Source organism: Pseudomonas frederiksbergensis (assembly GCF_003732275.1).
Classification (GTDB): Bacteria; Pseudomonadota; Gammaproteobacteria; order Pseudomonadales; family Pseudomonadaceae; genus Aquipseudomonas; species Aquipseudomonas frederiksbergensis_H.
In genome coordinates, this window is sequence record NZ_MOBM01000024.1 from 1 (window position 1) to 56317 (window position 56317).

The window sequence follows — 56317 nt, forward strand, 5'->3', positions numbered from 1 at the left end:
GTTTAAATCGATACGTATCAGAGCCGCCTGGTAATACACATCGATACAAACCTCAAGGGATTTGTGGCGCTCTACCAGTTCGCCACGGCTGCCACACCCTAAAAATTATTATTGACTGATCATTCCAATATATTTATGGTTTCGCCATGGCCAGATCTAAAGAATTCGATATAGAAGTAGCGCTTGACGCGGCAGTCGAGGTTTTCCGCGAGCATGGCTTTGCGGGGTCATCCACGCAGATGCTGACGACTACGATGAAAATCGGTAAACAGAGTCTTTACGACACGTTCGACGGCAAATGGCAGCTGTACTGCTCTGCACTAAAAAAATACGGAGCCTCAGAAACGGCGGCTCATATCGCGTTGTTGCGAGGGAGTCCTAGGGCTATGGAAGGCCTGGAGAAAATGCTTGAACGAGTAGTCGCGCAAGCCAATTGCCCTTGCCTTGGCATCGGTTCGATTGTTGAGTTCGGCAGTAACGAAGAAGATCTGAATCAAATACGCGAGCCATCTGGTCGAGCTTTACGCACCGAATTAGTGAAAAGTATCCGCGAGGCGAAGAATGTTGGCGATCTGTCAAATGATCTTGATCCGGATTATGCAGCCGGTTTCCTGCTGGCAAACGTGGCGGCGATTCGAATCGCTGCACGGGGTGGGGCGAGCCAGACCGAACTGATCGCTCTTTCTCACCTCACGCTTAAGGCTCTGAAATGAGCCTTTTTTTACCCAATTCTGGAATGATCGTTCAACAAAACAGGTGCATATATGAAAGCTATTGTCATGGTCCAACCGGGTGGCTCCGAAGTAATTGAATATGTCAGTTTTCCGACCCCTACTCCCGATGCTGGCCAGGTACTCGTAGAGGTCAGTGCAGCCGGGGTCAACTTCATGGACATTGGCGCCAGACAAGGAAGTGTCTGGCGGGATGTGCCAAACCCCAAGCGCCTTGGAGTCGAAGGAGCCGGCCGGGTTTTATCTGTCGGAGAAGGAGTAACAGGGGTTTCACCCGGACAGCGCGTCGCATGGGTCTACGTGCCTGGTAGTTATTCGGAAAAAATCGTTTGCCCGGCTTCCTCGCTTGTGACCATCCCAGAAGGAATAGATGATCGAACCGCCGCTTCGGTGATGATGCAGGGACTGACAGCCAGCCACTTCACGTCAGATTTCTATTCGGTCCAACCAGGTGACATTGCTTTGGTGCATGCAGCATCGGGTGGCCTCGGTTTGCTGCTGACTCAAATGATCAAGCTTAAAGGTGGGCATGTCATTGGACGGGTCTCTTCACCCGACAAAATTGCAATTGCAAAACAATCGGGTGCCGACCATGTGATCGTCGACACGGAGGGCAATTTTGCCGAGGAAGTTATCCGACTTTCGGGCGGTCAAGGTGTACATGTGGTTTATGACGGCTCTGGTCCGAAGACATTCCAAGGGTCTCTCGATTCGCTCCGGATATCAGGGACTTTCTGTTGGTTCGGTCCGGTTCTTGGTGCACCGGGCCCGATAGAACTTATGAGCCTTCCCAAGAGCATAAAGATCGGTTACGCCACCTTTATGGATCACGTACGTACGCCAGAGTTATTGCGCAACCATTCCGCCAAACTTTTCGACATGATCCTGGCCGGAAAACTCGATATCAGGATCGGCGCACAGTACCCATTAGCGGACGCGGCCAAGGCACATTTGGATATGGAAAGCAGGAGCACCACCGGAAAGCTATTGTTAATCCCATCACAGTCCTAGCGCTGAGTGGTGTCGGCGGGAATATTTTTGACAAGTTTAAAATAACGTTATGCGCAACAGCGCATAGTGACACCGCCCCCTGTTCGGACAGTACTTGCAATAGTTAGCAAAACTCCCTTCAACTTCGCAGAATGAGGGCAGGTTCTCTTCCTGCCCTCATTACTGGGCATCAACTTTTAAGCCAATTCAGCCTTCACCATATCAATCTTCGCCTTGATCGCTTGTTGTTCCGCGCTGGCTTTTTCCTTGGTCAACTCCTCGACTCTTTTGTCTAGGGAAGCTTGCTCTTCGGGAGACATTTTTTCATATTCCTCCTTACTCACGCCCGTCAATTGCTCTCTAAGCTTTTCGGCATCTGATTGGTTCATGTAATCCGTGAATAATTCCGACGCGGTTTTTTCGGATGAGGGTGGGGATTGGTAAGGACTCGTAGCCAGTTCATTGCCTGCTACGTCATTACTGTTTGCGGAAAATGTGGCGTCATGATTATGAACTGTTGCAATGGGCAACGGGGCCGCGTCTGTACCCTCAGCGCCCTCGGATTTGGATGATGCCTTCCTCAAATTTACCATCATCTTCGCAAAAGCCTCGTCGAAGTCCTTCTTATCATCCGAGTCCGCCGTCGAAGTCTCGGTTTTGCTGACTCCAGAAAATCCAGACTGAGAGGATTGGACGGGTGATGCCAAGTTAAAAAGCGAATCCTTTTGTAACATATTCGTATGAATGGCGGTCTTGTTCCAAGACGCCACAGAGAGGTCGCGGCTTCCGATTATCATGAGGAACTCCTTATATAGAAAAATTATATAAATATTGCATTTCGAAAATAGCAAAAAATGTGCCATACAGACGCAAGTTACGTTAAACCTCAGGTTCAAATACTTCCAGCTCGTTTTTTTTCCAAGAACAGCGCAGGCGCCGATACAAATCGTTAATTAAGGCGGCAATATGTTGCCGCTGCATCTGCCTTTTTTGCCGTTCAGCCTCATGGCGTCTACATACCAAAAGGTGCGCACTCCTAACGTCGCATTGTCTAAACCGAGTCCGATTATCTATAAGCGGAAAAAGCGTTGATGCTTTTGTGAAGAGTGCGTTGGGATGATGAGTGGACATAGCAGATACGATGTTGTTGTCCCCCACCCTCACAACTATGGCCACCCAACGTTTCTACTATTAAGCGCTAACACCGCATAACTGGTAAGTCTCATCCTGTGACGTCATGCTCGAGCTGCAGCACTCAAACTTTGGCAACCTCCAATTCCCCGGTTGCTTGATCAGTTGAACAGATGACGTAGAGGGATCCGATCATGGCCGAAGGTTATCGCGTGAGTTGCCTTAGCACAGCTGAGCGGCTTGGGAACGACGAATTGCACGCCTTAATGGCGGGTGTCGTCAGGCGTGACAGGCGTGAGTCACAACAACTCTTTGCGGCAGTGACACCCTTACTCATCGCCTTCTATGAAGGCCAAGTGCAGGCCGGGCGAATCAAGCGTGGAGCCACAGCGGGCCTGGTTCAGGAAGCTTTCAAGGCGCTCTACCTTGGACAGCCAGGTTATGACCCGACCCTACCGTTCCGGGCGTGGGTTCTCGATATCGCACGATCAACTCTACTGGGCAACTCGGGCTCAGAAGCCGTTTTCGACGCTCTTGCAGGTGTGGCGGTGCGCAACTGCCAGCAAGCCATGCAAGTCACGTGATTCGATCTTTCGACGCCGCGTTATCAACGCCAGGAAGTACTCATGATCAATATCGAAAAAACCCTCTACACCGGTCATACCTACACAACAGGAGGTCGAGAGGGCACCGGCCGCAGCCATGATGGACGACTTGACCTCAAGCTTTCTCCACCCGGCGCGCCCGGAATAGGCACAAACCCGGAGCAATTGTTCGCAGTCTGCTGGTCAGCCTGCTTTCTCGGTTCTCTGCGCCATGCCTGCAATGCTCGCAGGATCGCTTTTCCAGTGATGGCCGGTGTCGATGCCCAAGTCGACCTGATCCATGGCGAACAGGGTTTTACTCTGCAAGCCCGCCTGGTCGTATCGTTGCCTGACATCGAGTCGGACACCGCTTTGCAACTTATTAAAGCGGCAAACCAGAACTGCCCCTACTCAAAAGCCACGCGCGCCAACATCCCTGTGAGCATCACACTCGCCTGATTTTCCGCTCTATGCTCAACACCTTCAGCAGAAGCAGAGGCAAAGGAAACCGCCTGCTTCTGCCTCGCAATCATTGGCTATTCGAAACACCAGACGCGAACACAATATCCCGCCAAACCCAGGCTAATCCGACACAATACTTTTGGCCTCAAGAAACGATTCCAGCCCAAAGACGCCGAACTCCCGGCCGACACCGGACTGTTTGACCCCGCCGAACGGCGCAAGCAGCTCTGGCGCGATTCTGTTGATCAACACCGAGCCGGCCTGCAGCCGGGCCGCCAGGCTTCGGGCGCGTTCCGGTTGCCGGGAAAATACATAGGCCTGCAAGCCGTAGACACTGGCGTTGGCAATATCAATCGCTTGTTCTTGCGAGTCATACGCAATGATCGACAGCACCGGGCCGAAAATCTCCTCTTGCGCAATGTCCATGTCACCGCTGACGTCGGCAAAGACCGTTGGCCTTACGAAATAGCCCTTGTCCAGGCCGATCGGCCTGCCCTCCCCGCCGGTAATCAGCGCCGCGCCTTGCGCCTGCCCGCGGCGGATGAAACCTTGTACGCGGTCGAATTGCGCCTGACTGACCAGAGGCCCGATAACGGTGGCCGGATCCTGCGGATCGCCGACGACCATCGCTCCGATCAGGCTTTTCACACGGTCGATGATCTCCTCAGCGTGTGTGTGCGGCACCAGCAGACGCGTGCCGGCGACACACGCCTGACCGTTGTTCATGAACGCCGCATTCAGTGCCAGGGAAATGGCGGTGTCGAGATCGGCGTCATCAAGGACGATGGAGGCCGACTTCCCCGTGAGCGACAGACTCACTCGCTTCATGGTCTCGATACCGGCGCGAGCAATGAGCTTCCCGGTGGCGGTGGACCCGGTGAATGAAATTTTCGCAATGTGTGGACTGGTACTGATTTCGTCACCGACATCACTGCCGCGCCCCAATAGAATGTTGAAAACCCCTTTGGGCAAATCTGCGCGATGCAACGCTTGGGCGAGCACATCGGTTTGCAAGGGACTCAACTCGCTTGGTTTGATGACTGAGGCACAGCCGGCCGCAATGGCCGATGCCAGTTTGCTGCATATTGTCCCGGCGGTGCTGTTCCAGGGGGCAATCAGCGCCGCTACTCCAACCGGCTCCATCACCACGGTAGCGTCGCCGACCGAACGAATCAGGTCGTAGTCTTTCAACACCTGCGCCGCATTGGCAAACGACTGCGAAGCGTAGCGACTGACCCATTGCGCACGGGCGAACGGTGCCCCGTACTCCTCGATGGCGGTATCGCGAATTTCATCCGTGCTCGCCAGCACCGCAGCCTGCAACTGCTTGAGCATGTCGATACGCTCGCCCTTGGAGGTGCGGCCCATCGCGACTTGAGCACGCGAAGCCGCCGCGATGGCGTGCCGGGCATCTTCACGATCAGCCAAGGTGACCGTACCGATGACCGCCTCGGTCGCCGGGTTGATGCATTGCACCGTTTCATTTCCCTGAACGGGAACGAATGCTCCATCAATGTAACTATGATTGATCTTCCACATCGTGGCGTACCTGATCGATTGCGCTTTACCGCGATGAGCACCAACACCCGGTATGCCCAGGCGTTGGCCAGGTCCAATAATAATCCCGCGGTTCAGCCCGGCATCGGCTCACGGCTGAAGGCTTGCACCTCCTGCACCAGGCCTTGAGCTGCCATCATCACCAGTTGACGGCCTTTTTCCGGTGACGCTTGCGCGGGATCCGATCCCATGCGGCCATCCGGATGACGAGCACGGAAATCGGCAGCCTCTCGAATGGGCCCCCAATTGGCGATCTGTGGCGAGTATTCAGCCGATTTGATGGCGTGCGGATAGGCCCACTGGGTCACGGCAATTTCCGAAGGCGTTGCATGAATGCCGTGTCCTGTCGGGAACTGGTCTTTCGCCAAGTCATTGATCCCTTCCAGATCCCACCAGTTGCACAGCTTCAAGGCAAAACCCGCCGAGCGACGTGCGAAACTCGCTTCGGCGTAGAGTTCCGAAAACGCCGCTTCGATCGACGCGATGTTGCCGCCATGGCCATTGAGGAAAAAGATTTTTTCAAAGCCGTGGGCAGCTAGCGAGCGAGTCCAGTCACCGATGGCGGCGATGAATGTCGAAGGCCTGAGCGTGATCGTTCCAGGGAAGCCAAGATGATGCTGCGCCATGCCGATATTGAAGGTCGGGGCAATCAGGATATCCGCTGACTCCTGCGCCTGATGGGCGATGATTTCGGGGCACATCCAGTCCGTCCCCAGCAGTCCGGTAGGCCCGTGCTGCTCGTTGGAACCGATCGGGATGACGATGGTACGGCTGCGCTCGAGAAATTTTGCGATTTCGGCCCAGGTCGATAGATGTAAAAGCATCTGCGTTCTCTCTTTGGAAAGGTTCCTTGCGGAACACGATGGGTGTGAAGTTCAAAGCGCCCGATCAATCTGCGGTGCATCCAAGACCCGGTCGCGATGCGCCAGCGGTTTGCTCGCGATGATCACGAACGCGGCGCACAGAAACACGCAGCCGACAGCGACGATGCCAGGGTTCATGCTTGCTGTTGATGTTTTTGCCCATCCGATCACGGCCGGGCCCCAGAAGCCGCCGCACAGACCGATGGTATTGATCAGAGCGATGCCGCCCGCTGCCGCTTCGCCCTTGATGAGTTCAGAGGGCATTGCCCACAAGACCGTGTAGGCCATGAACATCATGGCGATCGCCAGCGTCAGCAGAACCATTGATAACATCAGGTTCCCATCGGCAACAGGATACAAAAGTATCAGTAGTGCCCCGACGCCTGCCGGGACCGCGCAGTGGTAGCGGCGCTCGCCGAAACGGTCGGAGCTGCGCCCGATCCAGTACATGCCGGCTGCCGCTGCCACATAGGGAATCGCGGCGTACCAACCCAACTGCATCATGTCGTGGATGCCTTGCGCTTTAAGGATCGCCGGGAGCCAGAAACTCATGGCGTAGATCGAAAAAATGATGCAGAAATAGGCGCACGCCAGGATGTAGATCCTGCGATCGCGCAACACCGCTCTGAACGAGTGTGTCCCTCCCGGGGACGCCCCCAGCTCACGCTGCAGCATTTGCTTTTCCTCGACGCTCAGCCAGCGAGCTTCGGCGGGATGGTTGCAAAGGTAAAAATAAGCAAACACACCGAGCAAGACGCAGGGAAAACCTTCAATCAGGAACATCCATTGCCAACCTGCGAGGCCACCCACGCCCTCAAACGTGGAAATCAGCCACGCCGAAAGCGGACCGCCAATAATTCCGCCCGCTGGACCTGCGATGAACACGATCGCAATGGCCCGGGCCATTCTTTTCGGGCCGTACCAGCACGACAGGTAATAGATCATCCCCGGTGCGAAACCGGCTTCGAAAACACCGAGCAGAAACCGCATGGCGTAGAACGTTGGCACGTCGCGCACGAATAGCATGCAGGCCGATGTGATGCCCCATAACACCAGAATGCGACTGAAGGTTTTTCGCGCTCCCACTCGAGGCAGCATCAGGTTGCTGGGTAGCTCGAACAGCACATACCCCAGAAAAAAAACGCCTGCGCCGACACCGTAAGCGGCGTCGGACAGCCCCAGGTCGTTTTGCATCTGCAGTTTGGCAAAGCCGACGTTGATTCGATCCAGATAGGCGAATACGTAGCAAACGAACAGGAGTGGCAACAGGCGCCAATTGAGCTTGCGGTACAACGTTGCGAGGGCGGCACTGTCTGCGGGCGTCACGATGGTCAACATGCGAGTCTCCAGTTTTTCTTGTTGGTCTGACGTGGGGAAAGATGTTGCGCCGACGGCGTAAACAGCAGCAAGAGCAACTATGTTCGTGTACCGTTGCCCTGCGAGCAACGCAGAATCCAAAAGGAAACACTCGTGCGCGAAATCAACCAGCAACGCTTGCGGTATTTTCATGAGGTGCTGACCCACGGATCGATCCGGGGCGCGGCGGACAGTATTAACACTTCCCCGTCAGTGATCACGCGTCAGATCAAACTGCTGGAAGAAGAACTGGGCACCCGGCTGTTTGAACGCCAGGCCCGTGGCGTTCAGCCCACCGAGGCTGCCGCGCACCTGCTGGAGTTCTGGCGGGGCTACCGATCGCACCAGGAAAAGCTTGAAGACCAGCTCCAGGCGATCAAGGGTCTACAGTTGGGACACGTGCGGGTCGTCATCAGTGAGGGCTACGTCGATACACTGGTCGACCACGTCCTCGCGCCGTTCTGCAAACAGTATCCCAAGCTCGATATCAGGCTGGACATCCTGCCCGTTGACGACGTCCTCAACGAGATTGCAGAAAATCGCGCGCATATCGGCCTGGCCTACAACCCTCCTCCCCACCCTCACATCGACTATCGAGCGACGTCCAGGCAACCCGTGATGCTGTTGGTTCGCCCGGACCATCCATTGGCCTTGAAAGGGGCAATGGCAACCGTCGCTGATTTGCTCGACTGCCAACTGGTGCTGACGCCAACCACCTTCGGCATCGGTCATGCGCTGAAAATGCTCGAGTACGCCGAAAAGATAGAAATCCGTCCAGCTCTGGTCAGCAACTCATTGGCCGCCCTCAAGCGCCTTGTTGCATACGGCGAGTTTGCTTCGCTGCTGGGCGAGGTGGCGGCCTATCGGGAAATCGCACAAGGCAGTCTCGCGGCCGTAGCCGTCGACCATCCACTGTTCCAGGGGGTCGAGGCGAAACTGTTGGTGAAATCCGGACGCCCGCTGGCGGCGCCCGCTCAAGAACTGCTCAACTGGATGCTGCAGCGCTTGCCGATGTTCGCTTCCGGCAATTCTGATCACCCATGAAAAACGCGACGTTGATCTTCAGCGGGATTGATAATAAAGCTATTGAATTTAATCCGACTTGCCATGCCAGCTTTCAACATATCCATAAACCCGGCCAGTTGCGGATGATCAAAATGTGCACGCATCAGACTTTCCGATTCCCAGTAACCGCTGACGATCCAAGAGTTTTTTGCCCGACGATTATCGGTAATCGCGTATCCCATACACCCTGAGTTGCTAAGGAGCGCGCGAACAATCTGAGGGAGTATCGAGCAGACTTCACCCACTCGCCCGGGTGCAGCATCGATTTCGACGGTATTGATTGCTGTAATTAACATTCTCAACCCTCCTGCATGACCGACGGGAAATTCTGCCGTATTCACACTGTCCATCGGTTACCTGATCGAGGCACTCGGAGCGCTGTTGTTCGCGGTATTGCTCCTGGTGCCCGGCATCACGGCACGACTCAAACACGTTGCACGGCCCTATCTACAAGTGTCCAACGACTGACCAGGGCAATACCGCAAGACAGCCGGGTTCAGGCTAGATATCCGCCGTCGACCGTCAGGCTCGCGCCGGTGACAAACGAAGCATCGTCACTGGCAAGGTACGCCGCCATTCCAGCGATCTCGTCAGCGGTGCCGAGCCGACCCAGCGGCACCAGTTTGATCACATGATCCAGATAAGGCGCATCGGCCGGGTTCATGTCGGTCGCCGTCGGACCGGGCTGTATGTTGTTGACAGTAATGCCGCGTGCGGCGAAATCCAGGGCCAGACCGCGCACCAAACCGACCAGCGCGGCCTTGGTCATCGAGTAGGCGCTGGTCCCGGGAAAACCGCTACGCGCGCCGGCGACACTCCCGATGGTGATGATACGATCACCGCGACTCATGACTCTGGAACAGGCCTGAATCACCACATAAGCAGCGCGTACGTTTACCGCGTACATGTTGTCGAGCGCCTCGACACTGAACTCGTCTACTGACCCGAGCCCCAGAATTCCGGCATTGTTCACCAGGATATTCAGCGCACCGAAATGCTCTACCGCGGTGCCGACGGCACGCTCGATATCCTCTGCGATCCGGCTATCGGCCTTGATCGCCAGCGCCCTGCCCCCATGTGCCCGGATATCGGCAACCAGCGCCTCGGCCTTCACATCGGATGCCGAGTAAGTGAAGGCCACTGCGGCGCCCTCCACAGCCAGTCGACGAACAATTGCAGCACCGATGCCGCGCGAGCCACCGGTGATCAAGGCAGTCCTGCCGATAAAACGTTGTGAGTTGCTGCTCATTTTCTTACCTTCCACTGAGGTTCATTCGAAGCGCGCATCCGCACGCCGATGGGCATTACTTCGCCGTGGCGGCTTTTTCGATCAGGCGCGCAACCGGTCCCGGGTTCGAAACCATCACGACATGGGACGCGCCCTTGACGACCTTCACACCTTTGGCGGCGGCGCGCTTGGCCATGAAGTCCATGGCTTGCGGCGGGATGTTCTTGTCCTTGTCGCCATAGATGTACCAGGACGGAATATGCTTCCAGGCGGGTGTGCCGGACTGTTCGTTGAGCGCCGCTTCCGTCACCGGGCGCTGGGTGGCGGCCATCAACGCCGCCTCTTTCGTGGGGACGTCAGCGGCGAACTGGTCGTGAAACTTGTCCTGCTGGATGTACAAGTCCTTGCCGCCATCGGCCAGCGGTACAGGCGCAGCCAGGGTTGGACCCAGCGTGCTGCCCGGGAATTTGCCAGCCAGCCCGGCAACGGTTTCCCCGGCCTCGGGTGCAAACGCACTGACATAAACCAGCGCTTTGACGTTGGCATGATCGTTGGCCGCATCACTGATGACGTTGCCGCCATAGGAATGGCCGACCAGTACTACAGGCGAATGAATACTCGTCAGCAATGCCGAGATTGCCGTGCCATCGCTTTTTACGCCGCGCAGTGGGTTGGCGGCGGCAACCACCGGGTAACCATCTTTCTCGAGAATCTTCACCACCCCATTCCAACTCGACGCATCGGCAAAGGCGCCGTGGACGAGGACGATCGTGGGCTTTTCAGTTTGTGCCCAGGCGTGTGTACCCATACTCAGGCTGACGGCGACGGCCAGCGCGGCCAATACTTTTTTCATTGCAAACTCCGGGTTTGACGGGAAATTAAGGGGCGAAGAGAGTGAAGACAAAATCGTGATTGCGCACTCGCGCCTGGTGACAGGCAAAACAGGTTTGATGCTGAGCTTCATCGGCCGGTTTACCGTTGATAAACCGACCGAACCCCCAGCCTCCGGTTGTTGCATATTTCTTCGAGTCCTTGACCATGACCTGCACGGTCGTGGCTGCACCCGGGATGGATGCCGGCTCGAATTCCGGGGACTGAACATGTTTCCAGGCAAGCTTTACCAGAACCGTGCCGTCAGGGAATGGCAGCGTTGAATTCTGATAAGCCTTGATGGCCAGGTCATTGCCCACCACGGCTCTCAGCTCGTCCAAAGGTGCCGCTTCCTGCGCCGGCGCGATCAGCGGCCATAGACGGTAGTTTTCAGGCAACTTCACGCCATAAATCGGTGAAGCGTCGCCATTATCGGCGTCGCCCTGGGCGACACCGGTGGCGGTCACGGCTGCGGTTGCAATGGCAGCCGACATCACTGCCAGATATTTGAGCTTCATCGTTGCCATCCCTTCAGCGATTCTCAGAGGTGATCGGCATCGATCACGGCCTGGGCGAAGGCTTGCGGCGCTTCTTGCGGTAAGTTGTGGCCGACACCACCGCTGATCAACCGGTACTCATACTTGCCAGTGAAACGCTTGGCGTATGCCTCGGCAGGTGGATGCGGTGCGCCGTTGGCGTCGCCCTCCATAGTGATGGTGGGCACACTGATGGGTGGAGAGGCTGCGAGTTTCTTCTCCAGCGCGTCGTATTTGGCCTCGCCCTTGACCAGCCCCAGGCGCCAGCGATAGTTGAAAATCGACACAGCAACGTGATCCGGATTCTGCAAAGCAGCGGCGCTGCGATCATAGGTCGCGTCGTCGAAATTCCACTGCGGCGAGGCCAGCTTCCAGATCAATTTGGCAAAGTCGTGGGTGTTTTTCTCGTAGCCCAGACGGCCACGCTCTGTCGCGAAGTAGAACTGGTACCACCACTGCAATTCGGCGGCGGGCGGCAACGGTGCCTTTCCGGCGTCCTGGCTGCCGATCAGGTAACCGCTCACCGCAACCAGTGCCTTGACCCGTTCAGGCCAAAGGGCCGCGACGATATCAGCCGTGCGCGCACCCCAGTCATAGCCGCCGAGTACGGCTTGTTTGATCTGCAGCGCATCCATGAAGTCGATCAGGTCGGTCGCCAACGCGGAGGGCTGACCATTGCGGATCGTCTTGGCAGAAAGGAAACGTGTATCGCCATAACCGCGAGCATAGGGAATCAATACGCGATAACCCTTCTGCGCCAGCGCCGGTGCGACGTCGATGTAGCTGTGAATATCGTACGGCCAGCCGTGTAGCAGGATTACCACAGGACCGTCAGCCGGGCCGACTTCTGCATACTCAACATCCAGCAATCCGGCCTTGACGTGTTTCAACGGCCCGAAGGAAACATTGCTACCCGGCGCAATGGCGTCGATTTTTCCCGCCGGCACATCAGCGGCGTAGACCGGCGATGACGCAATGCTCAGGACACCCGCTTGCATCAATGCGATCGCCAGAACGGATCGAGCGAGCAGGCTCCGATGCGGTGATACGGCTCGGTGGTTCAATGCAGACTTTTTCATGGTGAGTCTCCCTGGGAAAGGCAGATGGCGGTTCCGCAATGTCGGGGTGGGTGCAAAATAGGTTTACCGGGTAGCGTTTTGTTGCGCAGCCGTGCGCAGAGGACGGAATGCCGCGCGCAATTCTTCGCTGAACAATTGAGGTTGTTCCCACGCCGCGAAGTGGCCACCCTTGCTGACCTCGTTGAAGTAGGACAGCGATGGGTAGGCACGCTGCGACCACACTTTTGGTGCGCGGTAGATTTCGTGCGGGAACACGGTGATAGCGACGGGCACCTTGATGTCGGCGGTCTTCTGCGCTGCTGCGCTGAAGTTATTGTTGTTGTTCTCCCAGTAGAAACGGGAGGACGACGCACCACTGTCGGTCAGCCAATAAAGACTGATGTCATCGAGCATTTCATCGCGGCTGAGCACGCGTTCGGGATGACCGTCACTGTCAGTCCATGCGGCAAACTTTTCGTACATCCAGGCCGCCGTGCCCGCTGGCGAGTCGGCCAGCAAGTAGCCGATGGTCTGGGGCCGGGTCACCATCATTGCGCCATAGGCGGCGTTGCGCCCGAAAAAGGTGCTGAGCGCGTTGTAAGCGTTACGCTCCGGATCGGTAAGTCCGGCGGGCGCTGGATCACCGCTGTTGATCGGCTTGACCAGTTCCGGCGGCACAGTGGCCGGCATGTTCAAGTGAATGCCAAGTAAACCGGGTGGGCCCAGGCGGCCCAAAGCATCAGAGATCACCGAACCGTGGTCACCACCCTGCGACACGTAATGGGTGTACCCCAGGCGGTTCATCAACACATCCCACGCCTTCGCCACGCGATCAGGCCCCCAGCCAGGTCCGGTCGGTTTTCCGGAAAAACCATGGCCTGGAATCGATGGAATCACAACATCGAAAGAATCCTCCGCACGCCCACCGTAAGCCGTCGGGTCGGTCAACGGGCCAATGGTGCTGAGAAACTCGAACTGCGAACCCGGCCAACCATGGGTCAGGATCAACGGCATGGCATTGGGGTTGCGCGAACGGACATGGATAAACTGGATGTCGACACCATCAATGGTGGTCACGAACTCCGGCAAGGCATTGAGCTTCGCCTCGGCTTTGCGCCAGTCATAGCCATTGCCCCAATACTTCACCAACTCCTTGACCTGAGCCAGCTGCACACCCTGGGATACGTCGTTGACCGTTTCCTTGTCGGGCCAACGGGTGTCCGCGATGCGTTTGCGCAGGTCAACCAATTGCGCTTCATCGACATGAATCCGGTATGGACGAATGGCTTGCGACTGAGCTGATGCAACCTTGGCAGGCGGCTGCTCGGCAGCCGTGCTGGCCGCCCATGCGCCACAACTGGCCGCCAGCGTCGCGAATCCGAACATGCTTGCCCTGACGTGATGGCGCCAAGTAAAAACGGACAAAACGACACGCATGATGTATCTCCTTTTAGGTAGGTGTCCTGCAGCCGTGGCGACTGCCGGGGTAGCCTTCACAGGCCTGGGCACTGGTCTAAACCATGTCACCTGCGACTGTGCAGCTGACGTAAGCGGATCAAATCACCCGAATGCCTTCAGGGCGATTACACGATGGTGTCGGTCGATACTTAGGTATGAATGATCTGGCAGACAGGCTGCGCGCAGTCCTCTGCTGTCATCAGGAAGTGCCCGGATAATCGCCCGCATCAAGCAAACACGGGCGAATCCCGGCCTGATAGGGAAAAATGTCCGGAAAAAACTCGACGGCACCGCTGCTTATAGCCAGCATTGAAGCCTTTTCGGAAAACAACACGGTTCAAGGAACACGGATGCGCGGGGAAACAACGCTCGACGGTGGGGATAAAATTGCAATGGCCTCTTCTCAGTGGAGAGTCATCGGCCTGTGCATGCTCTTCAACGTGATCGACGGCATGGATGTCATGGCCATGGCATTTACCGGGAGCAGCGTTTCGGCCGAGTGGGGATTGACCGGCGCACAACTCGGCGTGCTGCTGAGCGCGAGCCTGGTCGGCATGGCACTCGGCTCTTTGCTTGCCGGCCCCCGAGCGGATCATTACGGACGTCGGCCGCTATTGCTGGCGGGGCTCTCGCTGAGCGGTTTGAGCATGCTGCTGTCCTTCTGGAGCCCAAACCAATCTCTGCTGATGCTCTTGCGTTTACTGACGGGCATCGGCACCGGAGCGGTTCTCGTGGCCGCGAATGTGCTGACTTATGAGCGTGCCAGTAAGCATCGGCGCAATCTGGCCATCGCCCTGCAATCGATGGCCTTCGCATTAGGCGCAAGCCTGGGCGGCGTGCTGGCCCATGCACTCAATACCAGCGCGGGCTGGCGCTATGTATTCCTCGCTGGTGGTCTGATTACGCTTGCGGCTGGCGTGGCGGGCGCATTTTTTCTGCGCGAGTCGGCGCAATTTCTGGTACTCGATCAGCAGCGACATCAGTCGCTTTCGATCCATTCGGCAGCAACGTCAACGATGCCACGTTCAAAGTACCGAGCGTTGATTACCCCTGCGCAATGGCAGCAGACAACCTCGCTGGCGCTGGCACTGTTGCTGCTCATGGCGTGTTTCTACTTCGTGATGAGCTGGACGCCGACACTCATGACCCTCAACGGCTTTTCCGAAAAAGAAGGCGCCGTCAGTGGCGTGTTGCTCTGTGTTGGCGGCATGTCAGGGGCGCTGCTGATGGGCCTGGCGGCCAATCGTTTCGGCTGCTGGCGATTGCTGCTGGGCTTTTTGCTACTCAATAGCGTGTTGATGACCTTGATCGTACCGGCCGCCGGCTTGTCGGGTCTGGCCGTTCCCGCTTGCGTCATCACCGGCCTGTTGCTCAATGGTGCCATTGCCGGGCTCTTCACCCTGGCTCCCCAGGCCTTTGACACCGCCATCCGCACGACTGGCGTCGGCGTGGTCTTGGCAACAGGGCGTCTTGGCGCGATTATCTCGCCTGTTGTCGCCGGGGTGCTCCTTGACGCCCATTGGACCGCACAAGACCTGTTCATGTTTTTTGCGAGCAGCCAGATAGTGGCGGCCCTTCTGGTCTGGTATAGCTGCAGAGGCTCGAAGGCATGCAGCTCATCATGAGGCGTTGCTGAGGTTTACCAGTTCATGACGCTATCTCCCGGCATTGTCTGATGTGTGCGACAGCCTTGGCTGTCTCGCCAATAAAGCCTATTGCCTACCCGTGTCATCCGGGCAAACTCCTCTCTGTCTGAGGAAGGATGAGCAGTTTCCCCGTCGTCTGGCGAGACTCGAGATCACGATGCGCCTGTTCGGCTTGCGCCAATGAATAACGCTGGCCGATCACGGTTTTCAACTTGCCTGACGCCACCCAGGCGAACAGCTGCCGGGTGCGTTCCAGCAAAGCGTCGCGGCTCCGCACGTAATGCAGGACCGACGGATAAGTCAGCTTGATACTGCGCGGAATGGAAAAGATATCGATCGGTGCAATCGGATTCATGAATGGGCCATAGAGCGCCAGCGTACCGAAGTAATCGAGCAGGCTCAGTGAAGCGGCGAACCCCTCCCCCCCCGTTCCGTCGTACACCACATTGACGGGCTGGCCTTCCGTCAAACGCAGCACCTGGCCGGCGATATTGCTTGTGCGTCCGATCACCACATAGTCGGCACCCGCGGCGAGCACTGCGTCTACTTTGTCGGCCTGCGACACCCGGCCGATAACTTTTGCGCCTCGCAGCTTGATCATCTGAGTCAGCATCAGCCCCACACCGCCCGCTGCGGCATGCACGAAAGCAACATCACCGGGGCTGATGGCATAAACCTTGTCCACCAGATTGCTGGCCGTCAGGCCTTGCATCATCAGGCTCGCGGCGGTGTCGAAGTCGATTTCGTCGGGCAGCGGCACCAATTGGCTGACCGGTGCCAGCACTTGTTCGGCGTAACTGCCGGGCACATAGTGCCATGCCACGCGATCACCGGGACTTACCTCGTCCACACCCGGCCCGATCGCCATGACGATTCCGGCGCCCTCCACGCCCGGCGTCATCGGCAACGACCAGGCCGCGCCAAGTCCACGGCGGGTGCCGGTGTCCATAAAGTTGATACCGGCAGCCATGACCCGTACAAGCGCCTGGCCGGGCCCCGGTTCTGCCAGCTGGATGACTTCCACCGACATGACTTCGGGATCGCCAAAGGCATGCATTACTACCGCTTTCATAAGTTTAGAGCCTGCTGCATGGACGACCTTGCCCCTGCCTGATTCGAACCAAAGCGGGAAAAGGTGCGTCACGTCTGATCATTCAATCGTCGAGCGACGATGAAACCCGTGCCAATGCTGACCGGGGGGTGTATCCAGGGTGTTTCGAGAACGGCGATGACTGCATGCTGATGTAACTACGCGGGCCATCGATACAGTCGCTTACAACGGCTGTTCGGATCGATCGCAGGAGGGGGGCTGCACGTTGCGGCGCAGTGCAATGGCGGGGATATTTATCGAAAGCGACACCAAAGTATGATGGGCGAGCGTCGGGACAAAGGCGCATCTTATTTCAATGGCGACAGCACAATGAGAAACGGTATGGCGAATGACCTCAAGCGCGTCATGGACGCGCTGCCGGGTGTGGTATTTACCGCACGGCCAGATGGTTGCGTCGATTATGTCAATCTGCAATGGCACGACTATACGGGGCGCGATGCCAATGATGCGCTAGGGAGCAACTGGCAGTCCGCAATACACCCCGATGATCGCGCGAACCTGCTCGAACGTTTACACGCCGCGGCGGACAGTGATGCACCTCGGCCGACTCACGCCCGTCTATTGCGCTTCGACGGCACTTATCGACGGTTTGCCTGGCATTTCTCGTCACTGGAAGATCATCCCGAGAGTGCGCGCAAATGGTGTGCGCTCGGCACCGATATCGAGGCGAGCCCCCCCCCGGACACCCGCGATGCGGCCAACCTGTTCGACGTCAGCTCGATCATCGACAGCATTCCGTCCATGGTTGCGTTCATGAAACCGTCGGGTGAGCTGGAACGGGTCAATCGCCAGATCGAGGATTACATCGGCGCCCCACTCGATGTCCTGAAAAGCTGGGCCGCCGGCGATACAGTGCACCCGGATGATTTGCCATCAGTCATCGCCGCCTGGATGCATTCGGTCACCACCGGTGAACCGTACATGATCGAGCACCGCATTCGCCGCTTCGACGGTGTATACCGCTGGTTCCATGTGCGAGGCCTGCCGCTGAAAGACCTTGAAGGGAACATCACCCGCTGGTGCGTGTTGCAGGTTGATATTGACGAACGCCGACGTGACAAGGCGCTGATCGCGAGGGCCTTCGCGGAAGTCAGCGCTTCAGAGGATCGCCTGCGCAATATCATCGATGCCGTGCCCGGGTTTGTCTGGAGCGCTTCGCCTGAAGGCAGCGTGGGTTTCGTCAATCAGCGCTGGTGCGATTACACCGGCATGTCGCTCAGCGAAGCGTGTGGCAGCGGCTGGACGGCCTCAATCCATCCCGACGACGCGGACGCGTTGGAGGTCTATTGGCGAGGCCTTTTGCAATCGGGTGACGCCGGTGAACACGAGGCTCGCCTGCGACGCTTTGATGGCACTTTCCGCTGGTTCCTGATCAGGGCCGTGCCACAACGAGACGAAGCTGGCCGAGTGCTGCGATGGTATGGCGAAAACACCGACATCGAAGACCGCAAACGGGCGGAGATGTTGCTCGATGGCGAAAAACGCCTGCTTGGCCTGATGGCTGGAGGCTCGTCGCTGCCGGTGATCCTGCAGACACTTTGCGCACTGGTGGAAGTCTTTCTCGAGCGCTGTGTTGCCAGTGTGGTGCTGGTCGATCTGAAGCGCTCCGAAGGTGCACAGGAGCATGCGTTGCGAATGCATCAGGGCGCGCCGACAAACATGCCGGCCGACTTGTTGCCGGGGGCGGACGACAAGCCGCTTCGCGCCGAGCGCTGCCCTATCGTCATGGCGGCCACCTTCAACACGCCGATCATCTCCAACAACCTGTCGCACGAATCACGTTGGAATGGCTGGTGCACGACGGCCCGCTCTCACGGTTTCCGGGGACTCTGTTCAATGCCGATTACCTCTAACAGCGGAGCGATCACGGGCGTTCTTTCGGTACTGCACCGGGAAGCCGAACCGCTCTCACCGGAGCAGCAGAATCTGATCGCGCAATTCACTCATCTGGCCAGTATCGCCATTGATCGTGTGCGTGCCGAAGCTGCGCTCAAGCAGAGTAAGGCCTTTCTTGCCAAAGCCCAACGCCTGAGCGCCACAGGTACGTTTTCCTGGCGAGTCAGCACCGACGAGATCACCTGGTCCGATGAGGTCTACCGTATCCTCGAACTGGATTCGGCAACGACGCCGGGCTTCGACGCCATTTACCGGCGCATTCATCCGGACGACATATCGAGCCACCGGGAAATGATCAGACGCCAACGCCGCAGGGGACGTGACTTCGAGCATGAGCATCGATTGCTGATGCCCGATGGCACGGTTAAATATGTGCGTCTGGTCGCGCACTCGATCAAGGATCCGGCAGAAGGATTGGAATACATTGCCGCGCTGCAGGACATCACCCAGTGCCGGCGAGCCGAGGAAGTCTTGAGCAAGGCCCGCTCCGAGCTGACGCATCTGGCCAGAGTGGCGAGTCTCGGCGCGGTCACCGCGTCGATCGCCCACGAGGTCAATCAACCTCTTGCCGGGATCATCACCAACGCCAGTACCTGCCTGCGCATGCTCGGGGCCGATCCACCGAACGTCGATGGTGCCCGGGAAACCGCGCGGCGAACCATTCGCGATGGCAATCGCGCCGCCGATGTGATCAACCGATTGCGTGCGTTGTTCTCGAAAAAAAGCATCACGATCGAAAACGTGGACCTTAACGACGCGACCCGGGAAGTCATCGCCTTGCTGCTGGGTGAACTGCAACGCAGTCGAGTTGTGCTCAATCCGCAATTTGCCGATGCACTGCCGTTGGTCAAGGGTGACAGGGTTCAACTTCAACAGGTGATCCTCAACCTAATCATGAATGCCGCGGAGGCGATGAACACCATTACCGGTCGCTCCCGGCAGATGATTGTCAGCACCGGCCTGACGGAGGATCACAGTGTTTTTCTTGCGGTGAAGGACAGCGGAAGCGGTGTTGATCCTCAGGACATGGAACGTATTTTCAACGCTTTTTACACCACCAAAAGTGCCGGAATGGGGGTTGGTCTGTCTATCAGCCGCTCCATTATCGAGCGCCACGCTGGCAACCTTTGGGCTCGCGCCAACGACGGACCGGGGGCAACCTTCCTGTTTACTATCCCGCTTCGGGCTGTACCCCTCGCAGAAAATGGAGAATCCCCCGTACAGCCGGACGCTAATGACATCTCCGACCACGCTATGGAGGGTAATTGATGGGCATGCCTCTGCTCGTTGCAGTCGTCGACGACGATGAGTCGGTTCGTGAATCGTTGCCAGATCTGATCAAGGAGTTCGGCTTCGCAGTCCAGGCGTTCGCTTCGGCGCAGGAGTACTTGGCGTCCGATTGTGTCGACCTCACACGCTGCCTCATTTTGGACGTGGCCATGCCGGGCATGTCGGGGCCGGATCTAGTAAAAGAATTGTGGCGTCGCGGGTACCGTATACCGGTTATTTTCATCACCGCACTGGGTGACGCCAGCGACCAAAGGCAACTTCGGCACTGTGGCGCAGTGGAATGTCTGATCAAGCCTTTCAGCGAGGCGCAACTGCTCAAGGCATTGAGCGCCGCGCTTCCGCTTAATTGAACCAGCAGCCGGATACACAAGGAGCTGACATCTTGAACCCGAAAAACGCCTTTGCCCCTGGATATGGAAAATTACCGATGCGTGATGAGACGCCCGTCGTATTCGTCGTAGATGACGATATCTCTGTGCGTGAATCGCTGGAGCTGTTGATCCGCTTCGCGGGATGGCAGCCACAACTTTTCGAGTCGGCTCAGGATTTTCTCAATGCGCCTCGGCCGCTTGTACCCAGTTGCCTGGTGCTGGACATCAATCTGCCGGACCTCAATGGCCTCGATCTGCAAACATCCATCGCAGGCGACAGGCGCAACATGCCCATCATATTCATCACCGGCTATGGTGATATCCCGCTAACGGTTCGGGCCTTGAAAGCGGGTGCGGTGGAGTTTCTGACCAAACCTTTTAACGACGATGTGTTGCTAAAAGCCATGGCCGATGCGCTACAGAGCAGCCATGCTGCACTCGACGGAGAAAAAAACCTGCGCACACTGTTGGAGGCCTATCGAACCCTGACACCTCGCGAACAGGAAATCATGGCATCGGTGGTCAGCGGACGATTGAACAAAATTATCGCAGCCGACCTCAACATCAGCGAGATCACGGTCAAAGCTCATCGAGGCAAAGTCATGCGCAAAATGAAAGCCAGCTCGCTGGCCGACTTGGTAAAAATGGCCGCACTGATTTCCCCCGTTAATTGAGATTCGCTGCGCGCAACGGCATCAAGACGGTTGTGTATCGCCCAGGGTTTTCTGCCAGAGTGCTTCCAGGCGGCGCACATCAAGTGTGTCGAAGCCTTCCGATACCCCTTCACGGCATATCCTGAGCAACTCCAGCGCCTGCAGCCGATTGCCCTGTTCCAGCCATGACTTGGCCAGGTCCATCGATGCTCTTAGTTCCCAGGCCCAAGCACCCTGCTCCCGGCTCAACGTACGCGACTCTTCTAGCATGGCCGATGCGGCGTGCTCGTCGCCGTCCATGACCTTGATAAGACTGGCCTTGATTCGCAGCAATTCCGGCAGCGCAAAGGCATCACCGCTGACGCGACAATGACTGATCGTACCGTCAACCAATACCCGGGCTTTTTCATATTGGTGACTCAGAATCAAACCTTCGGCCAGCGAGATTTCGAAAGAGGACGTAAGCAGTTCGTAGCGCATGCCGTGCAGCTGCATCAGACTTTCTTCGAGCACCGCGACAGAATTGTCGGGCTGCTCGGCGCGTATGGCAATCGACGTTCGGAAGCCACGAGCTGCGGCAATGTAAGGGCCAAGTGCGTTGGATTCGGCGATTGTGGCGAAGCGTTCAAGACTCGCCGCCGCCTTCTGCAAATCTCCGGTCCAGATGTAAATGCACAGGATCCAGACCATTGCTATGCAGTAGGTGACCGAGTGCTGCAGCGCAGATGCCTCGGCCTCTATCTGCTCTGCCCAGCGTCGGGCCTGGTCAGGGAAACCTTGTAGCCAGAGGGTTCGAGCCAACGCCAATCCGGTGCGATTACGATGATCGAATCCGTAGTAGATCGTACCGCTGCGTTTTGACGGCAAGCTGTTACGCAATGAACGTTCCAGTTGCTGTCGAGCAAGCGGCTGGTTGCCAAGCAGATGGTGGGAAATACCGGCAAGCGAAGCGGCAATGGCAATCGCTTCAGGCTTGTTCAAAATGTTGCCGACCTCGCTGGCTTGCTCAGCCCATGCCAGAGAGGAAGCGAAATCGCCGATGCGCTCATAGAAAATCTGTAGCCGTCCGAGCAGCCTGAGTTGGGACCAGTAATCGGACAATGAGATAGCGATGTCGAGTGCCCTGAGCAGAGCCTTCTGCGCCGCCTCGCTGTTGCCACGAGTGAACATCAGCACCAAACCGAGCGCGGCTTGCAATTCCATTTCAGTCGGCGTGCCGAAGTAACCCAGCTCGAGTAATTCAGCCGCCCGCGTGCACCAGCTCCGGCACTCGACCAACAAAGAAAAATGCAGGAACAACGGTGCGCTGGCCGCTGCCAGTGGTAACGCGAGCCCTGGATCACCCTGCGGCCCGAAGCTCCACTCCAGCGAACTCCTGACGTTGCCCAACTGACTGGCAAGGCGCTCCGAATTGTCGAAAATCTCATTGGGCGAGGTGCCTACGCGTCCTAGCAGATCCATATAGAAAGCTGCATGCCTGAATGCCAGAGCGTTGACCTCGACATCACCTCGGGTGGCCAGCTTTTCCCGGGTGTAGGCGCGCGTCATCTCCAGCAGGCGGTAGGTCCACCTTAAGTCACTGTGATCAATGGTGACCAGACCTTTACAGACCAACTCATCGAGGATCGCCGCCGCGGCGGCAGTGTCGATCTGGGTGTCGGCGATGACTTGGGACGCCGCTTCCTGCGAAAACGGTCCGACAAAAACCGAAAGCCGCTCCAGCGCCAGACCCTGCAGCGGCGACAGCAGGTCGTAGCTCCAATCGAGCATCGCGCGCAGCGTTTGATGCCGTGGCAAAGCCGTCCTGCGTCCTGACCAGCCCAGTGAAAAACGCTCGCCCAGCAATGCGTGCGTGGATTTCAGTCCATGGCTTGCAACGCGCATTGCCGCCAGTTCGATCGGCAGTGCTATACCCTCCAGACGTTGGCACATGTCGGCGATCAATTGCGCATCATCATCGTCCAGCACCAGTGCTGTGTTACCCGATGATGCACGCTCGACAAACAGTCTGATCGCTGAAAAACCCAGCAACTCATCGATAGAAAGGTGCTGAGGTTCGCGGGGAAATTCGAGAGGGTTGAGCCAGTGAATGTACTCGCCACGGACCCGCAGCGGTTCGCGACTGGTGGCCAGAACCCCGACATTCGGGGCCGCGTCACTGATTTGCTCAACGATCGCTGAAACCGCATCGATCAAATGTTCACAGTTATCGATGACCAGCAACACCCTTTGCGTGCGTAAGTGCGCAAGCAGTACAAACATGGAGTCTTCGGCCTGAACCGGTATTTCCAGCGATCTGGCCAGCGCCGAAAGCACCAGCGATTGGTCTTCGACCTGAGCCAGGTCTACGAAACGGGCAGTCTGGTAACCCTGTGCGCAAATGCGGTGCGCCACCTCGATGGCAAGACTGGTTTTGCCAACGCCACCGGGGCCGACGATGGTAAATAGTTTGGGCTGCAGCATGTGATCGACAACTAATTGAAGATCGGTTTCGCGTCCGAACAGCTTCGCTCGCGGTGGTAAATTACATTGGGTCTCCACACGCTCGCCGTCGGTAGCTTCTGCATCGATAACTGCTGGTTGGTTCCCGGCCAGTTGTATTTCTACGGGTGCTACAAACGCATATCCCACACCGACCTGCGTGGCGATGTATCGCGCGTGCTCGTCACCATCACCGAGAATCCGCCGTAGGGCTGTCATATGAAAGCGCAGACTGCCTTCCTCGACAATGATATCGGGCCATACCTGCTTGATCAGGTCGCTCTTGGTCAGCACCCTGCCCGGTCGCACCAACAAGGCAATCAATAAATCCAGTGCTCGCCCACCGATCTCAACTGGAGCGCCATTCTTCTCAAGCAACCTTTTCGCGGGCACGACGCAGAACGGGCCGAAAACATAATGGGTGGTGTTTGATTCGTGCGAATCGTCTGGAAAGGACTCCACGAGGATCGTTCTCTCAAAATAGGGCGTTCGCCGGTTGGAAGCCGTTCGTGTAGGCCTCGAATCATAGGTATATTGCACGATCTTTCAAGTCAGATCATTCCACCAATCGGTTGATATTCCGCGTTCGTCGATAAGCAAATAGGATGGTGGCGAAAGTGAGTATAGAAGCCAGCCGATGCAATATTGGCACCGTGCAATAAAGATACCCAGATGTCCTGCTGACCGTCAGCTTCGGGTTGCTTTCTGCCCTTCGTGACAGACAGCAATCGGGCCAAAAGCGGACATTCTACTTGGTCGGATTTAGGCCCGAACCAGACATTTGTGCTCTGCGCTTATACCGGAGAAAACGTGTGATTTACGATTTTAGTTGCGAATATATTGTTCCATTTCTACCCACTCGCTAGGCTGGCGGCACTCATGAATAGGGATTTACTCCATGGATGCACATTTTGTAATCGCCAGGAATTGCGCAGGGTGCGAAGCGTACGATGACAGTTCGTTCATCGGACGATTACACGAAGCACAAATCTGGGCTCATGATGAATACTGGCTACTGGAATGGGCACTGTACCAACTTGCAGGAGAGGCAAGCTTCACACAAGAATTATCTGAGAGACTGTTCGACATATTCAGCTACAGCTTCCTGCTATTTGGATGCCACTTTGATCGCAAAGATCGCTTCAAAATCCGAAACCTCAGGAGGAACCAGATTTACGATTTTCGTGACAGATTCAAGCTTGTTTTCGAAAGCTTTTTCGCTGGGCAAATGCCGATACCAGGCTATTTCACCGAACCCAACCCGTTGCTTGTCGATACCCCATATCGCTGACTGCACGGGGTCGATTGAGATTGACGTCTGAGGAGGCAAAATGGAATTAACTGCCTCCTGTAGAAGCCCAAGAACGACGTTTCCCAAGTGATCATTTGCGGCTCTCATGGATGGCCGCAGTCGGCCCAGAAACTGCCACTCAGATCGCTATTCAGACTGTTTTACACGTTAACCAAGCACCCCAGAACAGGCTGCTGAAAAAACGCGTAGCGTCCCCGAAACCCGCGTCATGCAAAAGCTTCTGAACCGCCGCCTCAGAATGTGGAGGGTCAGCGCCTTGAAGAATTTTCCCAAGCTTGACCTTCACTTCATCCGGGCTGGCTCCGTGCTGCCGCCAACGTTGCCCCCAAGCAGCGAGGAGTAACGGCTGGCTGGCATAGGCATATTGATTGCCGGCGACAATAAGCGGAGCCCCCGGTTTCAGACGGGCCCGAATGGATCGTAAAATTTGTCCTTTGGCATCATTCCCATCGAGATGATGGAGTACACCGATCAAAGTGGCTGCGTCGTAGGACTCATCTGCCGCCAAGTCTTCAACGTGCCCAAGATGCAGATCCGTTCTTTCAAGCACGTTGTTCACGACTAACTGCTGTATCGCGGTTTCAAGCATCGGCTCAGATGGATCAACGGCGGTGAAGCGCCAGCCTGGCTCAAGCCTGGCCATCGCGATGATCTCCTGCGCCGTACCGCCAGCGCCGACCACCAGTATTTTTGCCGAGCCCATGTTTCCGAGGCTAGCCGCGAGCATGCACACCACCAAGTCCTGGCATGCGTCATAACCTGCCAGTGCGATTCGGCTCTGTCGTCCGTACTCATTGGCCCGTGTGTTATCGAACTTTTCAGCTGAGTTGAGTGTTATTGATTTCAAGGGCGGTTCTCCATGTCCTTGAATCAACTTAGGCCATAAAAAGCGATAATAAAAATTCATTAATTTCATACATTGCATTCCTGACGGGAATGCCAAACCGCTCAGAGTTCGCCCAGCTGACAGTCAGCTTTGCATTGTGGATTCAACCGGTCGATGCAATAGATTAGCTAAATCGTTCCTCCAGGGTTTTGGCCTACCAGTCGTTAAATTTACCTATGGTTTCGGACAGACTCTGTCCGAGGAGTCGAAGCCCCTCGCTGGACCTCTCAAGGCGTTCTGCAACATTCGCGCTGCTCTCGCTGACATCACGAACACGCGTCATGCTTAGCGCCACTTGAGAGGCCATGGTTCTCTGCGACTCAGCTGGAATGGCAATATGTTGGTTAAGTTCATCAATACTTGCGATGGCCAGCAAGATATCGTCGAGCGCGGTCGCCGCATGGTCGGCAAGCAGGACTACTTTACGGGTCAACGCCCCACTGTTTTCCATGCGCTCCACGGCCGTATCTGCTCCTTTCTGGAGCCGTTGCATGAGCTTTTCAATCTGCACCGTCGAGTCGCGGGTGCTCATAGATAAAGCGCGAACCTCATCGGCCACAACGGCAAATCCTCGCCCCTGCTCACCAGCCCTTGCTGCCTCGATTGCGGCATTGAGTGCAAGTAAATTGGTTTGCTCCGAGACTGACTTGATGACATCGAGAGCCTTGCCTATCTGTATGCTCTCGTGACGCAGGTGAAGCATGGCTCCAGTGGTGGCCTCGATGTCACCCGACAGGTGGACTATTTGCTGAGTGACACGCTGAACAACCTCTCCCCCGCTACTAACCCTATTGCGTACTTGCTCGGTTTCAATGCGCGCTCGCTCGGCATTGAGGGCGACCTGCTCCGCCGTATCGGAGACCCGCCGCATGGCTTCCAAGGTCTGCTCCGTTTCCAGAAGCTGTTGCCTGACACCTCTTTGGGTCTGAGCAGATATCAACGAAAGCTCCGAAGTGTCAGCTCCCAATTGTGTAATATCGAGCCCCATACGGCAGACCAATTCCCGAAGACTTGCCACCATTTGATGCACCACGGACTGGAGATCGCCAAGCTCATCCTTGCGCGCCACCGCGAAACAACGGTCGCCCAGCCGTCCAGCAGCAACCCGCTTGGCAAGGGCCAGGATTTCACTCAACGGAGCCACTATCGACCGTCGAATAATCCAACAAGCTAGGCTGACGATAATTGTCACCAGGGCCGCCCCAAGGAGTGACTTTTCTGCTCGGCTCCCGGCATTGAGCATTAGCGTCCGTTGTTCAGACGATGCACTGCGAGCCAACTCCAAAACCTGATCGGCCTGACTACGCATCTGCTGCGCGCTCATCCGACTCATTGCCTGGCTGTCGCTAAAGGTTCCAAACCGCATCCGATATTGCCAGTATCTTGGCAATTTCCGGAGTGAGAATACAGTTTCGTTTAAAATGTTCTATCGCCCTGTGACTCACAACACGCGCTGATCGCCTAGAGCATTGAACTATCTCACTCTCTAATCGACCTGCGCGACCAGCACGCTGCGAACCTGCGCGGTGCCCGCGGCCAACCGACTTAACGCCGTTCCTCGAGTGAGCACACCCCAAAGGCCCATGCCAAACGCCAAGAGGTGAATCGCCGCTAGAAACCATTGAGACAGCATAGGAATGCTCCTGACAGGGAAATGGAAAAGGGATTGTCAGTAGTAGCCCAAAACCCGTAAATCCGCCTGCTGCCCACTCATCAACCTGGCCACAACAGCCACTTACCAAGGATGGAACACTTGGACCGATCAACCCTGCCGATGCTAGTCCTGCTGCCGGGAATGGATGGAACAGGCGAACTGTTCCAGCCTTTCGTATCGGCTCTGAAGCACCGTTGCGACACCGTTGTCGTAACCTACCCCAGCGACATCCCGTTGAGCTACGAAGACCTGCAAGCCATCGCCAGGCAAGCGCTGCCCACTGTTCAGCCGCCTGGGTTTTCTGGTCAACCTACTGCCGATCGGCATCGTGCCCACCCGCTGGCTCAGTCCGTTGTTGCTCGGCCGGTTTGCCACCACCCCATTGCGCGCAGCCCTTAGTCGGGCGATCAGCCAGGTCAGCCCGTCAGTGATGCGCGCACGACTGCGTTCAGTGCTTAACGTCGATAGGTCGGCGCAACTGCCCCGCATCGAAGTGCCCACTGTTTATCTGCGTGCCACCGAGGATCGCGTGGTGCCGAAGGCTGCCTCGCTGCGGATTGCCGAGCTGAAACCACAGGTGCAGGTGATCGACGTAGCCGCCGTGCATTGCCTGCTTCAGGTCGCACCCGTGGAGGCCGCGCACCTTGTCCTCGGGTTTCTGGGAGCACAGCAGGTTCGCTGAGCCCCAAGGTCTTCACCTCGGGGCATCGCCGCTTAAACCTGCTCGCCACCCTCCGTCATCGGCGCCGGACGCCGGCGCAGGCCCGTACTATGGGCCAGATCGCCCAGCAGGTTGGCGCCAGAGAGCGCTATATTGCCGACCGCTTCAGTACCGCTACTCAAGACACTGCGGCCCCGGGTCGCGCCTGAAGACAGGGCTTCACCAGCGTTAGTGGCCAGCGTATTCAGGCCTTCTCTGGCGGAGGTGTAGGTGTCGCCGGCAAACTCACCGGTTGCCCTTGCGCCCTTTGCAATACCGGCCTGGGCGCTGTTTGCCAGTTCCAGCGTCTTGGGCGGAATGTCTTCCTGAATCACCTTGACGCCCTTGTCCGCCGCCGGACCGGTCAGCACGCCGGCCGCCCCATAAGCGCTGAACGTTGCTGCAGAGCCCGCCACGTTGGTCAGGTGATCCAGAGCCGACACCGCCCCCGGCGTCATGCCAGCCTCGGCCGCTGCCGTCTTGACCGCACCGCGCGCCAGGGTCGTCAACGCGAACCCGCCGCCCAAAGCTCCACCGTTGGCAACGAGGCTGCTCGCGGTGAGCGCATCGCGCAGCGAACTCAAGGTATTGCTCGCGATGTCCAGGGGAAGTTTAGCGGCGCGCTTGGCTCCGTTGATAAAAGGGTCGCGCGAAGGACTGCAATCCTTGAGCACTTGGAGTTGTTTTTCCCAGTCCTTACGCCCGAAAAATTGCGCGCCGCCGACCAGACCGGCGGCTTTGTTGTTTTTGTGCATGATCGCCGCGTACCCGGCACCGGCCGCCATCCCGCCCACCGAGCCGATAACCGTATCGGCAGCGGCGGCAGCCTTGGGCCCCAGCGTCGCGTTAAGTGTCGCAGCAACGCCCAGACGCACGGCGTTACGCACGGTGAAGGTCTGGAACGCCGCGGCACTTTGCAGCACCTGCTTGCCCGGGTTCGCTTCCGCCTTGGCTTTCTGCGAGGCCTCCATTACCGGCTCCAACATCTCGTTCGGCGCCTTGAGCCACAGCGTGTCCTCGGTCGCCGTCTTCAGCAACCCGGTCCCCACGGCATCGGCGGCACCGGACACGGCCCCGGCAATGAAACCGGTGTAGGCAGGGTTGCCAGTCGCGTCCGCAGTCACGCCGGGTACCTTATCGAGCACCACCGTGGCCACGCCAAAAGGCAAGCCACCCACGGCACCTTGCGTGGGGACGGTCACCCGGTCCATGCGTTCGGCCTTTTCCATCAACTGATCGATTTCATCAGGCAGGTAGTCCAAGGCGTACATTTTGGTCGCGCGATCGTTGACCAGTGTTTCTATCTCTTCAGCGTTTTCAGCGGTTTTGTGCCCCTCGAACAGCGTCGTCAACTTGCCCTTCAGGCCTTCGAGCGCCTCCGGACTGCCTCGGGTTATCGCACCCGCCGCACTCGCAGAGGTAGACGCTCGAGGCGTGTGCATTTCGATGTCGTTGCTCTGGATCGACGATAGTGAACGATGGTTGATCGGTGGCGCTTGCATGGGCATTCCCTCTTGGCTTTTTAAGGTGTCCTGTTCAGTGATGTGTCGCCTGGGTCATCAGCCCGGCAACTGTCCTTTACCGCTGCCGATAATTTCGGCGAACTTCAGTACGTCGGCCGGGTAACTCGAACCACCCACGCCACCGGCGTCGGCCAGATTGTTCAGATTGACCTTGTCCGGCCCCGAGTTGTAGGCCCGCAAGGCGGCGCCCATGTTGCCGTCGAAGGCCTTGCTTTGATCGCGCAGGTAAAGCGCACCGGCCATGATGTTGTCGTGGGGATTGTTGACGTCGGCATTACCGAGCAGCCCCGGGTTTTCCTTCTTCAGAGCGGCGAAGGTGTCGGCGTTGACCTGCATCAGGCCCGCGTCTTTCTTGCCGTTGACGTTGGTGGTGTCTTCACCGAGTTTGCCTCTGGACTCGGCCCAGATTTGCCCGGCGATGACATTGGCCGGCATGCCGGTCTGTTTCGCCGCGTCGAGAATGTCGGCGCGGTACGGTTCCAGTTGCGGCGGCAAATGCAACTCGCCGCTGCCGCTCAGCCCCGTCTCTGGCGCAACGCCCTGCGTCGACGTTGTCGCGTTGGCTTCATGGGGACCACCTGCCTCCCCCGCTCCCGAACTGCCGCCCTGTGTCGCGAGGTTTTTTGCGCCGACCGGCGATGACGATTCGCCGCCCTCGTCTTCCTTGGATTTCAAAAGCGATTGCAGCCATTGCATGACGGCTTTCTGAATCACCTCCAGCAACTGTTCAAGCATATCCGACTGCCCCGCTGCGGCCTGCGGGCCATGCGCTCCGGGCTTGCCATTGAGCTCCTGGGGCGGGCCGAAATTGACTTGCTGTTGCGCACGATGGGCGAAAATCCCCTGGCCACTGCTGGCCAGGTTCTGATGCTCGCCACCGAACGCGTTGCCGTGGCCTGCGTGTTTGCCAAAGGCTTGGGAGGACGGGTTATGCCCGTTTGCAGGATCTTGCACAGCGGTGCGAATCGGTGAAATGGATAGGTTCACTGCGTTTTCCTCTGTTAGGGCATGACGTGACGCGGGGGTGGATCAATGGGCCTTGGGAATCCCGAACTGTTCCAGGGTCGGGTCAACGTTGTGGTCGAATTGCTTCTGCGCGGAGTGTTTCTTCACCGCCTCAACGATGGCGGCGATGCCGAAACCAATGCTCATGGCCGCGTCGATCACCCAGCCCACGGGACCGGCCGCCGCGCCGATGGCCGACGCCGCCGCCAGCCCTGCTGCCTCCCCCGCCACGACACCGGCAATCCGTCCACCGATGGAGCCGGCCATGCGCCCGAGCCCGGCCGAAGCCTCACGGCCGGCCAATTTGCGCATTGCATCGACGCCATCCTTGGCGGTCGAGAGGCCTTGTTTGGTGTTGTCGTAGGCATCCTTGATTTGCTGGGCTTTGCCTTTAGGCGCTACGGCATCCGAGACCGAACCGGACGCACCCGCCCCTTCACCGGCGGTTTCCAGCAACTCGCGACTTTTTTTCGATTGCTGTAACTGGCCGACGGTGGCGTCCACGTAACTCGCTTGCTGACGCTGGACGAAGTCCTGGGGCAGCGCGGCGTCATAGGTAGCTTTCTGCGCATCGCTGGTTTGCAGGGACTGGCCGGCGTCAGCCTTTTTCTGCCCCAGCAACTGCTTGAGCGAACCGCCTTCACTGAAATTGCTGACGTAGGACTGTTGCAGCTTGCTCTGCACATCCGCGCGGTTGCCGACCACTTGCGCAGCCGTGGGCAGGTTGGCGTCGGGGCCCAACAGGTCCTGGTGCATTTGCAGTTGCGCCGACAAACCGCCGAGGGCGCCGCTGTAGTCGGGGTTGGCGTCCTTTTTCAGATTTTTGTCGGCGCTGCTCATGTCGTTGCTCAGCGCCTGGCCGCTCACCACGTTTTGCAACTGCGCCTTCACCGCTTTTCCCAGGGACGGATCGCTGGCCACCAGCGCGCGTTCCTGAGCGGGGATGGCCTGGTTCATGTAGGCCTGCACGTCCGGGTCGTCCTGCAACTGGCCGATTTTTTCCGCCAGGGCATCTTCAGTCTTGCCGGTTTTGCGTAGATCGGAACCGGCAACGACGCTCTGCTGGGTCTGTTGCAACTTGACCATCACCGCCGCTTTCTGCGCCCCGGTGTAGTTCTGCGGTTGCTCGAAAACGTCTTTGCCCAGCTTGCTGATGTCAGTGTCCGCAACGGCATTGAGGGTCGCCGCATCGCTGAGCATCCCGGCGAATTCGCCGCCGTTGGTGGGCGCCTGGTTCTTGATCCAGTTGCTGATGTTCGCCGCGTCGAATTTTTTGTCCGGGCCGTGGGTGGCCAGGTCTCGTCCTTTGAGCCCGCCCTGGTCGAGCATGTTTAGCAGGCCCGGCTGCGACCAGGTTTTCGACGCTTGCTTGAGCGGTCCGGCGAGCCCGGGATTGTTGTCCTGCAACGCCTTCAGGCCGTCGGCGTCCATGTACCGATCGACTTTGGTCTCGCCGTCCGCGCCCGCCGCATGTTTGGGGTTGGCGGCATTGGCGAGCGGACCGTTGGCTTGCAACAACGAGGCCGAGCGGACCATCTGCAACGACTGCGGATCGGCGTTGGGATGGTCCTTCTGGTAATTGGCCAAGTCCTTGTCGGCGTTGTCTGCCGCGCCTTGCATTTTCCTGGCAAACGCCTTGAGGTCGCCATCGGTGATTTTGCCGTCAGCCTTGCCACCGTGTTTGCCGGTATCGACAGCGGTTTTCAGGGCCGGATTGTCGTTGATGAATTTCATCGCCTTGGCCGCATCCGGGCCTTTTTCCGTGGCCATCAGGGCGGCAGCAATCGGCCGGTTCAGCTCCTTGGCCGCCTGCTCGCGTTGCTCCGGCGGCAAGTCCGCCACCAACGGCGCCCAGCGTTCGAGCTCTTTGGGCGAGGAGTATTTCGATTCATCGAGCAATTGCGCTTCGGGGCTGGTGGCCGTCGCCGGGTCGGACGCAGGCTTCGTCGTATCGACTGTCGAGGTGCGGCTAACGGGCTGGGTGTCGGCGAGCGGCCGTGACAATGTCGTGCGTTCATCGCCGCCGAGCAACCGCTTCATCACCAGCCCCAACAGGTTCGGCGATTGAGCGTCGTTGGGGCGGGCTGCCAACGTCTGCGACCCGGTCTGCTGTCCGAACTGCACACCGCCACCCGGGGCGGACAGTACGTTAGGTTTGGCATTCTCCAACGCGGGCCGCGACGACCTGTCGCCGCCCAACAATGGAGTGCCGGTTGCGGGTAACGGAGTGTTGGAAATGCGCATGAGAGGTCGCCACTTTCAGTCGGACAATGCCGATGTGTGGTGTCGCAGGCTCAAACGGTTCCCACCCTGCGGTGAATAAGTTGCCGAATCGATCCGCAAGGCCTCAGAAAACACAGGGCACGCTGCGCTTGAGTTGCTCCCGCGCCCGGGACAAGCGCGAGCGCACGGTGCCGATCGGCACCCCCAGGCTCGACGCGGTGTCTTGATAGTTGCCATCCATTTCCAGGCTGACCCGCAGCACCTGTTGCATGGTTATCGGCAACGAGCCAATCGCCCGGACCACCCGCGCCAGTTGCCGGTGATCGTCCACTTGCGCACCGATGTCGCAACCATCGCTGACCTCCTGTTCTTCGCGGTCTTCCCAACTTTCCTGAAACGGCTGCTTGTACAGCTTGCGAAAGTGGTTACGAATCAGGTTCAGGGCGATGCCGCACAGCCAGGTTTGCGGCTGCGAGTCGTACCGAAACTTATGTTCGTTACGCAACGCTTCGAGGAACGTGGCTTGAAGGATGTCCTCCACATCGTCGAGGTTCATCACGCGTTTTTTAATGAAAATTCTGAGCTTGTGCACCTGCTCGGTATTGAGCTGACGGAGGCGGGAAACAGGTGCTGGATAGGCCATCGAATCGCTGGAAAGCATCGCTATAAACCATTTCAGGATATGTCCCAGAGCTATAGCGATATGTATGCCAATCGACACATTTTCGTACCTGACTGATTTTCAACGATTTTTAAAACAGTTATCGGGGATTTCTGTGCAAGTTCTTGCACAAGTCGATTGGATCCAATACCTGATCTGGCACACCGACACCGATTACCATCGACATGGAACCGGATCGCCAGGATCGCCCACTCACTGCGCATAACCCCTGACAGACATGCGCTATGAAGATTGCGGCTCCGAACATTCCCCATGTCCAGCAACCGGCCCCGGCGACGCCTGTACGGTCGGCGGCGCTGCTTGCCCAGAGCACGCCGCCGACCAATCAAGGCACTTCGACTCAGCAAGTCACGCGGTTTGCCTCGGCGCTGATTCAACAGAGCCGGACGCTGAGCCAGCGCGATCTGATGGCCAGCACCAATGCGCTGCAATCCAAGGCCGTCAAGCTCGGTGAGCTTTATCAACTGCTGATGGGCAGTCAGGACAAGGGCCTGGACAGCGCGGCCCGGGAGCTGCGCAAACAACTGAAAAACCAGACGCCGACCATTGCGCAAGTTTTGGCACTCAGTGGTGACGACGCCGCCAAGGCCCATGTGATGCTCCAGGCCGCTTCGCGCCAGGCCTATAACGAAGGGGCCAGCAGCGAACACGTCAACCTGAACCAGCAACTCAAGCTGCTGCGGCGCGAACACGGCAGCAAGGCCCAGGCCGGCATCAACACTGCCCGGGCGTTTGCCAAGTCCAGCCTCAACCCGCAACGCCGCCAGACCCTGCGCGATTTGTACTATTCGGGCGTGGTCGGCCAGCAAAGCATTTCCGGGCTGATCGACACCCTGCTCGGCCAGGAAGAAGGCGAACGGCAATTTGCCCCGACCCTGCGCGATCTGCGCGGCGCCATCGCCGACGACCTCGCGGCCCTGAACCCGTCGAGCACCCAACAACAACTGCGCAACCTCATGCACGGCCTGAACACCGCCCGCCATGTCGCGACGCTGTTGCAAACCAGCGAGCACTTGCTGGGCCGCATGCGCGGCAAAAACCCCGCATTGCAATTGAATGCACCGACCTTTCTCAAGCACCTGCTGACGCTCTCGGGCAAGGGCATGAACCTGCATGAAACCCTGCAGCTGACGCAATTTGTCGGCGGTAGAAAACTCAAGCACCAACTGGCCTTCCTCAACGGTCTGCGTCCGATGCTGCAGCAATTGCCCATTCTGTTATGGCGCGACCTCAAAGCCCGCCAGACCGCCCTGGGAAACTTGCTGACGCTGATGGCGGAGCTCACCCGCCAAGAGCAAAACCAGACCCTGGGGAACACTGCCTGATGCAATGGATTATTAACGCGCTCAACCAGGTCGCCCTGGCGGCCATGCGCCGCTCGGAGATCGTCGGCGCGTTTGTCGTGCTCGCCATCGTGTTCATGATGATTACCCCGCTGCCGACCTGGCTGGTGGACATCCTGATTGCCATCAACATCTGTATTTCTTGCCTGCTGATCATGCTGGCCATGCAACTGCCGCGCCCGCTGGCGTTCTCGACCTTTCCCTCGGTGTTGCTGATTACCACGATGTTTCGCCTGGCGCTGTCGATTTCCACCACCCGCCTGATCCTGCTGGACCAGGATGCCGGGCACATCGTCGAGGCCTTCGGGCAGTTCGTGGTCGGTGGCAACCTGGCGGTGGGCATGGTGATTTTCATGATCCTCACTGTGGTCAACTTCCTGGTGATCACCAAGGGCTCGGAACGGGTGGCGGAAGTCGGCGCGCGGTTCACCCTTGACGCCATGCCCGGCAAGCAGATGTCCATCGACAGCGACTTGCGCGCCAACCTTATCAGCGTCCACGAAGCCCGCCGCCGGCGCGCAGAACTGGGTAAAGAAAGCCAGTTGTTCGGTGCCATGGACGGGGCGATGAAATTCGTCAACGGCGATGCCATCGCCAGCCTGATCATCGTCGCGATCAACATGATCGGCGGGATCTCCATTGGCGTGATCCAGCACGGCATGACCGCAGGCGACGCGGTGCAGTTGTACACCGTGCTGACCATCGGTGATGGCCTGATTGCGCAGATTCCGGCGCTGCTGATTTCCGTCACTTCGGGGATGATTATCACCCGGGTGTCCAACGACAATCCGGGGGTGGAAGCCAACATCGGTCGCGAGATCGCCGAGCAAATCACCAGCCAGCCCAAGGCCTGGATCATTGCGTCGGTGGCGATGCTGGGGTTTGCCGCGATGCCGGGGATGCCGACGGCCGTCTTCATCGTGATCGCGATCATCTGCAGCCTCGGCGGCGTGCTGCAAATGCAGCGGGCCAAACCCAAATCCGCGCAGGACCAACCGGTCGCCGTGGCGCCGGAGGACAACGGCAACGAAGACTTGCGCACCTTCACCCCGAGCCGGCAGTTTTTGCTGCAATTCCACCCCCGCCAGGACATGGCGCAGATCGAAGCGCTGGTCAGCGAAATCCGTCAACGGCGCAACCGCCTGGTGGTGCATTACGGCCTGACCCTGCCCTCGTTCATCATCGAGACCGCCGAGCACCTGGCGCCGGATGAATTCCGTTTCTCGGTCTATGAAGTGCCGATGCTCAAGGCCACGTTCAACCAGACCCACGTCGCCATCGACGTCGGTGCACTGGAGGCCGGCCAATTGGAACAGGCCGTTGCCGGCAGTCTCGATCGCCAGGAAAGCCAATGGCTGTGGTTGCCTGCCGATGCCGCGCAACTGCAGGGCAGCGCGGTGGAAACCATCAGCCCCAGCACCCTGATTGTCGAGCGCATGGAGCGCGCGTTGCAGGCGTGCGGGCCGCAGTTCATCGGGTTGCAGGAAACCAAGGCGATCCTCGGCTGGCTCGAATCCGAACAACCGGAACTCGCCCAAGAGATGCAACGGGTGCTGCCACTGGCGCGTTTCTCCTCGGTGTTGCAGCGGTTGGCGTCTGAATGCGTGCCGCTGCGGGCGATCCGGGTGATCGCCGAAACCCTGATCGAACACGGTCAGCACGAACGCGACATCACCGCCCTCACCGACTACGTGCGCATCGCCCTCAAATCGCTGATCTACAACCAGTACTGCGGCGCCAACGGTTTGCTGGTGTGGCTGTTGACCCCGGAAAGCGAAGGCATCCTGCGCGACAGCCTGCGCCAGACCCAGACCGAAACCTTCTTTGCCCTGAGCAACGGATCGAGCCAGCAACTGGTGCAGCAACTGCGCATTGCCTTCCCCCTGCGCGCGGCCGAACGTGCCGTGCTGCTGGTCGCACAGGACTTGCGCAGCCCGTTGCGCACCTTGCTGCAGGACGAATTCCACCATGTCCCGGTGCTGTCCTTCGCCGAGATCAGCAACGTCGCCGAAGTGAAAGTGATGGGCCGTTTCGATCTGGAAGAAGACCAACAAGCGCTGGAGGACGACTATGCGGCCTGATGCCCGGAGACTGTCGTGATGTTTGAATTGCGGGTGTTGAGTGGCCTGCACCAGGGCGCCGCATTGCCGTTGATTGGCGAACAGTGGCTGATCGGCGCCGACGCCGGGCACGATCTGGCGCTGTACGACCCCGGTGTCGCCGCCCTGCATTGTCGGTTGACCCGAACCGAGGACGGCTGGCAGTTGAACGCCGAAGACAGCCTGATTAACGACGAAGAAGGCCACGCCCGCACGGTGACCGAACTGGCGCCAAACCAGACGTTCGCCCTGGGCAATGTCTGGCTGTGCCTGTCGGCCGCCGAGCAGGCGTGGCCGCTGGTGCCGGTGGCGGCACAAACACAAAACGTCGAAGACACGCCCGGGCAATCACCGCCGCTGAAAAAAGTGTCCTCACGCTCGACGCGATTCGACCGCACCGGTGCCGTCATCGTCGGCGTGCTGATCGGCATCATGGGCAGCGCCTGGGGCTTCAGTCGCGGCGGTTCGAACCCTCCGGCCGAGGCCATCAAAGCACCCGAGGCGACCGTCGCCGCGCCCGTCGCCAAGGACAAACCGAAAACCCTCGACGCGCCGTCAGCGGCGAAAGTCAAACTGGCGACTCGCGAAGCGGTGCGTCGTCAACTCAACCTGTTGCTCAGCGACCGCCTGTTGACCGACGTCAACATCGAAGACAGCGGCGAAGGCCTGGCCCTCACCGGCAACCTGAAGGATGACGCATTGCTGGTCTACCAACGGATGCTGCAACGCTTCAACGAGCGTTACGAACTGCCGGTGCCGTTGCTCGATCAGGTTGCCACGGCGGGGGCCGGCCTGCCCTTCGTGATCGTGCAGATCATCGGCGGCACCAACGCCCACTTGGTCACCAGCGAAGGGCAGCGGCTGTACATCGGCGATACCCTCGAAGGCCTGCGCCTGAGCCGGATCGACGATCAGCGCATCGAGTTCGACGGCGACCGGCATGTCGAGGTGCGCTGGTGAACGCGGCCCTGGCGCAATGGACCCGCGAACAGACCGCACGACTGTCGAAGGCCTCGGCGGTGCGCATCAGCGGCCGTGTCTCGGCGGTCAGCGGCATTCTGCTGGAGTGCCAGGTGCCGGCCGCGAAGATCGGCGACTTGTGCGAAGTGAGCAAGGCCGATGGCAGCGCCATGCTCGCCGAGATCGTCGGGTTCACCACGCAATGCACCTTGCTCAGCGCGTTGGGCACCCCGGACGGCATCCAGGTTGGCGCGCGCATTCGCCCGTTGGGCATGGCCCATCGCATTGGCGTCGATGACAGTTTGCTCGGCCGCGTGCTCGACGGTTTCGGCCGACCGCTGCTGGGGGATGGCGACGGTGCGTTTGCCGGTCTGCATGACCGCCGCACCACCACCCCGGTGATCGCCGACGCCTTGCCGCCAATGCAAAAACCCCGGATCAGTTCGGCGTTGCCCACCGGCATCCGCGCCATCGACAGCGCGATCCTGCTGGGGGAAGGCCAGCGGGTCGGGCTGTTCGCCGGGGCCGGTTGCGGCAAGACCACGCTGCTGGCGGAGATGGCGCGCAACATGGATTGCGATGTGATCGTCTTCGGCTTGATCGGTGAGCGGGGCCGCGAGCTGCGTGAATTTCTCGACCATGAACTGGACGACACCCTGCGTCAGCGTTCGGTGCTGATCTGCGCCACGTCCGACCGCTCCAGCATGGAACGCGCCCGCGCGGCGTTCACCGCCACAGCCATCGCCGAAGCGTTTCGCAAGCGCGGCATGAAAGTCTTGCTGCTGATCGACTCCCTGACCCGGTTCGCCCGGGCCCAGCGCGAAATCGGCATCGCCGCCGGTGAACCGTTGGGCCGCGGCGGTTTGCCGCCGTCGGTGTATACCCTGTTGCCGCAACTGGTGGAGCGCGCCGGCATGAGCGAAAACGGCTCGATCACCGCGATCTACACGGTGCTGATCGAGCAGGATTCGATGAACGATCCGGTGGCCGATGAGGTGCGCTCGTTGCTCGACGGCCACATCGTGCTCTCGCGCAAACTCGCCGAGCGCGGGCATTACCCGGCCATCGACGTGCCCGCCAGCATCAGCCGGATCCTCAGCAACGTCACCGGCCGCGAACACCAGCAAGCCAATAATCGCCTGCGCCGCTTGATGGCGGCCTATCGGCAAGTGGAAATGCTGCTGCGCCTGGGCGAGTACCAGCCGGGGTCCGACCCGGTCACCGATTGCGCGGTGCAACTCAACGACGCCATCAACGCCTTCCTGCGCCAGGACCTGCGCGAACCGGTGTCGCTGGAAACCACCCTTGAGCTGCTCACGCAACTCACCTCGCAGTTACCGGAGTGAGCATGGACGACGAACTCGAAGCCGACCCGAACCGAGTGGCCATGGAGCAAGTGATCGGCGTGCTGACACCCTTGCGCCAGCATCGTCAGGCTCGCGCCGAACGCGCCCAACGCCAGTTGCAGGACGCGTTGACGGCGATGCACGAGCAGTTGCGCCTGACCGAGCATGCCTGGGTTCAGGAACGGGACAACCAGAAGGTCCGGCGCCAGCAGTTGTCCGCCGCGCACCTGGAAAAAACCATGGAACTGGGCGACGTCGATCGCTGGCATGACAAGGAGCGTCGCATGCTCGACCGACTCGCCTACATCCGCCAGAGCGCCAACCAATTGCGCCACGGCATCGAACTGCAACAACAACGCATCGAGCAAGCGCGGCTGGAGGCCGAGGCCCGGCAGCGGGCCGTGGAAAAACTCGCCTGCCTGAGCGAGAACCTGAATGAGGAATGAGCCGTTGAACGCACCGATCCATCACCCGCCTGCGCGCCCGCCACAGAAAGCCGCGCCAGCGGCGATCCAGCCTCAGAACGAGCATTCGCCCGCCAGCAACCCGGCGCCTCGGCGCAACGAGCCGGAGCGCCATCGTTTCGCCGACAACCGGATGAATCAGGGTCGCGACAGCAGTCGCCACCTGGACGCCGACGGGTTGTACTTCGAACAACTGCTGCTGCCCTCGGGCGGCGGCAAGGGCGACCAGTCCGGCACCGGTAGTGGCAGCCACTTCAACATGTTCGCCCCGGCAGACGGCGTGCCGACGCAGTTGATCGACGAACTGGCACTGCAACTGCCGGCCCACGGCAACCAGCCCTTCAGCGCAACGTTGTTGATGCCCAACCTGGGCAAGGTGCAGGTCCGGGCGAACAAGCGCGACAGCCTCTGGGCGATTGAGCTGGGCTTCGAGCGCAGCGACGTGCTGGAGCGCTTGAGCGCCCGCCATCAAGCCTGCGAAGAGGCGTTCTCCAAGGCGCTGGGACACGATGTCGAGCTGTCGATGGGTGGCGCATGAAGCCGTTGAAACTGCGCCAGGTCTCGCCCTCGGTCGCCACCGCCAGTCGTCTGCTCGGGCGTGGTCGCTGGCTGGCGTTCTCCAGCGCTGGCGATAACGGCCAACTGACCCTGAGCCCGATGCTGCCCCCCCAAAGCGCTGAAACCATGGCATTTGGCAGCGCCCGTGGGCTGTTGCGCCTGAGCAATGCCGATGCGTTGCTGAGCCTGTTCGGTGCTGCGCCGGTGGTGTGCGCCGGGCCGCTGCAAGCTTGGTACTGGCAATACGTGAATCAGCAACTGAGCCCGGTGCTGGCCGGGGTATTCGCGCCGCTGGAACCGCTTGAAGGGGTCGATGAACCGCTGCCTGATCGCCTCGATTGCCGCCTCAGCGTGCAACTGGCCGGCGAAACCGTCCACGGCGTGCTGAGCTGCGCCGCCGACACCCTGCTGCGGATCCTGGACGCCGCCCACTGGCAAGCCATCGAACAACCGTTGCCCGGAGACTGGTCGCTACGCTACCCGGTGGTGCTCGGTCACCTGGCCCTGACGATTAACCAATTGGGTTCATTACGGGTCGGCGATGTGCTGCTGCCCAGCGAGACGCTTTTCGACAGTGAAGGCAACGGCCAGTTGCGCCTGGGCCACCGTCACTGGAGCGTCGAGACCCAGGCGTCGAACGAGCATTTGCAGCTGCGGCTGATCCGCGAAGAGGACCTTCACGATGGACAATGACGCGCTGTACGAAGATGTGCTGCCGGAGATCGACGGCGACGTTGCCGAAGCCGAAGCGGCCGAGACTGTTGACGATGACGCGCCGGCCGAATCGCTGACGGAAGATCCCGTCCTGCCCTCCTCGCCCCTGGCCGGTCTGAGCCTGGACCTGACGGTGCGCAGTGGTGGCGTCAGCCTGAGCCTGGAAGCCTTGCAACGCCTGGCGCCGGGTTTGGTATTGGAGGTCGCTGGCGTGGCGCTCGGCGAAGCGACCCTGTGCCACGGCGAACGGGTCGTGGCTCACGGCGAACTGGTGGACGTGGACGGCCGCCTCGGTCTGCAAATCACGCGCGTGGTATTCGACCGATGATTATGGAGGGCATGAACCCGATCATGCTCGCGCTGCTGCTCGGCGCGTTGTCATTGGTCCCGCTGTTTTTGATCGTCTGCACGGCGTTCCTGAAAATTTCCATGGTGCTGTTGATCACCCGCAACGCCATCGGCGTGCAGCAAGTGCCACCGAACATGGCGATGTACGGCATTGCGCTCGCCGCGACGATGTTCGTCATGGCCCCGGTGGCGAACGAGATCCAGCAACGAGTTCACGACAACCCGCTGGAAATGGGCACCACGGAAAAACTCCAGGTCAGCGCCAACACGGTGATGGAGCCGATCCAGCGCTTCATGAGCCGCAACACCGACCCCGACGTGCAAGCGCACTTGCTGGAAAACACTCACCGTATGTGGCCGGCGGAAATGGCCGAAAAAGCCAGCAGCAACGACCTGCTGCTGGCGATCCCGGCGTTCGTGCTGTCGGAGTTGCAGGCCGGGTTTCAGATCGGTTTTCTGATCTACATCCCGTTCATCGTCATCGACCTGATCGTCTCCAATCTGCTGCTGGCGCTGGGCATGCAAATGGTCTCGCCCATGACCATCTCGCTGCCGCTCAAGCTGTTGTTGTTTGTGCTGGTGCAGGGTTGGTCGCGGCTGCTCGACAGCCTGTTTTATTCCTATATGTGAGGCCCACCGTGGAAGCATTGGCACTGTTCAAGCAAGGCATGTTTCTGGTGGTGATCCTCACCGCACCGCCCCTCGGCGTCGCAGTGCTGGTCGGCGTACTGACGTCGCTGGTGCAAGCGCTGATGCAGATTCAGGACCAGACCCTGCCCTTCGGCATCAAACTGGCCGCCGTCGGCCTGACCCTCGCCGCCACTGGGCGCTGGATCGGTGTGGAGCTGATCCAGTTCATCAACCTGTCATTCGACCTGATCGCCCGCTCCGGCGGCGCCCATTGATGCCGTTCGACGCCGAGAGCCTGTTCGAGCTGATGCTCGGCATGGGCCTGGCCATCGCGCGGATCCTGCCGTGCCTGATTCTGGTCCCGGCGTTCTGCTTCAAGCACATCAAGGGGCCATTGCGCTATGGCGTAACTTGCGCGATTTCGCTGGTGCCTGCGCCTAGCATCGGCCGGGTGCTGGCCCTGGAAAACGACAGCTGGTACACCATCGTCGGGCTGCTGCTCAAGGAGTCGGTGCTGGGGGTGCTGCTGGGGTTGTTGCTGTACGCGCCGTTCTGGATGTTCGCCACGGTCGGGGCATTGCTCGACAGCCAGCGTGGCGCCTTGAGTGGCGGCCAGATCAACCCGTCGCTGGGGCCGGACGCCACGCCACTGGGCGAGTTGTTCCAGGAAGCGCTGATCATGTTGGTGATTCTGTCCGGCGGTCTGTCGCTGATTACTCAGGTGATCTGGGACAGCTATGAAGTCTGGCCGCCCACCGTATGGCTGCCGGGGATGAACGGCCAGGGCCTGGATATTTTCCTCGGCCAGTTGAACCTGACCCTTCAACACGCATTGCTGTACGCCGCGCCGTTCATTGGTTTGCTGCTGTTGATCGAAGCCGCGTTCGCTATCGTCGGGTTGTACGCCCAGCAACTGAATGTCTCGGTGCTGGCAATGCCGGCCAAAAGCATGGCCGGGCTGGCGTTCCTGCTTGTGTACCTGCCGACGCTGCTGGAACTGGGTAACGGTCAACTGCAAAAGTTGCTCGACCTGAAGTTTCTGCTCGGGCATCTGGTGCTGGTGCCATGAGCGAAAAAACCGAAAAAGCCACGCCCAAGAAACTGCGCGATGCCCGGGAGAAAGGCCAGGTCGGGCAGAGCCAGGACCTGAGCAAACTGCTGGTGTTGATGGTGGTCAGCGAGGTCTGCCTGGGCATGGCCGATCAAAGCGTGGAGAAGCTCGAACACCTGCTGAGCCTGTCGTTGAAGCGCATGAACGAACCGTTTCTCAGCACCTTGACCGAACTGATCGGCGAGGCCACCTGGGTGTTGATCTCGTTCATCCTGCTGAGTGTCGGCGTGGCCATACTGATGCGCCTGGCCGGCAGCTGGATACAGATTGGCTTTCTGTTTGCGCCCAAGGCCTTGAAAATCGACCTCGGCAAACTCAACCCGATCGGCCACCTCAAGCAGATGTTTTCCGGGCAGAACCTGACGACGCTGCTGCTGAGCATCCTCAAGGCCATCGCCATCGGCGTCACGCTGTACGTGTCGATCAAACCGGTGCTGGGCAAGTTGATCCTGCTGGCCGACTCGGACCTGACCACCTATTGGCACGCCCTGCTCACACTGTTTCGCAGCATTCTGCGCAGCACCCTGGGCTTGCTGCTGGTGCTGGCGCTGGTCGATTACGCACTGCAGAAGTATTTCCACGCCAAGAAAATGCGCATGAGCCACGAGGACATCAAGAAGGAATACAAGGAATCCGAGGGCGACCCGCACGTCAAAGGTCATCGCCGGCAACTGGCCCACGAACTGCTTAACGAAGAACCGACGACGCCGGCCAAACCGCTGGAAGACGCCGACCTGCTGCTGGTCAACCCGACGCACTTTGCGGTGGCGTTGTACTACCGGCCAGGCCAGACGCCGTTGCCGCTGATTCACTGCAAGGGCGAAGACGAAGATGCCCTGGCGCTGATCGAGCGGGCCAAACGGGCGAAGATTCCGATCGTGCAAAGCGTGTGGCTGGCGCGCACCTTGTACAAGGTCAGGATCGGCCGCCACATCCCGCGCCCGACCCTGCTGGAAGTGGCGCATATCTACCAGGTGATCCGTCAGCTCGACGAGATCACCGACGAGATCATTCAGCTCGAAGAGCACTGATCCAGAGCGCCGGATTCACGAAACTGCAACGTTAAAAGGCTTCAATGGCCTTCAAAACTTCCGGCAGTGCAGCTCATGAATCCGACCCAGCGACAGCCGCTCGACACGCCCCTTCCCGAAGCCGCCGCCGCGTGGCTGTTCAACGCCGCGAAACGCCTGGGCATCGCCGAACAGCCGGCCCGCGACTTTGCCCGCAGCGGCGAATTACAACTGCCGGGGCTGACCCTGCAATTGACGCGTTGGCAAAGCGAACCGGTGACGCAATGGATCGTGTTGGCGCAACTGCCGCGCCCCGACAACCTGACCCCATTGCTGTGGAACGAGTTACTGCTGCGGGCCAATTGCTGCATCAGTGCCATGAGCGCATGCGCCGGGGCTCTGGACGAACGCGGTCACGGCTTGCTGGTCAGTCGCCTGGCGTATCGGCCGTACTCGGATCACCCAGGTTTGGCCAGCGAACTCGATCAACTGATTGCCGTCGCCGAAAGCCTGGTGGCCGGCGCCACGGCGTTGAGTTCGGCCACCGGACACAGCGAGCCGTCCTCCGTTGCGCCACCGCCGTCCAGCCCAGACACGGCGCCCGCCGCCAAGGCCGCCAAGGCCGCCATGGACCAGCGCTGGCACCGGCCTTTGCTGATTCAAGCGTTGCAGCGGTTGGGCATTGAACCGCCGCCCGCGGCACAACTCCAGACCGTCGGCGTGATTCGAATCGGCGCTCGCTCGTTTGAAGTGATTGCCGACGGCGACCAGCGCAATGTGCTGGTCAGCACACCCATCGACACGCCGCTACGCACTGCCGTCCAACGGGAACAGGCCCTGCGCGCCAACCTGCAATTGATGCTCCTGACAGGCTGCGCTGTCGCCCTTGCACCGCAGGGCAGTTGCCTGCAAAGCCGCTGGGGCAGCACCGGGCTGGACGGCGAGGCCTTCGCCGACTGGCTGTTGGACGTTGCCCAACTGGCCGACAGTTTTGTCGCGCCTTCGCCCGCCGCGCTACCGAAGAGGAATCCGGCATGGACGTAAGACCCGCAACATCCGGCGTTGCCCCCCACCAGGCAACGCACCTCGAACTGCAACCACTGGGCGCGGGCCGCACTCCGGCAGACCTGGAACGCGGGCAGGCGCCACCGCCACCGCCCGGTTTCACCACACGGGCGGCGCAAGCGGCGATGAGCCTGGGCCAGACGTTCCACCGTGGCTACTTGTCCCCGGCGTATGCAAGCGTCAGCCAGGCCGGTGCGGCAGTTCGCGATCAGGCCGTGCGCACTGGTGTTGCGACCGGGCAAGGCATCAAGCGCGGCGCGGTGCAAGCCTGGAGTGACAGCGCCGCCAATCTGCCCTCGGGGCGCACCACCCTCGCGGCGGCCGGCCAGACCCTGCAACAGATGGTCACCTGCGGCCTGCCGACTTACGCCCGCGAAATCGCGTTCATGCATGCCTACAGCGCCCTGGCCGATGGCCTGGCGCAGAAAAGCCCCGGGGGTGCCCTGGCGTTGCAAGCAGCGATTTCCCTGGCGTCGATCGCGACGCAGGTCTACGTGCGTCAAGCGCGTCTGGAGCGTCTCGGCGCCGAGTCGACTGTTGCCGTGCGCGGTCACTTTGCCTTGAGCGAAGCCAAATGGACTGGCCTGACACCCGATAAACAGGACGCCCTGCGCACGCAGATGCAGCGCGATTCACGCAACGTCACCCGCAACCAGGTCGCCGCCGAGGCCATCTACCTGAGCCTCGGCGCACTGGGCGCGGCTCGCGGTGACGGCGCCTTGAGCGCGCGGATCCTCTCGACCCAGTTACGCAACGTGATTTACGCCGTGTCGCGTGAAGCCATGCAGGCCAGCCTGAGCATGACCGACAAGCACGACGACACCAAAACCCACGGGGTCAACCAGGACAACATGGCGTTGCTCGGCTGGGCCTACGGCGCGATGACCCTGACCATGGGCTTCGTCCAGGATTCGGTCAGCCCGCAGACCTTGCCGCCGGGTCAGACTCTGTCGAGCCCGGCATTGACCGGCGCTGATAATTTGCCGCTACGGGGTGAGGCGCTGGCGCAATCGATCCAGACCCTGGCCGGGACTCGCGCGGCGTTCAACACCGTGATCGCGATCATGGACAATCACCTGCAAAAGCATTTCGACACCCGCCAGGCTGGCACCACCCAGCAGTTTGAGGTGAGCCTGCCACTCAAGGATTACGGGCGGATTCTCGATCAATCCCCGGCCCGTGTGGCCTGGACCAGCCTGGCCAGCGCCATCAACATGGCCATGGGCGAACTCACGCGCGGCAACACCTCGGCGGCCCTCGGCAGTTTCCTCGGCAACGCCGGTACCGCGGCGGCTATGGGGTTGGCCTATCGCACCATGAACCAGACGTTCCAGGCCCACGGCAGTGTGCGCAAGGCCCTCGACACCCCGCCAGCACCGGCACAACCGGTCATCACCCGACCGAGCAGCGAACCTCAGGGCGGCGCCGTCACCCATCGCAGGGCCAATGCCTTGCGCGCGCAAATAGAAAACGCTCAGGAAGGTCAGTGAGCGCCATCGCTCAAGTGATCGAGCCCCGCCAGCAGCAGTTGATGCTGGCGGATATCGTCCAGGCAAACCTGGCTGCCCGAGCCGATGGGCGTGGCGTGCCACACCACGAAATCGCGCTGGGAATCGAGGAACAGGAAGTAATCGGGAAACAGGTGCGACTGAGTGAAGCGCCGCTCCAGTGCCGTGCGCAGTTGCTGGGGTTTGAGCGAGCGGCTTTCGATGTGCAAGGCAATGCCCCAGTCCTGGTGTTCGCGGCGACTGACGAACGAAATGCCCGCCGCAACCGGCCAGACCGCAGCCTGTTCGGCAGCGACTTTTGCGTAGAACGCAGCCTTCTCTGAAACTCGGATCATAGCGTTCAATCCCTTAGTGGCACGACGGTGAAGTCGAGTGTCCGCTCACGCGATTCGAGACCTTGGCGCATGTCCGCCGGCCACCAGATCACCAGTTCGCGATCATTGGAATCGGGCCGCTCGCAGGCCTCGGCAAAACAACCGGCGCGCGAACTCGCGCAGCCGTCCAGCAACGCGCACACCGCCAGCAACGCCCCACACAAAGCCTTGTTCATGGTGTCGCTTCCTTGAGTAGCGAGGCGCGCGCCTGGGCGCTGGCCGAGAGTGATTTGGGTTGGCGCACGGCGATGAACACTTCGCTTTCTTCGCCCGGTTGCAGCCAGGCCTTGGGCCATGCGCTGACGCCCAGCACCCAGCGACCGCCGCAGGTGCTTTCATCAATGCGTTGAGGCTGGTCCGTCGCGTTACGCGCCACCACCACCGCCACGCCCCATTGCTTTTGCGTGTACCACTGGGCGCGCTCGCCATCTATCACTACCCCGGAACTGCCGTCGCACAAGGTGTTGGGAATGAACGGCAACTGGTCACTGCTGGTGAACCCGGCCGGAGCGATGCCGTCGAGCAATTGGGTGAAGGCGTTCTGTACATCGATGCGCGTCGGTTGCCCACCGTCACGCCGACCACTGATGCGTTTGGACGCGGCATCGACATCGTCGGGGTTACCGTTTTCGACGTAGCGCGAGGGATCAACCTGGTCGCCGATCAGCCGTGGCGTCAGGATAAACAACCGTTCGCGCTTGTTGGTGCGGTGGCTGCTGGAGGTGAACAGCATTTTGCCGATCAGCGGAATATCACTGAGGTAGGGAATCTTGCGCACCTTGTCGTCGGACTCCAGCACATGGAAACCACCCACCACCAACGACCCGTGTTCCGCGATCACCGCCTGGGTGCTGACGTTGCCTCTGCGTACACTCGGTTGCGACGGGTTGAGCACTGAGGCGTCGATCTGCCCGTCCTCGATATCGAGGATCAGTTGCACCTGGGATTTGCCGTCGTGATTAAGCGAACGGGGAATCACTTGCAAGCTGGTGCCGGCGGTGATCGGCTGGATATCGGCGACCCGTTCGCCAGTGGCGGTCAGGTATTCAGTGCGGCTGAAATCGATCACGGCCGGCTGGTTTTCCAGGGTCAGGATCGACGGATTGCCGACCACCGTGGCCGAACCCTTGCCCTCCAACGCATGAATGGCGAGGGCAAATCGGCCGGAGTTTTCCACCGACAAGGTCGAACTGGAACCGGAGTCGAGCAACGATGCACTGACGTTGGTGCCGCCGGCCCAGATGTTCCAGCTGCTGGACAATTCGGCCAGGTCTTCGCGGTTGATGTCGAGAATCACCGCATCGATTTCGATCAGGTTGCGCGGCTGATCCAGTTGTTTGACCAGTTTCTCGTACAGCGCCTTGCGTTTGGGCGCGTCGTAGATAAGCACCGCGTTGTTGCGCACATCGGCACTGACGCGGATCCGCGATTTGCTGCCGGAAGTGCTTTTACCCTTCCTCGAACCGGTGTTGGCCAGCACTTGGTCCAAGCCTTTTTGCAGGCTATCGGGGTCGAGCCCGCCGAGCAGCGTCGAACCACCGCCGTAAGGGTTGCCGCCAGCCCCCAAACCCGAGCCCTGGAGCAGGTTGACCCCGTTGATCGTGTCTCCTCGGGCACGGGTTTCGAGCAGGTCCTGAAGAATGCTCGCAACCCCGGCCACGGTCAGTTGCTGATCGCGATAGCGAATGGTGCGGTCGGCGGCATTAGCGTATTTGAGTGGCAACACGACGATGTCCTGCTTCTCGTCCGGGGTGTCGACTTTCTTGCTGTAGCCGCGCACAAAATTGACGTACTTGGCCGGCCCGCGCACCAGCACCACGCCTTCGTCGGGCAAGGCGCCCCAGCCGAATCGCGGATCCAGCAGGCCGACGTCGGTCAGGGCACTTTTGAGGTCATCCACGGCATCCGGGGAAACTTCGATGCGCGCCGAGGTCTGCTCGCTGGTGGGGCTGATGTACAGCGTTTCGTTGTAAACGAACCATTGGAAGTGATGCTCCTGACTCAATCGATCAAGGAACGCCTGAGGATTCGGCGCCTTGATGCGGCCATCGACGATGCCGTCCACCGGTTCCATGGCCAGGCCCAGACCGAACTCCTTGGCGAAGTCGGCCAGCGCCGTTGCCAGATCAGCCTGACTGGCATCATAGGCATACGCCGTGTGTTTCCAGGCCGCAGGTACAGCGGCAAATGCCGAGGCACTCATCCAGATCAATAACCAAGGCAACCACTTAAAAGCCTTCATTTCACGCTCCTGGTTGCCAGGTATTGAGGGTCGAACGGGGCAACGAAGCATTCGTCAGGCTACCCAAAGAGGTCTGTAACAGGCTGAGCATCGCGGCGCGTTGATTGGCCAGGTTTTCCAGGCATTGCAGCAATACCGGGGCTTCACCGGGCGCAGGATGCCAACTGACCAGCACCAGGCAGTGGCTGTCGGGATCCAGCGCCAACGCGCCTTCGCAATGACAGGCCACCCCGGCGCTACTCTGGATCAGTAGTGCGGTCAGGCGATCGGGGTCGGCGGCGTCATACGGATCCAGCACGTCGATGCTGCAACGCACGCCGTCCTCGCCGCGCGCGAGTCGGGCGTTGGCCTCGTCGATCCAACAGTCCAGCGGTGCGCCAGCACCCTGCTCGCACCACTGACTGACCACCGCAACGAAGTCATTGAATTCCATCGATGATCGCTTTCGTCAGACCGTGTTGGGCGCGCAGACCTTCACTCAGCACCGAAGTGGCCGTGGCCATTTTTTGCGCTGCATCGCTGAACGCCATCATGTCTTCAGGCGAGCCGCTGTCAGCGGCATCGAGGGCCGCCTCATCGGTTTTGGTCTGGCTGTTGCTGAACGAGTTGTCGAGGCGATGTTGCAAGGCTTTGAAACTGATCATCAAGTGCGCTCCACGGTAAGGGTCGCCAGTGAGTGGAGCAAAACCGCCAGTGGGTTCCACTTTTTGCGCAACAGGTTGAATGCGGGGTGCAACAGGGTCAGTCACCCTGCGCCAGCAGGCAGCGGAGCAACCCTGGCCAATCGAGGTCGAACTCCCCGGCGTCGCTGCTCAGGCGCAGGGTCTGGGGCGGCATCGATGGGTCGTCGCGCAACTGCCACAGCGCGGCAAAGCGGCTGTCGGCGACCCAGGCTTGCAGGTCGGTGAACAACTCGGGGGGACAACTGAGGGTCGCGTTGCAGGCATAGCTTTGGCTCGCCGCCAGATGCCGGACCAGCGCGCGGCCACGTTCAGCGACGCCGGTGTCGTCGAGCAGACCGGTCAGCGCCAGTGTGAGCATGGCCTCGGCCGATTCCACCGCCGAGATTTGCAGGGCCTGGCGCTGATCTTCCAGGGCCTGGAGAAAGTCGTTGGCCTGCGTCCAGAACTCCCCGGCTGCCTGATCCAGCAAACGCTGACACTGGGTTTGAGCAGCCGCGATCAAGGCCTCGGCCTGAGCCTGCGCCGCGAGCAACACGTCGCTGGCCCGTTGCGCATCCGCCAGGTCTTCGCGACGCAGGATCGGCTCGCGCAGCAGAGCACCGGTGCCCAGAGACAAGCGTCGACGTACCAGCATCAGCGAAATGCCCGGGGGAGGATCATGGCGTCCACACTCGCCACAGCACCGCACGCCAAAGGGTCTCGAGCTTGTTCGGCGGCAAGTCAGTCGCAAGCTCCCCAACGTCCCCCGGCGCCCAGCCCAGACGCAAACGCGGCCAGAACATCGGGCCCAGCCAGGCGCCGAGCAGCGGACGCATGTCGGTCGCTTGAGGATCGAGCCACAGCCCCGGGCGCAGGGCCTTGGCCAGGCTTCGACACCAGAGGTCGTGACGCACCGACACGGTGGCCTCGGCCCCCACGGCGGCGCAACAGATCGACTTCGCGAGAACCAGTGCCTGCTGGCGTTGTTCCGTATTCAGCGACAACCACAGGACCACATTGGCGTCGAGTACGGGTGGTTGACTGGGGACCACGCCGAGGCTGGCGAGCAAATCCGCCTGGCGACTGCGCGCCACGGCGTCACATGCGCCGGCCTCCAGCCCTTGAGCCGAAAGCATCTGCGCGTGCCAGCCCGGATGCGCCCAGTGCCAGGTGCCACACCACCAGTTCACCCAGTCGGCCGAGGTCATAAGCGCGCCGGCAAGGTCGAGTCGCTGCGCCGGCCCGGCCACACACGCGCAAGCAGTGCCGTGCGCCAATCACGGCGCAAAGCCAGGGCAATCGCGGCCAGCACCAGCAACAGGCCGATCGGGATCACCAGCGACATGACATTCCAGAAACCGATGTCGGGGCTGTCGATCAGGAACGGGCCGAAGCGCACCAGGCTTTCCTTGTCCTGAAACTCGGTGGCGGGGACAAATACAATGGCGAATTTTTTCGAACTGGCTGCTTCCTGGGACATCCCCGGAATGCTGCTCGCGACCATTTGTTGAATGCGCCCGCGGACACTGTCCGGGTCGAGGGCGGCCGTGTGTTTGATGAACACCGCGGCCGACGCCGGTTGCACCGGTTCACCGGGGGCGATGCGCTCCGGCAGCACCACATGAACCCGCGCGACGATCACACCGTCGATTTGCGACAAGGTCGATTCCAGCTCCTGGGACAAAGCGTAGATGTAGCGCGCGCGTTCTTCCAGCGGCGTGGAAATCACCCCTTCTTTCTTGAAGATTTCGCCGAGGCTGGTGCGGGCGCGCCGAGGCAGGCCGGCAGCTTCCAGCACGCGCACCGCACGATTGATATCGCGGGTGGGGACGATGATGGTCGCGCCGGTCTTTTGCATCTGTTTGCGCGCATCGATGTGTTGGTCGGCCAGTTTGGCGATGACTTCGTTGGAGTCCGACTCCGAGAGGCCGCCGAACAGTTCGGTGTCGTCGCTGCAGCCACTGAGCAACAGCAGGCACAGCACCAGGATCGGAGCAAAAAAATTCACGTCAGGCCTACTGCATGTTGGTCAATTTATCGAGCGCCTGAGCGCTCTTGCTCACCACTTTGGTGGTGATTGCCATCTGCAGCGAATACTGGGACAGCGAGCGGCTCATCTTGACCATGTCCATTGGATCGGCCGAGCCAGCCGCTGTTTTCATCGAGCGCAGGGCCTGTTGCGACAGCTGTTCCTGAGACTGAAAACGCTCGGACAGCGCGCCGATCACACCGTCGGCCATATGTCCGGACGGCGCAGGGTCGGTGCGCATAGCACCGTTGAATAAGTCGACATCCGCCTGCGCAGGACCGGAAACCAGCCCTTGGTCATGATCGACCGGGACGCCCTTGGGTGCGTTGATGGGGGAAATACTCACGGGCGTTCTCCGGCAGACGGTGTCGAGGGGGGCGATGGGGTCACGGCGATCCAGGAGTCAGGAAAGGCCCGCGCTCATCACGTCGAGGATGTTTTGTGCCGCTTCGGCGGCCGAGCTTTTCAGGCTGTGCTGCTGCAACTGCGGGCTCAAACCAGTTTGCTGAGCAAGGAAATCAGCGCCACCTTCCAAACCTTTGCCGCTGGCAATCCCCAGGCCCATTTCCAGCCCTTGCTTGAAGATGTCCAACGGATTGCTGCTGCCCAACAGTTGCGCCAGGTCGTTGGATTGGCCGCCAGTGGAATCGTTGGTCGAGGGTTCATGTTGCAGGCTGCCCAAACCGCCGTTGCCCTGGAACGTTTGCGGCCCCTGTGCATCGCCCGCGCCCATCTGCTGGGAAACCTGCTCAAGCGCCGCGCGAAATTTCTCGGTTTCGCCTTTGTCGAGGTAGTTGTCCTTGCCGCCGCTCTCGTCGAGCTCTTTGCTCCAGGAACCGGAATCCGGCGCGCCGAACTCGGCTTTGTTCGCGTCCATGAAATCGGCGACTTGCTGCAGGAGCGGTTTGTCGGCCTTGTCGAAGGTCGAGCCATCGCCCTTGTCAGTCAGCGCATTATCCAGCGAAGACTTGCCCAAGCCTTGCAGGGTCTGGGACATCAAATCCTGACCACCCTGCCCTTTACCGCCAATGCCGGCATCCGCCGAGGCGCCGAAATTGCTGCCGAGCTTGTCTTTGATCAGGTCGCCCAACGCTTTCTTGACGGCACCCTCTTCGCCGCCACCCGCCAACGCCATGAGCGGGTTCTCTTTTTTAAGCTGTTGTTCGACCATCTTGCCCAAGGGTGAATCGGTATTCAGATGGCCGCCGGACATCAGCGAACTGCTTAACTTGTCCACCACACCTTTGAGGGTATTAAGTGATTCGGAAGCCACCGATGTCAGGGTCGCGGGAACAATGGACCCCACGTTCAGAAGCGCACTTGCACTGGATAGAGGATTTAACATTAAAAGAGTCTCGCTAACGATCAAAAACCCCCTGATTAACAGAGGGTATAGGGATGATTAATAGCTGATACCTTTCGCACTTTGTGCGACGTTGGAAATTTGCTTGTTCGCCGCATCGGTCTGGGCGGAACTGATGGCCTGCAGGGTATTGCGTTGTTCGGTTTGCATGGCGGCCTGACCTTGCAGCATGATATTGCGAGCGGATTGTTCATCCTGCATTTGCATCATTTTCATTTGCGCATCGGCTGCTTTGCCGCCGCCGGCCATATCGGCCGCTGCCGATTGGTTTTGTGCATTGCCTTTAACCGAGTTAGCGGTTTCTTTAACTGAGTTGAAACCGTTTACGGCACTGTTTGCCATGCCGCCTACACCACCCATACCAGCCATAGTCTTAACTCCACAATGAACACTCGCATCAGTGCGAGATATCCATGAGTGGAGGCAGGGTCAATTTGGGTTCCAATTTTTTTTCCAGCGTTTCGTGTTTGAGGAATATATCCAGCGACTTGATGCGGTGATAAAGCGTGCGCCTGGGCACACCCAATTCCATGCTCACCGCGTCGACCGATTGACCGTGACGCTTGAGCGCTTCCTGGATCAGGATCCGTTCGATGACCCGCATCTGGGCCTTGAGGGTCTGGCCCTCGAGGTCTTCACCAGGACCGGCGCCGAGTAGCGGAAAACCCAGCACGAAACGCTTGGCCGCCGACTTCAATTCACGAATGTTGCCGGGCCAGGAATGGCTGAGCAGCACTTGGGTCAGCGCCGCGCCCAGCGCTTTGTGACCGCGTCCCAGGTCTTTGGCGGCGGTATTGGAAAACTGGGAGAACAGCGGAATGATCTGGTCACGACGTTCGCGCAGGGCCGGCAACTGGATGGTCAGGACGTTGAGGCGAAAATACAGGTCGCGGCGAAACAGACCCTGCTCGACCATTTCGTCCAAAGGCCTCTGGGCCGAGGCGATCACGCACAACTCCAGCGGAATGACCGTGGTCGAGCCCAGCCGCTCGATGGCCCGGACCTCCAACACCCGCAGCAGTTTGGCCTGGAGATTGAGCGGCATGCTGTCGATCTCGTCGAGGTACAGTGTGCCCCCTTGTGCCGCTTCGATGTAGCCCATTCGCGAACGACTGGCCCCGGTGAACGCGCCGCTGACCACACCGAACAACTCGCTTTCGGCCAGTGATTCCGGGATCGCCGCACAGTTCATGGCCACAAAACCGCCCTTGCGGCCCGACAACACGTGAATGCGTTGGGCCAGGGTGTCCTTGCCGGTTCCCGTCTCGCCGCACAGCAGCAGATCGATGCCCAGTGGCGAGGTGCTTTGCGCAATGATCTCTATGTCCGGGAGGTCGTTATCGCAATCAAGCTCGCAATCAAAGTAATCGTACACACTCATCTACGATCTCCAGATCGGTTTACTTCAAGTTATGCCTCCCGTCCATAGGCTCGGATCGTTGCCTTTGTAACCATCTGGTGACATTAGGGCTTATGACCCCTGCAGTCTTGCCATGCAGTCAATTGTTTCTACGGGCGACACTTGATCCTCGGCACGAGTTGCCGAGCAATAAATAAAGCAATTATTCTAATTATTGGACGAGTGCAAACAATTCAGCAAGATACTGCAGCGCGAGCCGCCATAAGTTGGCGACTCCATTGAATAAAGCGCGATTATCCAACAACCGTTAAAACAGTACTGGCAAGTAAAGATATTCCGGTGAAACCGGTTACAGATGCACTGTCCCGGGCATCAGGCACCACAATGAAGCACAGGAAGATATCGCCGGTACAAATACCAAACGAGCTTACTCAAACTTCATTTCGGACGGTCCATCAATGAACATTCTTATTTTCGGAAGTGAACATGAGGATACATTCGAAGTTATACATGTCAACTGTATTCTCAAAGCCTGACTCCTCTGTACGAGTGGCGTTCTTCCCTGGAGGAATTTCAGCGCAGTGCTGATTTTATTCTCACGCAAGAGAGACAAGCATTTCCCGGAAAGTTCCCGGTGAATGTTGATTAATTCAGCATTTGGATTTGTCGCGCCCCCAATGTGTGACACAGCGCACGGCGATCAGCCCCCGGCCTGCTTCCTTCGGCGACAGGTCACTGATACGCAGAAAGCATTACGCAAATTTTCGATGGAACCGAATGGCACTATTGGACCACTCAGCTTTTGGCGCAGGCAGGGAAAGCGCTATGGACGGCTTGTTACTGGATACCGAGGGCATTTACACCAAAGTCACGTCCATGATTGCCGCGCGTTACGGTCGGGTCTTCGAGGCTGCCCGATGCATCCGACACTGGGCGTCGTTTTCGCAGATGGACACGCGTTATGGCTCGACATCCAGGGCCTTGCTGGTCCAGAAGCTTTCAGCCCAGGCGTCGTAGTCATTGAGTGTTCAAGGTCGGGCTGTTCGCAAAGCGCTCAAGCAGCGCATCGAATGTAGGTTTTCTGGCCGCTACAAAAGCGTTCGACTCAGTCGCCTGACGAATGCCGACACCATCGAGAATAATCTGATCAACGCCAAAATTACTGGCCTCGGCCCATGGAATAGCTCCGTCTAGGAAGGTTTCTATCGTCCCGTTTTCCCAGTCACCCTTCGATTTGTATTCCGCCAGGGCGTGGGGGCTTCAAGGCTCCAATCCTTGGGGGCAATTCGCTAATTTTTGTACTGCGGAAAAATCTACGAGTAAACGGGTGAAGTGTTTATTCGCTTAGCGTTGCGTCTGCCGGGTAGCGGAACGGGCTCGGCTCCACCTCGCGATCGACCGATTCTGGTCGATCACTGCCAATTGTCACTGGCTGCATTGGGTCCAGGCTGTGTGAAAACACCTGCAATTGTCTGATCGTCGAGATCGTAGCGGGGACGATCATGAAGCGATTCATTTAAGGCGAGGCCCGGACGCAAGTGACGCTGCTGCCGGAGTGCCTGGACGATTACGTAAGGTGACCTGCGTCCGAGCCTAACCTTCAATGAATCGCTTCCTGATCGTCCCCACCAACCAGACGATCAGAAGATTGGACAATCGCAGAATTATTCACAGAAGTTGGATCGGAAGCTGCCTCCCGTGATGGGCTCCTACCAGTCTTCAGTTGAGGAGCAAAAAACGGGGCCATATGTACCTATCCCTATTTTTTCGCTTGCTCTTCAATTCGGCCAGCCTGCAGCACATCGTGCT

At 59.3% G+C, this 56317-nt stretch carries 57 protein-coding genes and 2 pseudogenes (1 of these 59 cut by a window edge); 26 read left to right on the top strand and 33 right to left on the bottom strand.

Annotated elements, in window-relative coordinates; translation table 11 throughout:
* The first annotated feature begins 146 nt into the window (after positions 1 to 146).
* Both BK662_RS18580 and BK662_RS18585 read left to right on the top strand, forming a co-directional pair.
* On the top strand, positions 147 to 713 hold the full coding sequence (locus tag BK662_RS18580) for a TetR/AcrR family transcriptional regulator (RefSeq protein ID WP_123359252.1): 567 nt from the start codon (positions 147 to 149) through the stop codon (positions 711 to 713).
* A gap of 51 nt (positions 714 to 764) precedes the next feature.
* Positions 765 to 1742 carry a quinone oxidoreductase family protein gene (locus BK662_RS18585; protein WP_123359253.1) on the top strand — a complete coding sequence of 326 codons (978 nt, stop codon included), beginning with the start codon at positions 765 to 767 and terminating at the stop codon, positions 1740 to 1742.
* A gap of 176 nt (positions 1743 to 1918) precedes the next feature.
* Here the strand turns inward: BK662_RS18585 and BK662_RS18590 are convergent, their stop codons facing one another.
* A complete protein-coding gene (locus BK662_RS18590; protein WP_123359254.1) occupies positions 1919 to 2518 on the bottom strand; it encodes a hypothetical protein in 600 nt (199 codons plus the stop codon).
* Positions 2519 to 3046: 528 nt separating this feature from the next.
* Between BK662_RS18590 and BK662_RS18595 the strand changes: the two genes are divergently transcribed.
* Together BK662_RS18595 and BK662_RS18600 are read left to right on the top strand one after the other, a co-directional pair.
* Positions 3047 to 3436: a hypothetical protein gene (locus BK662_RS18595; RefSeq protein ID WP_123359255.1), complete on the top strand. Its 390-nt coding sequence runs from the start codon at positions 3047 to 3049 to the stop codon at positions 3434 to 3436.
* 42 nt (positions 3437 to 3478) lie between these two features.
* Positions 3479 to 3895 carry an Ohr family peroxiredoxin gene (locus BK662_RS18600; protein WP_123359256.1) on the top strand — a complete coding sequence of 139 codons (417 nt, stop codon included), beginning with the start codon at positions 3479 to 3481 and terminating at the stop codon, positions 3893 to 3895.
* A 123-nt stretch (positions 3896 to 4018) separates the two neighbouring features.
* Here the strand turns inward: BK662_RS18600 and BK662_RS18605 are convergent, their stop codons facing one another.
* The 3 genes from BK662_RS18605 to BK662_RS18615 form a co-directional block, all read right to left on the bottom strand.
* Positions 4019 to 5437 (bottom strand): aldehyde dehydrogenase family protein, encoded by a 1419-nt coding sequence (locus tag BK662_RS18605; RefSeq protein ID WP_123359257.1) that lies wholly within the window; start codon positions 5435 to 5437, stop codon positions 4019 to 4021.
* Positions 5438 to 5529: 92 nt separating this feature from the next.
* The gene (locus BK662_RS18610) at positions 5530 to 6279 is read right to left on the bottom strand and encodes a creatininase family protein (protein ID WP_123359258.1); all 750 of its coding nucleotides are present in this window, start codon (positions 6277 to 6279) and stop codon (positions 5530 to 5532) included.
* A 51-nt stretch (positions 6280 to 6330) separates the two neighbouring features.
* Positions 6331 to 7656, bottom strand: coding sequence for an MFS transporter (locus tag BK662_RS18615; RefSeq protein ID WP_123359259.1), 1326 nt, complete (start codon positions 7654 to 7656; stop codon positions 6331 to 6333).
* Positions 7657 to 7788: 132 nt separating this feature from the next.
* On the opposite strand from BK662_RS18615, the gene BK662_RS18620 reads away from it, so the two are divergent.
* Complete coding sequence (locus tag BK662_RS18620; RefSeq protein WP_123359260.1) at positions 7789 to 8718, top strand: LysR family transcriptional regulator; 930 nt, start codon at positions 7789 to 7791, stop codon at positions 8716 to 8718.
* Here the strand turns inward: BK662_RS18620 and BK662_RS18625 are convergent.
* The 6 genes from BK662_RS18625 to BK662_RS18650 all read right to left on the bottom strand — a co-directional run bounded on the left by BK662_RS18625 (position 8709) and on the right by BK662_RS18650 (position 13868).
* Complete coding sequence (locus tag BK662_RS18625) at positions 8709 to 9035, bottom strand: putative quinol monooxygenase (protein ID WP_185047155.1); 327 nt, start codon at positions 9033 to 9035, stop codon at positions 8709 to 8711. The genes BK662_RS18620 and BK662_RS18625 overlap by 10 nt on opposite strands.
* A gap of 200 nt (positions 9036 to 9235) precedes the next feature.
* Complete coding sequence (locus BK662_RS18630; RefSeq protein ID WP_123359262.1) at positions 9236 to 9988, bottom strand: 3-oxoacyl-ACP reductase family protein; 753 nt, start codon at positions 9986 to 9988, stop codon at positions 9236 to 9238.
* Between the two features lie 55 nt (positions 9989 to 10043).
* Positions 10044 to 10820 carry an alpha/beta fold hydrolase gene (locus tag BK662_RS18635; protein WP_123359263.1) on the bottom strand — a complete coding sequence of 259 codons (777 nt, stop codon included), beginning with the start codon at positions 10818 to 10820 and terminating at the stop codon, positions 10044 to 10046.
* A 25-nt stretch (positions 10821 to 10845) separates the two neighbouring features.
* Positions 10846 to 11355 (bottom strand): cytochrome P460 family protein, encoded by a 510-nt coding sequence (locus BK662_RS18640; protein ID WP_123359264.1) that lies wholly within the window; start codon positions 11353 to 11355, stop codon positions 10846 to 10848.
* A gap of 23 nt (positions 11356 to 11378) precedes the next feature.
* Positions 11379 to 12452, bottom strand: a complete 1074-nt coding sequence (locus tag BK662_RS18645; protein WP_123359265.1) for an alpha/beta fold hydrolase — start codon at positions 12450 to 12452, stop codon at positions 11379 to 11381.
* Between the two features lie 63 nt (positions 12453 to 12515).
* Complete coding sequence (locus BK662_RS18650) at positions 12516 to 13868, bottom strand: epoxide hydrolase family protein (protein WP_123359266.1); 1353 nt, start codon at positions 13866 to 13868, stop codon at positions 12516 to 12518.
* 371 nt (positions 13869 to 14239) lie between these two features.
* Here BK662_RS18650 and BK662_RS18655 point away from each other — a divergent pair, with 371 nt between their 5' ends.
* Complete coding sequence (locus BK662_RS18655) at positions 14240 to 15514, top strand: MFS transporter (RefSeq protein ID WP_123359267.1); 1275 nt, start codon at positions 14240 to 14242, stop codon at positions 15512 to 15514.
* A gap of 103 nt (positions 15515 to 15617) precedes the next feature.
* Here the strand turns inward: BK662_RS18655 and BK662_RS18660 are convergent, their stop codons facing one another.
* A complete protein-coding gene (locus BK662_RS18660) occupies positions 15618 to 16607 on the bottom strand; it encodes a quinone oxidoreductase family protein (protein ID WP_123359268.1) in 990 nt (329 codons plus the stop codon).
* A gap of 360 nt (positions 16608 to 16967) precedes the next feature.
* On the opposite strand from BK662_RS18660, the gene BK662_RS18665 reads away from it, so the two are divergent.
* The 3 genes from BK662_RS18665 (at position 16968) to BK662_RS18675 (ending at position 20877) form a co-directional block, all read left to right on the top strand.
* Positions 16968 to 19811 (top strand): PAS domain-containing protein, encoded by a 2844-nt coding sequence (locus BK662_RS18665; protein ID WP_259695935.1) that lies wholly within the window; start codon positions 16968 to 16970, stop codon positions 19809 to 19811.
* Entirely contained in the window at positions 19811 to 20182 is a 372-nt protein-coding gene (locus BK662_RS18670; protein WP_123359270.1) for a response regulator transcription factor, read from the top strand. The genes BK662_RS18665 and BK662_RS18670 overlap by 1 nt, the downstream gene beginning before the upstream one ends.
* Positions 20183 to 20259: 77 nt before the next feature.
* Positions 20260 to 20877 carry a response regulator transcription factor gene (locus BK662_RS18675; protein ID WP_123359271.1) on the top strand — a complete coding sequence of 206 codons (618 nt, stop codon included), beginning with the start codon at positions 20260 to 20262 and terminating at the stop codon, positions 20875 to 20877.
* A gap of 21 nt (positions 20878 to 20898) precedes the next feature.
* On the opposite strand, the gene BK662_RS18680 is transcribed toward BK662_RS18675, so the two are convergent.
* Positions 20899 to 23799: an ATP-binding protein gene (locus BK662_RS18680; protein ID WP_123359272.1), complete on the bottom strand. Its 2901-nt coding sequence runs from the start codon at positions 23797 to 23799 to the stop codon at positions 20899 to 20901.
* Positions 23800 to 24235: 436 nt separating this feature from the next.
* Here BK662_RS18680 and BK662_RS18685 point away from each other — a divergent pair, with 436 nt between their 5' ends.
* Positions 24236 to 24628, top strand: coding sequence for an Imm41 family immunity protein (locus BK662_RS18685; protein WP_123359273.1), 393 nt, complete (start codon positions 24236 to 24238; stop codon positions 24626 to 24628).
* Positions 24629 to 24779: 151 nt separating this feature from the next.
* Here BK662_RS18685 and BK662_RS18690 read toward each other — a convergent pair whose 3' ends face one another.
* The 4 genes and pseudogenes from BK662_RS18690 to BK662_RS18700 all read right to left on the bottom strand — a co-directional run.
* Positions 24780 to 25496 (bottom strand): class I SAM-dependent methyltransferase, encoded by a 717-nt coding sequence (locus tag BK662_RS18690; protein WP_123359306.1) that lies wholly within the window; start codon positions 25494 to 25496, stop codon positions 24780 to 24782.
* Positions 25497 to 25689: 193 nt separating this feature from the next.
* Entirely contained in the window at positions 25690 to 26556 is an 867-nt protein-coding gene (locus BK662_RS18695; protein ID WP_148057939.1) for a methyl-accepting chemotaxis protein, read from the bottom strand.
* Positions 26548 to 26901 (bottom strand): annotated as a pseudogene (locus tag BK662_RS35915) (HAMP domain-containing protein); the annotation flags it as partial. The pseudogene BK662_RS35915 and the gene BK662_RS18695, both read right to left, overlap by 9 nt.
* Positions 26902 to 27033: 132 nt before the next feature.
* Positions 27034 to 27168, bottom strand: a pseudogene (locus BK662_RS18700) (DUF2214 family protein); the annotation flags it as partial.
* Positions 27169 to 27517: 349 nt separating this feature from the next.
* Between BK662_RS18700 and BK662_RS35345 the strand changes: the two are divergent.
* On the top strand, positions 27518 to 27871 hold the full coding sequence (locus BK662_RS35345) for an alpha/beta fold hydrolase (protein ID WP_259695936.1): 354 nt from the start codon (positions 27518 to 27520) through the stop codon (positions 27869 to 27871).
* 32 nt (positions 27872 to 27903) lie between these two features.
* Here BK662_RS35345 and BK662_RS18710 read toward each other — a convergent pair whose 3' ends face one another.
* The 4 genes from BK662_RS18710 to BK662_RS18725 form a co-directional block, all read right to left on the bottom strand.
* The gene (locus BK662_RS18710; protein WP_123359275.1) at positions 27904 to 29391 is read right to left on the bottom strand and encodes a hypothetical protein; all 1488 of its coding nucleotides are present in this window, start codon (positions 29389 to 29391) and stop codon (positions 27904 to 27906) included.
* Between the two features lie 57 nt (positions 29392 to 29448).
* On the bottom strand, positions 29449 to 30399 hold the full coding sequence (locus tag BK662_RS18715) for a lytic transglycosylase domain-containing protein (RefSeq protein WP_123359276.1): 951 nt from the start codon (positions 30397 to 30399) through the stop codon (positions 29449 to 29451).
* A 42-nt stretch (positions 30400 to 30441) separates the two neighbouring features.
* Complete coding sequence (locus BK662_RS18720) at positions 30442 to 32661, bottom strand: type III effector HrpK domain-containing protein (protein WP_123359277.1); 2220 nt, start codon at positions 32659 to 32661, stop codon at positions 30442 to 30444.
* Positions 32662 to 32764: 103 nt separating this feature from the next.
* Positions 32765 to 33301 (bottom strand): RNA polymerase sigma factor, encoded by a 537-nt coding sequence (locus tag BK662_RS18725; RefSeq protein ID WP_123359278.1) that lies wholly within the window; start codon positions 33299 to 33301, stop codon positions 32765 to 32767.
* A 245-nt stretch (positions 33302 to 33546) separates the two neighbouring features.
* Here BK662_RS18725 and sctW point away from each other — a divergent pair, with 245 nt between their 5' ends.
* The 14 genes from sctW (at position 33547) to BK662_RS18805 (ending at position 46460) form a co-directional block, all read left to right on the top strand.
* Positions 33547 to 34647 (top strand): type III secretion system gatekeeper subunit SctW, encoded by a 1101-nt coding sequence (gene sctW / locus BK662_RS18730; RefSeq protein ID WP_123359279.1) that lies wholly within the window; start codon positions 33547 to 33549, stop codon positions 34645 to 34647.
* Positions 34647 to 36746: a type III secretion system export apparatus subunit SctV gene (gene sctV, locus BK662_RS18735; RefSeq protein WP_123359280.1), complete on the top strand. Its 2100-nt coding sequence runs from the start codon at positions 34647 to 34649 to the stop codon at positions 36744 to 36746. The genes sctW and sctV overlap by 1 nt, the downstream gene beginning before the upstream one ends.
* Before the next feature lie 18 nt (positions 36747 to 36764).
* The gene (locus BK662_RS18740) at positions 36765 to 37724 is read left to right on the top strand and encodes an FHA domain-containing protein (RefSeq protein WP_123359281.1); all 960 of its coding nucleotides are present in this window, start codon (positions 36765 to 36767) and stop codon (positions 37722 to 37724) included.
* Positions 37721 to 39070 carry a FliI/YscN family ATPase gene (locus BK662_RS18745; RefSeq protein WP_123359282.1) on the top strand — a complete coding sequence of 450 codons (1350 nt, stop codon included), beginning with the start codon at positions 37721 to 37723 and terminating at the stop codon, positions 39068 to 39070. The genes BK662_RS18740 and BK662_RS18745 overlap by 4 nt, the downstream gene beginning before the upstream one ends.
* A 2-nt stretch (positions 39071 to 39072) precedes the next feature.
* The gene (locus tag BK662_RS18750) at positions 39073 to 39516 is read left to right on the top strand and encodes a type III secretion protein (protein WP_123359283.1); all 444 of its coding nucleotides are present in this window, start codon (positions 39073 to 39075) and stop codon (positions 39514 to 39516) included.
* A 4-nt stretch (positions 39517 to 39520) separates the two neighbouring features.
* On the top strand, positions 39521 to 40072 hold the full coding sequence (locus tag BK662_RS18755; RefSeq protein WP_259695937.1) for a type III secretion system HrpP C-terminal domain-containing protein: 552 nt from the start codon (positions 39521 to 39523) through the stop codon (positions 40070 to 40072).
* On the top strand, positions 40069 to 40785 hold the full coding sequence (locus BK662_RS18760) for a type III secretion system protein (protein ID WP_123359284.1): 717 nt from the start codon (positions 40069 to 40071) through the stop codon (positions 40783 to 40785). Before BK662_RS18755 ends, BK662_RS18760 begins: the two co-directional genes overlap by 4 nt.
* On the top strand, positions 40775 to 41134 hold the full coding sequence (locus BK662_RS18765; protein ID WP_123359285.1) for a FliM/FliN family flagellar motor switch protein: 360 nt from the start codon (positions 40775 to 40777) through the stop codon (positions 41132 to 41134). The genes BK662_RS18760 and BK662_RS18765 overlap by 11 nt, the downstream gene beginning before the upstream one ends.
* Complete coding sequence (gene sctR, locus BK662_RS18770; protein ID WP_123359286.1) at positions 41131 to 41784, top strand: type III secretion system export apparatus subunit SctR; 654 nt, start codon at positions 41131 to 41133, stop codon at positions 41782 to 41784. Before BK662_RS18765 ends, sctR begins: the two co-directional genes overlap by 4 nt.
* Before the next feature lie 8 nt (positions 41785 to 41792).
* Positions 41793 to 42059, top strand: coding sequence for a type III secretion system export apparatus subunit SctS (sctS, locus tag BK662_RS18775; protein WP_123359287.1), 267 nt, complete (start codon positions 41793 to 41795; stop codon positions 42057 to 42059).
* Positions 42059 to 42853 carry a type III secretion system export apparatus subunit SctT gene (gene sctT / locus BK662_RS18780; protein WP_123359288.1) on the top strand — a complete coding sequence of 265 codons (795 nt, stop codon included), beginning with the start codon at positions 42059 to 42061 and terminating at the stop codon, positions 42851 to 42853. Before sctS ends, sctT begins: the two co-directional genes overlap by 1 nt.
* The gene (gene sctU / locus BK662_RS18785; RefSeq protein WP_123359289.1) at positions 42850 to 43926 is read left to right on the top strand and encodes a type III secretion system export apparatus subunit SctU; all 1077 of its coding nucleotides are present in this window, start codon (positions 42850 to 42852) and stop codon (positions 43924 to 43926) included. Before sctT ends, sctU begins: the two co-directional genes overlap by 4 nt.
* Before the next feature lie 75 nt (positions 43927 to 44001).
* The gene (locus BK662_RS34660; RefSeq protein WP_148057938.1) at positions 44002 to 44949 is read left to right on the top strand and encodes a CesT family type III secretion system chaperone; all 948 of its coding nucleotides are present in this window, start codon (positions 44002 to 44004) and stop codon (positions 44947 to 44949) included.
* Entirely contained in the window at positions 44940 to 46460 is a 1521-nt protein-coding gene (locus tag BK662_RS18805; protein ID WP_123359292.1) for a hypothetical protein, read from the top strand. The genes BK662_RS34660 and BK662_RS18805 overlap by 10 nt, the downstream gene beginning before the upstream one ends.
* Here BK662_RS18805 and BK662_RS18810 read toward each other — a convergent pair.
* From BK662_RS18810 to BK662_RS18865, 12 genes are all read right to left on the bottom strand, one after another.
* On the bottom strand, positions 46454 to 46813 hold the full coding sequence (locus tag BK662_RS18810; protein ID WP_123359293.1) for a type III secretion protein HrpV: 360 nt from the start codon (positions 46811 to 46813) through the stop codon (positions 46454 to 46456). The genes BK662_RS18805 and BK662_RS18810 overlap by 7 nt on opposite strands.
* Before the next feature lie 5 nt (positions 46814 to 46818).
* Positions 46819 to 47028, bottom strand: a complete 210-nt coding sequence (gene hrpT, locus BK662_RS18815; protein WP_123359294.1) for an HrpT family type III secretion system protein — start codon at positions 47026 to 47028, stop codon at positions 46819 to 46821.
* The gene (gene sctC / locus BK662_RS18820) at positions 47025 to 49094 is read right to left on the bottom strand and encodes a type III secretion system outer membrane ring subunit SctC (protein WP_123359295.1); all 2070 of its coding nucleotides are present in this window, start codon (positions 49092 to 49094) and stop codon (positions 47025 to 47027) included. Before sctC ends, hrpT begins: the two co-directional genes overlap by 4 nt.
* A gap of 1 nt (position 49095) precedes the next feature.
* A complete protein-coding gene (locus tag BK662_RS18825) occupies positions 49096 to 49527 on the bottom strand; it encodes a type III secretion protein (protein ID WP_123359296.1) in 432 nt (143 codons plus the stop codon).
* On the bottom strand, positions 49514 to 49738 hold the full coding sequence (locus BK662_RS18830) for a type III secretion protein (RefSeq protein WP_123359297.1): 225 nt from the start codon (positions 49736 to 49738) through the stop codon (positions 49514 to 49516). The genes BK662_RS18825 and BK662_RS18830 overlap by 14 nt, the downstream gene beginning before the upstream one ends.
* A 97-nt stretch (positions 49739 to 49835) precedes the next feature.
* Positions 49836 to 50411 carry a type III secretion system stator protein SctL gene (gene sctL, locus BK662_RS18835; RefSeq protein ID WP_123359298.1) on the bottom strand — a complete coding sequence of 192 codons (576 nt, stop codon included), beginning with the start codon at positions 50409 to 50411 and terminating at the stop codon, positions 49836 to 49838.
* A 22-nt stretch (positions 50412 to 50433) separates the two neighbouring features.
* Entirely contained in the window at positions 50434 to 50964 is a 531-nt protein-coding gene (locus BK662_RS18840) for a type III secretion protein (RefSeq protein ID WP_259695938.1), read from the bottom strand.
* A complete protein-coding gene (gene sctJ / locus BK662_RS18845; RefSeq protein WP_123359299.1) occupies positions 50961 to 51764 on the bottom strand; it encodes a type III secretion system inner membrane ring lipoprotein SctJ in 804 nt (267 codons plus the stop codon). Before sctJ ends, BK662_RS18840 begins: the two co-directional genes overlap by 4 nt.
* Before the next feature lie 7 nt (positions 51765 to 51771).
* Positions 51772 to 52131 (bottom strand): type III secretion system inner rod subunit SctI, encoded by a 360-nt coding sequence (gene sctI / locus BK662_RS18850; RefSeq protein ID WP_123359300.1) that lies wholly within the window; start codon positions 52129 to 52131, stop codon positions 51772 to 51774.
* A gap of 57 nt (positions 52132 to 52188) precedes the next feature.
* A complete protein-coding gene (locus BK662_RS18855; RefSeq protein WP_123359301.1) occupies positions 52189 to 53130 on the bottom strand; it encodes a hypothetical protein in 942 nt (313 codons plus the stop codon).
* A gap of 57 nt (positions 53131 to 53187) precedes the next feature.
* Complete coding sequence (locus BK662_RS18860) at positions 53188 to 53517, bottom strand: type III secretion system major pilin HrpA (RefSeq protein ID WP_259695939.1); 330 nt, start codon at positions 53515 to 53517, stop codon at positions 53188 to 53190.
* 28 nt (positions 53518 to 53545) lie between these two features.
* Positions 53546 to 54529, bottom strand: coding sequence for a sigma 54-interacting transcriptional regulator (locus tag BK662_RS18865; protein WP_123359302.1), 984 nt, complete (start codon positions 54527 to 54529; stop codon positions 53546 to 53548).
* An 804-nt stretch (positions 54530 to 55333) separates the two neighbouring features.
* Between BK662_RS18865 and BK662_RS18870 the strand changes: the two genes are divergently transcribed.
* Positions 55334 to 55525: a hypothetical protein gene (locus tag BK662_RS18870; protein WP_185047158.1), complete on the top strand. Its 192-nt coding sequence runs from the start codon at positions 55334 to 55336 to the stop codon at positions 55523 to 55525.
* A gap of 742 nt (positions 55526 to 56267) precedes the next feature.
* Here BK662_RS18870 and BK662_RS35710 read toward each other — a convergent pair.
* A protein-coding gene (locus tag BK662_RS35710; RefSeq protein ID WP_311196291.1) for a BPSL0761 family protein crosses the window boundary here: on the bottom strand, positions 56268 to 56317 show its final stretch. The gene runs 133 nt beyond the window's last position; the window shows 50 of its 183 coding nt (coding positions 134-183); its start codon lies off the right edge, out of view; its stop codon occupies positions 56268 to 56270.

Excerpts from the sequence above, each read along its gene's own strand:
- BK662_RS18670 (WP_123359270.1), top strand. The coding sequence starts at position 19,811 with ATGGGCATGCCTCTGCTCGTTGCAGTCGTCGACGACGATGAGTCGGTT.
- BK662_RS18860 (WP_259695939.1), bottom strand. The coding sequence starts at position 53,517 with ATGGCTGGTATGGGTGGTGTAGGCGGCATGGCAAACAGTGCCGTAAAC.
- BK662_RS18825 (WP_123359296.1), bottom strand. The coding sequence starts at position 49,527 with ATGGAATTCAATGACTTCGTTGCGGTGGTCAGTCAGTGGTGCGAGCAG.
- BK662_RS18610 (WP_123359258.1), bottom strand. The coding sequence starts at position 6,279 with ATGCTTTTACATCTATCGACCTGGGCCGAAATCGCAAAATTTCTCGAG.
- BK662_RS18650 (WP_123359266.1), bottom strand. The coding sequence starts at position 13,868 with ATGCGTGTCGTTTTGTCCGTTTTTACTTGGCGCCATCACGTCAGGGCA.
- BK662_RS18840 (WP_259695938.1), bottom strand. The coding sequence starts at position 50,964 with ATGACCTCGGCCGACTGGGTGAACTGGTGGTGTGGCACCTGGCACTGG.
- BK662_RS18870 (WP_185047158.1), top strand. The coding sequence starts at position 55,334 with ATGGACGGCTTGTTACTGGATACCGAGGGCATTTACACCAAAGTCACG.
- BK662_RS18865 (WP_123359302.1), bottom strand. The coding sequence starts at position 54,529 with ATGAGTGTGTACGATTACTTTGATTGCGAGCTTGATTGCGATAACGAC.
- BK662_RS18710 (WP_123359275.1), bottom strand. The coding sequence starts at position 29,391 with ATGCAAGCGCCACCGATCAACCATCGTTCACTATCGTCGATCCAGAGC.
- BK662_RS18590 (WP_123359254.1), bottom strand. The coding sequence starts at position 2,518 with ATGATAATCGGAAGCCGCGACCTCTCTGTGGCGTCTTGGAACAAGACC.
- BK662_RS18635 (WP_123359263.1), bottom strand. The coding sequence starts at position 10,820 with ATGAAAAAAGTATTGGCCGCGCTGGCCGTCGCCGTCAGCCTGAGTATG.
- BK662_RS18640 (WP_123359264.1), bottom strand. The coding sequence starts at position 11,355 with ATGAAGCTCAAATATCTGGCAGTGATGTCGGCTGCCATTGCAACCGCA.
- hrpT (WP_123359294.1), bottom strand. The coding sequence starts at position 47,028 with ATGAACAAGGCTTTGTGTGGGGCGTTGCTGGCGGTGTGCGCGTTGCTG.
- sctU (WP_123359289.1), top strand. The coding sequence starts at position 42,850 with ATGAGCGAAAAAACCGAAAAAGCCACGCCCAAGAAACTGCGCGATGCC.
- BK662_RS18765 (WP_123359285.1), top strand. The coding sequence starts at position 40,775 with ATGGACAATGACGCGCTGTACGAAGATGTGCTGCCGGAGATCGACGGC.
- BK662_RS18810 (WP_123359293.1), bottom strand. The coding sequence starts at position 46,813 with ATGATCCGAGTTTCAGAGAAGGCTGCGTTCTACGCAAAAGTCGCTGCC.
- sctT (WP_123359288.1), top strand. The coding sequence starts at position 42,059 with ATGCCGTTCGACGCCGAGAGCCTGTTCGAGCTGATGCTCGGCATGGGC.
- BK662_RS18675 (WP_123359271.1), top strand. The coding sequence starts at position 20,260 with ATGCGTGATGAGACGCCCGTCGTATTCGTCGTAGATGACGATATCTCT.
- sctV (WP_123359280.1), top strand. The coding sequence starts at position 34,647 with ATGCAATGGATTATTAACGCGCTCAACCAGGTCGCCCTGGCGGCCATG.
- BK662_RS18605 (WP_123359257.1), bottom strand. The coding sequence starts at position 5,437 with ATGTGGAAGATCAATCATAGTTACATTGATGGAGCATTCGTTCCCGTT.
- BK662_RS18855 (WP_123359301.1), bottom strand. The coding sequence starts at position 53,130 with ATGTTAAATCCTCTATCCAGTGCAAGTGCGCTTCTGAACGTGGGGTCC.
- BK662_RS18760 (WP_123359284.1), top strand. The coding sequence starts at position 40,069 with ATGAAGCCGTTGAAACTGCGCCAGGTCTCGCCCTCGGTCGCCACCGCC.
- BK662_RS18595 (WP_123359255.1), top strand. The coding sequence starts at position 3,047 with ATGGCCGAAGGTTATCGCGTGAGTTGCCTTAGCACAGCTGAGCGGCTT.
- BK662_RS18655 (WP_123359267.1), top strand. The coding sequence starts at position 14,240 with ATGCGCGGGGAAACAACGCTCGACGGTGGGGATAAAATTGCAATGGCC.
- BK662_RS18830 (WP_123359297.1), bottom strand. The coding sequence starts at position 49,738 with ATGATCAGTTTCAAAGCCTTGCAACATCGCCTCGACAACTCGTTCAGC.
- BK662_RS18740 (WP_123359281.1), top strand. The coding sequence starts at position 36,765 with ATGTTTGAATTGCGGGTGTTGAGTGGCCTGCACCAGGGCGCCGCATTG.
- sctC (WP_123359295.1), bottom strand. The coding sequence starts at position 49,094 with ATGAAGGCTTTTAAGTGGTTGCCTTGGTTATTGATCTGGATGAGTGCC.
- BK662_RS18665 (WP_259695935.1), top strand. The coding sequence starts at position 16,968 with ATGGCGAATGACCTCAAGCGCGTCATGGACGCGCTGCCGGGTGTGGTA.
- BK662_RS34660 (WP_148057938.1), top strand. The coding sequence starts at position 44,002 with ATGAATCCGACCCAGCGACAGCCGCTCGACACGCCCCTTCCCGAAGCC.
- BK662_RS18695 (WP_148057939.1), bottom strand. The coding sequence starts at position 26,556 with ATGGTGGCAAGTCTTCGGGAATTGGTCTGCCGTATGGGGCTCGATATT.
- sctL (WP_123359298.1), bottom strand. The coding sequence starts at position 50,411 with ATGCTGGTACGTCGACGCTTGTCTCTGGGCACCGGTGCTCTGCTGCGC.
- BK662_RS18600 (WP_123359256.1), top strand. The coding sequence starts at position 3,479 with ATGATCAATATCGAAAAAACCCTCTACACCGGTCATACCTACACAACA.
- BK662_RS18725 (WP_123359278.1), bottom strand. The coding sequence starts at position 33,301 with ATGCTTTCCAGCGATTCGATGGCCTATCCAGCACCTGTTTCCCGCCTC.
- BK662_RS18750 (WP_123359283.1), top strand. The coding sequence starts at position 39,073 with ATGGACGACGAACTCGAAGCCGACCCGAACCGAGTGGCCATGGAGCAA.
- BK662_RS18630 (WP_123359262.1), bottom strand. The coding sequence starts at position 9,988 with ATGAGCAGCAACTCACAACGTTTTATCGGCAGGACTGCCTTGATCACC.
- sctW (WP_123359279.1), top strand. The coding sequence starts at position 33,547 with ATGAAGATTGCGGCTCCGAACATTCCCCATGTCCAGCAACCGGCCCCG.
- BK662_RS18805 (WP_123359292.1), top strand. The coding sequence starts at position 44,940 with ATGGACGTAAGACCCGCAACATCCGGCGTTGCCCCCCACCAGGCAACG.
- BK662_RS18580 (WP_123359252.1), top strand. The coding sequence starts at position 147 with ATGGCCAGATCTAAAGAATTCGATATAGAAGTAGCGCTTGACGCGGCA.
- BK662_RS18585 (WP_123359253.1), top strand. The coding sequence starts at position 765 with ATGAAAGCTATTGTCATGGTCCAACCGGGTGGCTCCGAAGTAATTGAA.
- BK662_RS18720 (WP_123359277.1), bottom strand. The coding sequence starts at position 32,661 with ATGCGCATTTCCAACACTCCGTTACCCGCAACCGGCACTCCATTGTTG.
- BK662_RS18645 (WP_123359265.1), bottom strand. The coding sequence starts at position 12,452 with ATGAAAAAGTCTGCATTGAACCACCGAGCCGTATCACCGCATCGGAGC.
- BK662_RS18660 (WP_123359268.1), bottom strand. The coding sequence starts at position 16,607 with ATGAAAGCGGTAGTAATGCATGCCTTTGGCGATCCCGAAGTCATGTCG.
- BK662_RS18615 (WP_123359259.1), bottom strand. The coding sequence starts at position 7,656 with ATGTTGACCATCGTGACGCCCGCAGACAGTGCCGCCCTCGCAACGTTG.
- BK662_RS18685 (WP_123359273.1), top strand. The coding sequence starts at position 24,236 with ATGGATGCACATTTTGTAATCGCCAGGAATTGCGCAGGGTGCGAAGCG.
- sctR (WP_123359286.1), top strand. The coding sequence starts at position 41,131 with ATGATTATGGAGGGCATGAACCCGATCATGCTCGCGCTGCTGCTCGGC.
- BK662_RS18625 (WP_185047155.1), bottom strand. The coding sequence starts at position 9,035 with ATGTTAATTACAGCAATCAATACCGTCGAAATCGATGCTGCACCCGGG.